The organism is Variovorax sp. KBW07, from assembly GCF_003852515.1.
In the GTDB taxonomy this organism is placed as follows: Bacteria; Pseudomonadota; Gammaproteobacteria; order Burkholderiales; family Burkholderiaceae_C; genus Variovorax.
On sequence record NZ_QAJK01000083.1, the window covers coordinates 1 to 43,003 of the forward strand.

The window sequence follows — 43,003 nt, forward strand, 5'->3', positions numbered from 1 at the left end:
CGCTTCGCTCCTCCTTTATTTCGCTGCGCAGAGCACACCATCGACGTGAGCGGCTCAGAGCGGTCGTTGATCGAGCGACACAAGCGCAGCGCCCTCGTACGAATGGCATCGGGTGCTCCCCGCAGCGAAATAAAGGAGGAGCGAAGCGGGGGACATTCGCGGAGGGGAGTACCCGGTGTCAGTCGCACGCGCCCCGAACAAAAGCCCCCAGAACCCAAACAAACTGCAACGAACGGAGCAAACAAAAAATGACACTCGCAATGACCTGGGAAGAATGGACAGCCCACGACGGAGTAGCGCTCGCCGAACGGGTACGCAAGGGCGACGTGACGCCAACTGAACTGGCGACACAAGCAGCCGCCGGCATCGCGAAGACCAACCCGCAGACCAGCGCCATCGTCGAAGTGTTCGACGACGTCGTGGCCGATCCCCTGAAGGACGGCATGAATCCCGATGGCGTATTCGCAGGCGTGCCCTACCTCATGAAAGACCTCGGCCCTACGCTCAAGGGCCGGTTGCAGGAATTCGGCTCCATGCTCATGCAAGGCCATCGCCCCGCAGCAGACAGCTTTCTTACCGGCAAGATCCGCAACGCCGGCCTCAACATCGTCGGGCGCAGCACCACCCCCGAGTTCGGCGTCTGCAGCTCCGTCGAGAACGCCCTGTTCGTCACGCGCAACCCCTGGGACCTCGACTACACCACCTGCGGCTCTTCGGCCGGCACCGCCGCCGCCGTGGCCGCCGGCGTGCTGCCGCTCTCGCATGCCACCGATGGCGGCGGCTCCATCCGCATTCCGGCTGGCGTCAACGGCAACATCGGGCTCAAGGTGTCGCGCGGCGTGTTCTCGTTGGCGCCGGGCTTGTCTGATTTGTCGGGGCTGGTGTCCATCCAGGGCTGCCACAGCCGCACCGTGCGTGACACGGCCGCCTTTGTCGACCATTGCCGCGGTGGCGCGCCCGGTGAGTTCATGCCCTTCTGGTCACCGGCCGAGCCCTATAGCGAACTGATCAGGCGCGACCCCGGCCGCCTGCGCATTGCGCTGTCGCACGAGTGGGGCGACTTTCGCGCGACACCGCATTTCGTGGCCGAGCTGGAGCGTGCCGGCCGCTTTCTCGAAAGCCTGGGCCACCATGTCGAATGGGCGCTGCCCGAGGTCGATTTCCAGACCGCCTTTGCCGCCCAGACCACCTGCTACATCAGCAACTTTGCCCAGGTCATCGCGGGCCACCTGGCGCGGCTGGGGCTCGAGTCGGCGCCGGCCGATCTGCTGGAGCCCATCAACATCAAGATCTGGGAAGCGGGTCTGAACACCTCGTACACCGAGCGCTCGAAGATGCAGGCGGTGTTCAACACCACCTCGCGCGCCTTTGGCGAATTCTTCCAGCAGTGGGACATCATCCTCACGCCGATCACCGCGCTGCCCACGCCCCGCGTCGGCGCCACGGAGTACCTGACGACCAGCACCAACCCTTCGGTCCACGACTGGTTCGCCAACCTGTGGCGCAACTTCGCGTACACGCCGCTGGCCAACCTGTGCGGCATGCCCGGCATCTCGCTGCCGATGGGCCGCCAGGAGAACGGCTTGCCGCTGGGCATCCAGGCGCAGGCGGCGCAGGCCAACGACGGGCTGCTGCTGCAACTGGCCGCGCAGATCGAGCGGGCGCTGGGTGGCAAATGGAATGACGGCCGGCGGCCGGGCGTGCACGTCACCGCTGCATAGAGCGACGGCGGCCGCGCAGCAGAGGCGGCCCGGGCAAGGCGGCCAAGGCTGCCGTCAGGGCCGTCAGGGCCGCCAGGGCCGCCAGGCGCTCAGAGCAGGTTGCGCAGCGCCGCCTCTATGGCGGCGGCCGTGGCCATCGGCTTTTCCATCGGAAAAAGGTGCGTGCCGTCGAGCATCGCGATGCGGCCCTTGGTCACCTGCTGCGTCATGGCCATGCCGACCTGCTTCATTTCGACCGACTGGCGCCCGCCGATGAAGGCCACCTTGCACTTGAGCGGGTGGCGGCGCAGCAGCGCGCCCAGGTTGTGGGGCAGGGTGTTGTAGATGGCCGTTTCCACATCGCGGTCGAAGCTCAGCTCTCGCCCGTCTTCACCGCCCTTGTCGCCGTCGAAGGTGCCGTGGTCGATGTAGTCGTGCAGCACCTGCTCGTCCCACTTGGCAAACGCCTTCTTGCTGCGGAAATGCTCGAACACCGCCTCGCGGTGCTCCCAGCTGTTGCGGCGCTTGCGGCTGGTGGCGCCGGGCGAAATGCTCTTCATGAGCGGCGTGCGCTTGACCACGTTGAGCGTGTTCGCGCGCCAGCCTCCGAGGATGGGCGAGTCAATCAGCACCACGCCCTTGGCCAGCGTGGGGTGCTGCGCCGCGCACATCAGGCTCAGGAATCCGCCGAGCGAATGGCCGATGAGAAACACCGGGCCGCCCGCACGGTCGGCGCGCAACCTGGCGAAGTCGGCCAACTGCTGCACCAGGTGCGGCCAGTTGTCGGTGACGGGGTACTTCGGGTCGTGCCCGAACTTCTCGATGGCATCGACCTCGAAGCCGCGGTTGCGCAGGCTGTCGAGAACGACGCGGTAGGTGCTCGCAGGGAAGCTGTTGCCGTGCGAAAAAATGACGGGCGGCATGGCCATGGCCGAGACCGCGCTCAGATGAGCTTTTCGTCGGGGGTCGAGATCTTGCGCAGCGGGCTGTGCCGCGTGGCGGGCATTTTCAGCGGATGCTCGGTATGGCTGTCGTCCCACACCGGGTCTTCGATGCTGTCGAACACCTCGCGCAGCTTCTGGCCCCAACTGTTGTGCATCATGCGGTAGTAGGGGTTGTCGGCGTCGATGCAGATCACGCGGTCGGTTTCGAGCTTGTTGGCTTCGTACACCACCAGGTCGAGCGGCAGGCCGACCGACAGGTTCGACTTCATGGTCGAGTCCATCGACACCAGCGCGCACTTGGCGGCTTCGTCGAGCGGGGTTTCGGGCGTGAGCACGCGGTCGAGCACGGGCTTGCCGTACTTCGACTCGCCGACCTGGAAATACGGCGTTTCGGTGGTGGCTTCGATGAAGTTGCCGGCCGCGTAGACCAAAAAGAGGCGCATGCCTTCGCCCTTGACCTGCCCGCCGAAGATGAAGGACACGTTGAAGTCCAGCCCCGCGTGCTTCAGCGCCTCGGCGTCGCGGTCGTACACATGGCGCACCGCCGAGCCCAGCACGCGCGCGGCATCGAACATGCTCTTGGCGTTCCAGATGGTGATGGGGTCGCCCTGCGTGCCGTCTTCGCGGGTTTCGCGAAGCTCTTCGATCTGCAGAATTTCGCGCACCGACTGCGAAATGCTCAGGTTGCCCGAAGACAGCAGCACCATGACGCGATCGCCCGGCTGCTCGTAGACGATCATCTTGCGGAAGGTGCTGATGTGGTCCACGCCCGCATTGGTGCGCGAGTCGGAGAGAAACACCAGGCCGGCGTTGAGTTTGATGCCTACGCAATAAGTCATGAGTTCGTCTCGCATGAATCAGGCCCGCTCAGGCGGCACTGCGTTCACGCGTGTTCAGTTTCTGGAGGGCATAGAGCGCGTCGAGGGCCTCGCGCGGGCTCATGGTGTCGGGGTCTAGCGCGGCCAGCGCGGATTCTACGGCGCTGGCCAGGGGCGTTTCAGCCACCGGCGGGGGCGCGAACAGGTCGACCTGCGCACGCGTCTGCGCATGCTGCGATTCGAGCGCCTCCAGCGCCTGCCGCGCATGGTTGACCACCGCCGCCGGCATGCCGGCGAGCCGCGCCACCTGAATCCCGTAGCTCTTGCTGGCCGGGCCGGGCTGCATTTCGTGCAGGAACACGATGTCGCGGCCGGCTTCGGTCGCGCTCACGTGCATGTTCACCGCGCCGTGGTGCGTGGCCGGAAATTCCGTCAGCTCGAAGTAGTGCGTGGCGAACAGCGTGAAGGCCTTGCTGCGGTCGTGCAACTGCGCCGCGATGCCCGCCGCCAGCGCCAGCCCGTCGAAGGTGCTGGTGCCGCGGCCGATTTCGTCCATCAGCACCAGCGACTGCGCGGTGGCGCTGTGCAAGATTTGCGCGGCCTCGGTCATCTCCAGCATGAAGGTCGATTGCGCATTGGCCAGGTCGTCCGCCGCACCGATGCGGGTATGAATCGCGTCGATGGGGCCGAGCCGGCAAGCCGCAGCCGGCACGTGCGAGCCGATGGACGCCAGCAGCACGATGATCGCCACCTGCCGCATGTAGGTCGATTTACCGCCCATGTTGGGGCCGGTAATGACCTGCATGCGCTGCTGCGGTCCCAGCTGCGTGTCGTTGGCGATGAAGCCGCCCGACGACTTTTCGGCCAGCCGCGCCTCGACCACCGGATGGCGGCCTTGCGAAATTTCGATGCACGGGTGCGACACGAAGCTCGGCGCGCGCCAGTGCAGCGTGTGCGAGCGCTCGGCCAGCGCGCACAGCGCGTCGAGCGTGGCAATGCCGCCCGCCAGTTGCGTGAGCGCGTGCACCGAGGGCTGCAGCGCATCGAGCAGCTGTTCGTACAGCCATTTTTCGCGGGCCAGCGCGCGGTCTTGCGCGCTGAGCGCCTTGTCTTCGAAGGCCTTCAGCTCGGGCGTGATGAAGCGCTCGGCATTCTTCAGCGTCTGGCGGCGGCGGTAGTTGTCGGGGACCTTCGAGAGCGCGCTCTGCGTCACCTCGATGTAGAAGCCGTGCACGCGGTTGAACTGCACGCGCAGGTTGCTGATGCCGGTGCGCTCGCGTTCGCTGATTTCGAGCTTCAGCAGAAAGTCGTCGCAGTTGTCGCTGATGGCGCGCAGCTCGTCGAGCTCGGCATCGTGGCCGGTGGCAATCACGCCGCCGTCGCGCACCAGTGCCGAAGGGTCGGGCTTGATGGCGCTCACCAGCAGGTCGGCGCAGCCCGGTGGCGGCTCGAGCCGCTCGGCAATCTGCGCGAGGAGCGCGGCGGATGCCGGTAGCAGGGGCGCCAGTTGCTCGGCCTTGGCCAGCGCCAGGCGCAGCGCCAGCAATTCGCGCGGGCGCACCTGCCGCAGCGCGATGCGGGCGGCGATGCGCTCCACGTCGCTGGTGTTCTTCAGTTGTTCGCGCAGCGTGCGCCAGGGCGCGGCGGTGCCACCGAGCACGGTGGACTGCAGCGCGCCGATGGCTTCGAGCCGGGCCTGGGCCTCGCCGCGGTCGCGCCGGGGCGAGAGCAGCCAGCGCTTCACGAGGCGGCTGCCCATGCCCGTCATGCAGGTGTCGAGCAGCGAGAACATCGTGGGCGAGTCTTCGCCGCGCAGCGTCTGCACCAGCTCCAGGTTGCGGCGCGTGGTGGGCGGCAGCTCGATCAGGTCGCCATCGCGCTCGACCGACAGGCGCTGCACGTGTGACAGGGCCCGGCCCTGCGTGTGCTCGGCATAGCCCAGCAGCGCTGCGGCCGCGGCATGCGCGTTGGTCAGCGATTCGGCGTTCCAGGCCGCAAGGCTGTTGCTGCCCATCTGCTCGCTGAGCTTGCGTTCGCCCAGGCCGCCGTCGAACTGCCACGCGGGGCGGATCGACAGGGTGAACGGTGTGGCGGCGCGCGCGGCCTTCAGGCGCTGCTCGAAAGCGGGCGTGACTTCGGCGCTGTACAGCAGTTCGCTCGGCGCGATGCGGGCGATCCAGGTTTCGAGCGCATCGGCCGGGCATTCGGCCAGCCGAAGCTCGGCGCCCGTCACGCTGAGCCATGCCAGCCCGCAGAAATTGCGCGTGCCCGCGTGCACCGCGAGCAGCAGAGATTCGCTCTTGTCGCTGAGCAGCTCGGAATCGGTCAGCGTGCCGGGCGTGACCACCCGCATCACCTTGCGTTCGACCGGCCCCTTGCTGGCGCCGACTTCGCCCACCTGCTCGCAGATGGCGACCGATTCGCCCAGCTTGATGAGCCGCGCGAGGTAGGTGTCGACCGCGTGGAAGGGCACGCCGCACATCACCACCGGCTGGCCGGCCGACTGGCCGCGCTGGGTGAGGGTGATGTCGAGCAGGCGGGCCGCCTTTTCGGCATCGGCCCAGAACAGCTCGTAAAAATCGCCCATCCGGTAGAACAGAAGCGTGTCCGGGTGGTCGGCCTTCAGGCCCAGGTACTGCGCCATCATGGGCGTATGTGCCGCCAGCGGCGCGCCGCCGGAGCGTTGATCGGTATCGACTTTTTCCATCAAGTCATTGATCTCGTTGAAGAAACCGACAGGGCGGTCATGTGTTCTGTGTTCATCGGCACTTCTCAAGATGTCAGTTCGCGCCGCTCGATGTTTCCGGGCGCAAAGCCTGCGGCGCGAGGGCGGGCGCACATTATGAAGTTCGTTCTGCCCGGTCGCCCGAAGCGTGGGGCACGCGGCTTGCGCCAAGCCGGCGTTGAGGGCGTTTGACTGCCTGATTTCTTAGCCGGGTTGGTCTGGCGCCGATGCCCTTGTTGTGCAATATCAGAGAAATCGTGAAATAAGTCTCGAACTTATTAGGCTCCCGGTGCTCCGCGTCCCCAACCTTGGAGGCAAGGGTGTTCCCGGTAACACGTACATTATTTAAAAGTAATCAAAGGTTCCAGCCTGATGAATTGCTTTCTATCGGCGCATGCTCCTGGTTTTCTCGAAATGAATGTCAGGCACTGCGACACCTTTTGAAATTTCTTCCCAAAAAAGATAAATCCTGGGATTTTGAAATATGCCAATACTCGCTGTCGTGGAAAGCAATGAAGCCCGAAAGAATTCATTGCGCAGTAATCTGGATTCGCTGGGCTACGCTTCTGTCGGATTCGAGCGCCTGTCGGATTTTTCGCAGGCCATGGAACGCAATCAGTGCTTCGACCTGTTGATTCATTCCGTGGATGACAATGAAATACGCAGTCCAAGCGTTACCTGGTCGAGTACGAAAATACCCACGTTGTTCCTGATGAACGACAAGTGCTGGGGTCTTTTGCCATCGCTGAAAGACTTTGGGCAGGAAGAAAAAATAGACTGCCTGCACTCGTCGTTCAACATCAAGGAGCTGGAGTACAGGGTCGGTGCCTTGATTGTCCAGACCTCGTCGTCCCTCGAAATGGATGCGGACCTGATTGATTTTCAGCGCGGCGCCTATCGGATCGAGACAAAGAAAAGAGTGATCCGGCTCAACGGGCAGGAAATCCTGCTGAAGCCTCGCGAATTCGACGTCGCATTGCTCCTGTTTCACAACGCCGGCCGAGTCTTGACCCGGGACAAGATATGGAGAAGCATCGTCGGCAGGGATCTGGCCAAAGGCTCCCGGTCGCTGGACGTGTGCATCTGCAATCTGCGAAAGAAGCTGAAGATCGGCATTGAAAACGGCGTGACCTTGCGCATGATCTACGGCGAGGGGTATCAGCTCATTACCGAAAGCACGCCCGATGTTCCGGCCATGAATTTCATGCCTCAAGCGCATGCCGCGCATCTGGATGTCCTGACCGCCTGACGGCTTCGAAACGCGCCTCGCTACAGGGCGGACACCAACCGCATGAGCTCGAAGAATCGGGTGGAATTGGTCTTGAAGAAGACTCTCTTTATCTGCGAGCGAATCGTTCCGACTGAAACCTCCCTGGCATCGGCGCACTGTTGGGGTGTAAGGCCCTGCTCGCACAGCAGCATGCACACCTCGGCTTCTGCTTCCGTAAGGCCGTAGATCAGGCACAGCCGGCGCTGCCGTTCCGCCGCGGAACGCAAGCCCGGCGCCATCATCAATATCAGCGGTCGCTGCTTGTCCGATGCCAGGTGCGTTTGCGCCGGAACGGGGCTCAGGCTCAGGATCAATTCCCTGGGCAGGCCGGGGATGATCACCAGCCCCACCTTGCAGGCGGCCTGCCACTGAACTGCGTTGGTGTAGCCGGCCACCACGAAATACCCGTGCACGAAGTTCAGCCGCGGCTCTCGCTTCATGAGGGCCAGGCCGGCCGCGTTGGCGCGTACCAGGCGGCGCTGATCGTCCAGCAGGAAAGCGGGCGCACTCAGCGCATCGAACGTCGCTTCTCCCTGCGCGATTTTTCCCTGCAATTCATCGAAACTCGTTCGCATGCGAAGTGCCCGCGCAAGGTGCGCGCGGATGCTTTGAACGTCGCTGCGGAACGATCCGCCGTCTTTGCGCGCGCCATCGCCGATCAGGCTCAGGAAATGGCTGACATCGGGCGTTCGGTGAACAAAGGTTCCTTCCCAGTGGCTGGCGCGGCGCGGAACAAGAAACTCCTGGTGAATCACGCTGCGGGCCCGCCACTCGGGTGCGTTCTGTTCCCGGTCGTCATACCAGCGGCCTGCGGCCCAGTTCCTGACGACAGGGACCGAAGGATCGTGGAGATGGAACTCGCGGTTGTAGCCGTCCGTCAGTTCGGCGGCCCACGCATCGTCGTCGCTCGAGCCGCTTGCGTATTCGGTGTGGCCCTCACCGTTCATTGTGAGGAGACCGACCAGCCGGGAACCGGTGGCCAGGCGAATGCCCTTCAGAACGGGATCCCAGGATTGCTCGCCAAGACCGGTGGCGTAGATGTCTTCGATAAGGGCGGGGATGTCTGCGTCCGGTTCCATCTGGAAAATCCCCGTTCAAGAATGCTTGTATTTCCCCTTCCAAATTGAAGTTCCATTCAATCTGGTGGGCGAATGCTACTCGCAAGACGGCCCCGGATGTTGTTTGTCTTCGCGGCCAATTGAAGCCGCTAATTGAAACCACAAAATCGAAACTGCGAAGGGCCGCCCGTCGCGACCCGGCATCCCGGCATGGCACCATCGCAGGTCCAGACCCATGAATAATTTTGCGGAGTACCAATGCTGATCAATTGCGTGGCGTATGAGAACGGCGCCAAGCTCGCCGACATTCCGGTCGAGGACATCAGCGAATACATCACGCGGCCGGGATGCTTTGTGTGGGTGGCGTTGAGCGATGCCACAACCGAAGAACTGGCCGAGATGCAGAAAGAGTTCGACCTGCATCCGCTTGCCGTCGAAGATGCGCAGCACGGGCACCAGCGGCCCAAGGTCGAGGAATACGGCGACTCGCTTTTCGTGGTGATGCACCTGGTGGAGTCGTCCACCGAGGGCGAGCATTGCACCAACGTCGGCGAGGTCGATGTCTTTGTCGGTACCAACTATGTGCTGTCGGTGCGCAACCGCAGCAAGCAGGGCTTCCTGGGCGTGCGCGAGCGCTGCGAGCGTGAGCCCGACCTGCTGCGCAACGGCGCGGGCTTCGTGCTGTACGCGCTGATGGACGCGGTGGTCGACCGCTACTTTCCGGTGATCGACGCGCTCGAGGTCGAGCTGGAATCCATCGAGCAGCAGATATTCGGCCAGGGCGGCGCGGCGCGCGACAAGATCAAGCAGCTGTACGACCTGAAGCGCCGCAGCATGATCCTCAAGCGCGCGGTAGCGCCGCTGCTGGAGGCCGCCGGCAAGATGCACGGCGGCCGCGTGCCGCATATCTGCATGAGCTCGCAGGAATATTTTCGCGATGTCGGCGACCACCTGGGGCGCATCAACGGCTCGATCGATGCCATGCGCGACACCATCGGCACGGCGATCCAGGTGAACCTGTCGATGGTCACCATCGAGGAAAGCGAAGTCACCAAGCGGCTCGCTGCATGGGCCTCCATATTCGCCGTGTGCACCGCCTTCGCCGGCATCTGGGGCATGAACTTCGAGCACATGCCCGAGCTGAAATTCAAGTACGGCTATGCGGTGGCGTTGGGGCTGATCGTCAGCACCTGCGGCTATCTCTATTACCGGTTCAAGCGTGCCGGCTGGCTCTGACAAGCGCTGGCTCCAATTAATGCGAGACCCAATGCCAGCTCCAATGTCGTCGCTAATTCCAAACTAATAAACATGTAGATAATCAAGTCCCTTATGAAAAGGGACTTCACGCAGCGTTTCGGCTTTATCGTCAAGAGTGTCGGAAAGCTCTACAGCGAAGAGTTCGACCGGCTGGCGCGCGAGCGCATCGGCCTGTCGAGCGCGCAGTGCAGGCTGCTCGGCGCGCTGGCCATGCAGGGCGACGAAGAGCCGCTGTCGCAGGCCGAGCTGGCGCAGCGCCTCGACCTCACCCCGATGGCCGTGGCCGGCCTGTGCGACCGCATGGCCGCAGCCGGGTGGATTCGCCGCGAGCCCAGCGCCACCGACCGCCGCGTCAACAAGATTCACCTGGAACCCAGCGCAGAAAAGGCGCTCGACGGTGCCTTGCACATCAGCGACGGGCTCAATGCCCGCGTGATGGCGGTGCTGTCGCAGCCCGAGCGGGCGCAGCTCCTGAGCCTGCTTGCCAAGGTGCACGGCAGCCTGATGGAAATCACATCGGGCGAGGAGCCGAAGAAGTGAGCGTCGCGCCCGGAGCCAGCGTGCCGCACCGCGGCATGATCACCATCTCGATCATGCTGGCGACCATCATGCAGGCGCTCGACACCACGATCGCCAACGTCGCCTTGCCCCACATGCAGGGCAGCCTGCAGGCTTCGCAGGACCAGATCACCTGGGTGCTCACCTCGTACATCGTGGCCTCGGCCATCGCGCTGCCGCTCACCGGCTGGCTGTGCGGCCATTGGGGGCGGCGCCGCGTGTTTCTTATTTCGGTGATCGGCTTCACCGTGGCGTCGGCGCTGTGCGGCATGGCGACCTCGCTGGTCGGCATCGTGGCGGCGCGGCTGCTGCAGGGCGTGTTCGGCGCGGCGCTGGTGCCGCTGTCGCAGGCGGTGCTGCTGGACATCAACCCGCGCGAGAAGGTCGGCCAGGCCATGGCCATCTGGGGCGCCGGCATCATGGTCGGGCCCATTCTCGGGCCGCTGCTGGGCGGTTGGCTCACCGAGAATTTCGACTGGCGCTGGGTGTTCTTCATCAACCTGCCGGTGGGCATCTTTGCCTTCTGGGGCATTGCGCGCTATCTGCCCGAAAGCCGGCCACAGGGCGAAAAGCTCGACATCTTCGGCTTCGTCACGCTGAGCCTGGCCATCGGCATGCTGCAGCTCTTTCTCGACCGCGGCGAGCAGCTCGACTGGTTCGACTCGTGGGAGATCAAGCTCGAGGCCGCCGCCGCACTGGTGGCCTTCGGCTTCTTCGTGGTCCACACCTGGACGGTGCAGGGCGTGTCTTTCTTCGACCGCGACCTGCTGAAAGACCGCAACTTCGTCACTGGCCTGCTGTTCGCATTCATCGTCGGCATGATCCTGTTCGCCACGATGGCGCTGCTGCCCAACTTCTTGCAGGGGCTGATGGGCTACCCGGTGGTCTACACCGGCGAGGTGACGGCGCCACGCGGCATCGGAACGATGATCGCGATGATCATCGTCGGGCGGCTGGTGCAGAGGATCGACGTGCGCCTGATCATGGCGGCGGGCTTCAGCCTCACGGCCTTTTCGCTCTACCAGATGACGCGGCTCACGCTGCAGATGGACAGCAGCCTGATCGTGATGTCGGGCTTCATCCAGGGGCTGGGCATCGGCTTTACCTTCGTGCCCTTGTCCACGGCGGCCTTTGCCACGCTGGCGCCGCGCTTGCGCAACCAGGGCACGCCCATCTTCAGCCTGCTGCGCAACATCGGCAGCAGCGTGGGCATCTCGATCGTGCAGGCGCTGCTGACCGAAGGCTCGAGCAAGGCGCATGCGCAGATCGCATCGACCGTGGCGCCGGGCAACCCCGCGCTGGCCACGCTGCCGTCGATGATGTCGCCCGACACCCTGACCGGGCTGGCGCTGCTGAACGCCGAGGTCACGCGGCAGGGGGCGCTCATCGGCTACCTGGACGACTTCGCCATCATGATGGTGATCACGCTGCTGGCCATTCCGTTGCTGCTGCTGATCAGGAGCCCGCGCCGCAGCGCGGCGGCTTCGGGGCCGGCCGAAGTGCCGCACTGACGCACCGGCGCTGACTCACCTACGGGGGCGTTGCGGGGAGTCCCCCGAACGCATCGGGCCATCGGCTTGAGCACGCTGTTGCGACGTGGCACGATCCGCGGCCAACTCGGGGCGGACCCGCCCAGCAATGGAGACAAGATGAGCAAGGCCAGCAAGCCGGTCAAGCAGCCGCCCGCGGCGCATGTTGCAGACCAGCACGACCTGATTCGCGTGCAGGGTGCACGCGAGAACAACCTCAAGGACCTCAGCATCGAGATACCGAAGCGACGGCTGACGGTGTTCACCGGCGTCTCGGGCTCGGGCAAGAGCTCGCTGGTGTTCGGCACCATCGCAGCCGAGTCGCAGCGGATGATCAACGAAACCTACAGCAGCTTCGTGCAGGGCTTCATGCCGACGCTCGCGCGGCCCGAGGTCGACGTGCTCGAAGGGCTGACCACGGCCATCATCGTCGACCAGCAGCGCATGGGCGCCGACCCGCGTTCCACCGTCGGCACCGCCACCGACGCCAGTGCGATGCTGCGCATTCTGTTCAGCCGGCTGGGCAAGCCGCACATCGGCTCGCCCAGTGCGTTCGCCTTCAACGTTCCCTCGGTCAAGGCGGCGGGCGCTATTACCGTCGAGCGCGGCGCCAAGACCAAGACCGTCAAGGAAACCTACACCCGCACCGGCGGCATGTGCCCGCGCTGCGAGGGCCGCGGCTCGGTCACCGACTTCGACCTGTCCCAGCTGTACGACGACAGCAAGTCGCTCAACGACGGTGCGCTCACCGTGCCCGGCTACAGCATGGACGGCTGGTACGGGCGCATCTTTCGCGGCTGCGGTTTCTTCGATGCCGACAAGCCCATCCGCAAGTTCACCAAAAATGAGCTGCACGACCTGCTCCACAAGGAGCCGACCAAGATCAAGGTCGATGGCATCAACCTGACCTACGCGGGGCTCATTCCGACAATCCAGAAGTCGTACCTGTCGAAAGACGTGGAGGCGATGCAGCCGCACATTCGCGCCTTCGTGGAACGGGTGGTCACCTTCACCACCTGCCCCGACTGCGGCGGCACACGGCTCGCCGAAGCGGCCCGCTCCTCGAAGATCAAGGGCATCAACATTGCCGACGCCTGCGCCATGCAGATCAGCGACCTGGCCGCGTGGGTGCGCGGCCTGAAGGAGCCGTCGGTGGCGCCGCTGCTCGGCACGCTGGCGGCCACGCTCGATTCGTTCGTGGAGATCGGGCTGGGCTACCTTTCGCTCGACCGGCCTTCGGGCACGCTGTCGGGCGGCGAGGCGCAGCGCACGAAGATGATCCGCCACCTGGGCTCTTCGCTCACCGACGTGACCTACGTCTTCGACGAGCCCACCATCGGCCTGCACCCGCACGACATCCAGCGCATGAACACGCTGCTGCTGCGGCTGCGCGACAAGGGCAACACCGTGCTCGTGGTGGAGCACAAGCCCGAGGTCATCGCCATTGCGGACCACGTGGTCGACCTCGGTCCCGGCGCGGGCACGGCGGGTGGCAGCGTCTGCTTCGAGGGCAGCGTTCAAGGGCTGCGGGCCAGCGGCACCGTCACCGGCCGCCACCTGGACGATCGCGCCGCGCTGAAAGGCGCGGTGCGCAAGCCCACCGGCGCGCTGAAGATCCGCGGTGCCAAGGCGCACAACCTGCGCGACGTCGATGTAGACATTCCGCTCGGCGTGCTCGTCGTCATTACCGGTGTAGCCGGCTCCGGCAAGAGCTCGCTGGTGCATGGGTCGATGCCGGCCAGCGCAGGCGTGGTGTCCATCGACCAGGGCGCGATCCGTGGCTCACGGCGCAGCAACCCGGCCACGTACACCGGGCTGCTCGACCCGATCCGCAATGCATTCGCCAAAGCCAATGGCGTGAAGCCCGCGCTGTTCAGCGCCAACTCCGAAGGCGCCTGCCCGACCTGCAACGGCGCGGGCGTCATCTACACCGACCTGGGGCCCATGGCCAGCGTGGCCACCACGTGCGAGGAATGCGAGGGCAAGCGCTTCCAGGCCTCGGTGCTGGAGTACCGCTTCGGTGGCCGCGACATCAGCGAGGTGCTGGCGATGCCCGTCACCGAGGCCAGCGAATTCTTCGGTACCGGAAAGGCCCGCACGCCGGCCGCGCACGCCATCCTGCAGCGGTTGGCCGATGTGGGGCTGGGCTACCTCAGCCTCGGGCAGCCGCTCACCACGCTGTCGGGCGGCGAGCGGCAGCGGCTCAAGCTGGCCACGCAGATGGCCGAGAAGGGCGACATCTACGTGCTCGACGAGCCGACCGCGGGGCTTCACCTTGCCGACGTCGCGCAGTTGCTGGGCCTGCTCGACCGGCTCGTGGAGGCCGGCAAATCGGTCATCGTCGTCGAGCATCACCAGGCGGTGATGGCGCATGCCGACTGGATCATCGACCTGGGGCCCGGCGCGGGGCACGACGGTGGCCGCGTCGTCTTCCAGGGCACGCCTGCGAGCCTTGTCGCGGCTCGCAGCACGCTCACCGGCGAGCATCTCGCGGCCTACGTCGGCGCCTGAAAAGCCCCGGCGCGAATCTCACACCGCACGTCTCACGCGCCGCGAGAAATCGAAGCGACTTACTCGTCGTGCGAGTCGTGCGTGGCAGCCGCGCCGCGCCGCCAGTAGCCCGACGCCCGGGTCCACTTCGGGTTGGCGCCGCGCTCGCCCACCAGGTGCGCGCGCAGCGCCTTGGCAATTGCCGATTCGCAACCCACCCATGCGTGGAAGTCGCCGGCCGGCAACTTCATGGCTTTCAGCGCATCGACCAGCACCGGGCTCAAGCCCGGCTCGGTGCCGCGGCGGTGCACCCATTGCAGCGTCAGATCGGCCCGCGTGTCGAACGGAATGTGGTCGGCTTCGCTGTCGACCTCGGCCAGCACTACCACGCGCGCACCGGCCGGCAGCTCGGCCAGCCGGCGATGGATGGCGGGCAGGGCGGTGTCGTCGCCGATCAGCAGGTGCCAGTCGAACTCGGTCGGCACGATGAACGAGCCGCGCGGGCCGCCCACGCCGACGATGTCGCCGGGCTTGGCCTGCTCGGCCCACTGCGTGGCGGGGCCGGCTTCGTGCAGCGCGAAATCGATGTCGAGCGTGTTGGCCTTGGCGTCGTGGTGGCGCGGCGTGTAGTCGCGCATGGTCGGTCGGCCGCTCGCGGGCCACACCGGGCCGTCGGGGCCGGCGGTCGGCAGCGTCAGCTGGCCGGTGGCCGCATCGGGAAAGAAGATCTTCGCGTGGTCGTCGAAGCCGGGGCTGGTAAAGCCTGCCAGGTCGTCGCCCGTCAGCGTGATGCGGATCAGGTGCGGCGTCACGCGCTGCGTGGCCTTGACCGTGAGCTTGCGAAAACGCAGGTCGTGGCGCACGCGGCGCGGCGTGCGGTCGGGGGTGGCGGGAGATGCGTTGGCAGCAGTGGTGTTGGTTGTCGTGAAGTCGGTCATTTCAGGTGGATGTTTCAGATGCGTTCCAGTTGTTGGGCGGCGCTGTCGAGCACCGCGGCGAATTCGTGGGCTTGTTGTTCTGTAAGGGCTGGGCCCGACAGGCGCATGCGCATGGCGAGCTTCAGGTTTTCGATGGCGCGCGTGACCTGCGGTGGACGGCCGCCGCGCGGACCGGCGCCGTCGACGCCGCCGTTCATGCGGGCCATCATGGCGTCGGCCGTTTCGCGGTTGGCGGCCAGAAATTCGTGGCCGCTGGGCGTGATGCTGTAGCGCTTGCGGCCGCCGTTGTCGGCGGTTTCCACGCTCAGGTAGCCCAGCTCTTCGAGCAGCGTGAGCGTGGGGTAGACCACGCCGGGGCTCGGGGCGTAGCTGCCGCCCAGGCGGTCTTCGATGGCCTTGATGAGCTCGTAGCCGTGGGCCGGCTTGTCGGCGATGAGTTGCAGCAGCACGAAGCGCAGGCCGCCGTGGCCGAACACGCGTCCGCCGCCGCCACCACCGCGCCCGCCACGCAGGCCGCGTCCGCCGGAAAGGCCGTCTTCATGCTCGCTGCGGGCGGTGCGGCAGTGGTGATGGCCGGAGTGGAAATGTCTCATGGTGGGTGTCCTTCTTGATGTGTATCGGAATTATTTTAGATATATCTAAAAATAAGTCAAACCGATACGCATCCGGACACCGGAAGCGGGCGGACGCGGGCGGAAGAGGGCGCTTGGCCCTCTCGTTCCTCCTTGGCGCCTAAGCGGAGACGCCGCCCGCGCTGTGCTCCCGCAGGTGCGCCAGCGACAGCGCCTCGCCGATGTGCGACATCTGCACGGCCGCCGCCTCGGCCGAGCCCTGCGCGGCATCGACCACCCGTTCGAACATCTGTGTTTCGTAGGTGGCTACCGCGCTCACCCAGTCGCGCTCTTCGACCAGCAGCGCGGCCAGCTCGACGGCATCGCGCATGGCCGCGTTCACGCCTTCGCCGCCGAAGGGCGACATCAGGTGCGCGGCATCGCCCAGCAGCGTCAGCCCGCGCCGGTGCGTCCAGCAATGGCCGACCGGCAGCGCGTAGATGGGCCGCGCCACGAACGGGTCGTTGCTCGCGCGAAAGAGATCGGTGATGGCATCGCCGTACCCCGCGAACTCCGAGAGCAGCGCGCTGCGCACCGAAGCGGGCGAGGCGAAGTCGAAGCGGCCGGCGGCCCAGTCGGCCGGCACCCGGAAGATCGCGTAGCCGCGGATGTGCGCGTTGCCGTTGCGCTGCGCAATGACCTGCTTGCCATCGCCCTGCACATCCATCTTTCCCCGGCCGACCAGGCGCGACAGCGCGGGGTGCCGCGCATCCACGTCGTCGATGCCGAACTCGATGAAGGTCAGGCCGCTGTACTGCGGCTTGTAGGGCGACAGCAGGGGGCGCACGTTCGACCAGGCACCGTCCGCGCCCACCACCAGGTCGAAGGGGCCGGCCTCGCCCTTGTCGAACGCGAGGTGCCAGCCGCCGTCGTCGCGCCGCTTCAGTTCGCGCAGTGCGCAACCCCATTGCACGCATTCCGCCGGCAGCGCATCGAGCAGCATGTCGCGCAGCGCGGTGCGGTCGACCTCGGGGCGGTTGCCGGCGGAGGCGTCGGCCTGCTCGAACAGCACGCGGCCGTGCATGTCGAGCAGGCGCGAGCCCTGGTCGTCGTAGCGCGCAATGCGCTGGAACGCGTCGGCGAGCCCGGCGCGCTGCACCGCCAGCAGGCCGGAGCCTTCGTGCAGGTCGAGCGTGCCGCCTTGCGGGCGCACGAGCGGGTGTTCTTCGCGCTCGAACACGGTGGCGGGTATGCCGGCCAGGTGAAGGATGCGCGCCAGCGTGAGTCCGCCGGGGCCCGCGCCGATGATGGCGATGGCGATGCCTGGATGCTTCTGCATTCCGTATGCTCCATGAAAAAAGGATAGGTTCCTATTTATATTAGCATAGGAGCCTATGCAGATAGAATGCCCCTCATGAAAGAACACGGCACTCCGAACCCCCTGAAGCTCATCGGCCGCGCAAACCGCGGGTTCGCGCGCCTCGTCGATGGCGGCCTGCGCGATTTCGGGTTTGCCGTCGGCCAGTTGCCGGTGCTGGTGTCGCTCAAGAAGAGCAAGGCGCTGTCGCAGGCCGAGCTGGCGCGCATTGCCCAGGTCGAGCAGCCCAGCATGGCGCAGCTGTTGACACGCATGGAGCGCGACGGCCTGGTCGAGCGCGTCGACAACCCTGAAGACAAGCGCAGCCGCCTCATTTCGCTCACGCCGCTGGCCGCCAAGCGCCTGCCCAAGGCCAAGGCGCTGATGGACGCGCACACGCAAGAGGCGCTGGCAGGTTTTTCCCGCGCCGAAGTCGAGCAGCTCGCGGCGATGCTGCTGCGGCTCAACGAGAACATCGAGCGCATGGGCGGCGGCTGAAGCGCCGCGGCGCCACAGCCTCGCAGCGTGATTAAAAGGTCAGCGCGCCCCTGCCGCAACCGGCGCGTTCTTCTGGTCCGCGTCCGTCAGCGTGCGCAGGAACGCCGCCACATCGCGAATTTCCGCTTCGGTCAGCGCGGGCTTGCCGCCGCGCTTCTGCCCGAACGGCGCCTCCATGTTCAGGTTCGCGTGGTACTGCGCCGGCAGGTCGTCGTACTGCTGCACCACGCCGTTGGCCGCGCGCCCGTACCAGCGCTGCGGTGCCGTGTCGCGCTGGGCGTAGAAGCGAATGGCGTCTTCCAGCGTGTGGAACACCCCGTTGTGAAAAAAGCTCTGCCGCACCGCCACGTTGCGCAGCGTGGGTGTGCGAAACAGGCCGCAGTATTCCGGGTGGTCTTTCATGTCGGTGCGGTACGGCCCGCACAGCCCCAGGTCGTAGAACTGCGGGTCGGCATTCGCCTTCAGCTTTCGATTGCGCGGCACGCCCAGGCCGATCATCCCGAAGTCGGTGAAGAACGGAAACGCGCCGTCTTGCGTGCGCTGGCTGATGTGGCAAGTCGCGCAGTTGCCCTTGTTTTCGTCGTTGAACACCCTCAGCCCGCGCGCTTCGGCCGCGCTCAGCTTTGCCTGGCCGCGCAGCACCGCGTCGTACTTGCTCGTGAACGGATAGAAGTCGGTGGGTGATTGCTGGAACACTTCCAGCGCCAAGCCTGCAGCATTGAAGGCCGCCTTCGGATCCTTGAAGATGTCGCTGCCGAAGGCCTTGCGCAACTCGTCCGCGTAGGCCGTGCGCTCCAGCTTCGCGGCCACGTCTTCGATCGATGCGTTGCCCATTTCCGCGGCCGACAGCAGCGGCATGCCGGCCTGCTCGTGCGCCGAGCCCGCGCGGCCGTCCCACATGTGGCCGCCCGTAGGGCCGGCGTCGATGCTGTCGTCGCCGTCGTTGTCGTAGTGGTGCTCCGAGAACGCCGTCAGCGTTTCGAGGTAGCGCAGCGAGGGCGCGGCGCGCGGGCCTTCCTGCCGGCCATCGGCACCGCCCAGTTGCACCGACAGCGCATTGGGTGGGCCCCAGGCGTGCTTCGGGTCGTGGCAGCTCGCGCACGAGGCCGTGCCCGATGCGGAAAGGCTGCCGTCGAAAAAGATGCGGCGGCCGATGTCGGTCAGCTGCTGCGGGCTCGGGCGCGGCCGGCCCGGCACCGGCGCATAGGTGGCGCCGACATACGCGGGCTGCGCAGGCCCGGCCGCTGTAGCGGCTGTTGCGGCTGCAGTGGCCGAAGCGGTCGTCGTTGCTTGCTGCACCGGCGGCGCGGATGTGGCCACAGGCGCCTCACGGCCACAGGCCGCAAGCAGGCCGCAGAGCAGGGGCGCCGCGGCCAGCAAGGCCAGGCGGCGAAGAAAACAGGTCATCGGAAGCACGTGCGCAAGAGGTGGGCGGGCAGGGCCGCGAGGCGACGAATCGAGGCTAGGTTTGGCGCGTGTCAGCGGCGTGACATGGCCGGCGGAGATTTCTTAGCCCTGAATGAGCAAGCCCCGATGTACGACGAATTGCAACGTGGCTGTCACGCGGCACGCAGAGCATCACGCCGCCCGACCGCCGGCCGGGCTCATCCACATCTCATAACTCCACACATGATGGCCCCCACCACCCCACGCAGCAGCAAGAGCAGCAAGAGCACAAGCAGCAGCACCCGCAACGCCGTGTTTGCACGCGGTCGCACACTCGCACGCCACCTGACTCCCTGGCCCACCGCCATTGCAGCGGCAGCGATGGTCGTTGCCTGCGGCGGCGGCGACAACAACACGAGCTTCTTTCCGTTCTCGGGCGGCAACGCGGCATCGACTTCGGGCGTCGTCACCGGCAGCTACTACCGCAACGCCAAGGTCTGCATCGACACCAACAACAACGGCCGTTGCGACACCGGCGAAGCCAGCACCACCACCGACGCCAACGGCGCCTTCACCCTCACCGGCCAGGGCGCCGTGGTGGCCGAGATCGGCACCTCGAGCAAGCGCTTCGACCCCGTCACCAACACCGAAAGCCCCGTGACCCAGCCGCTGGTGTTCCGTGCACCGGCCGGCGCCAACGGCGTCGTCAGCGCCATCACCACCGAACTGGTCGCGCTGATGGACGCCAACGGCGGCGACCTGGCCGCCGCGCGCAAGGCGCTGGCCGCCCGCATCGGCGTGAGCGAAGCCCAACTGCTGGCCGACCACAACAAGATCACCGACGCCGCCATCAAGACCGCGCTGCAGACCGAGATCGACCAGTCCATCGAACGCATTGCCGAAGCCGTGGCCGAAGCCGGCGCGGGCGGCGACATTACCGCCGCGCTGCTCAACCGCTTCGCGCTAGACCAGATCACCAACGTCGTCGTCATCTACGCGGAAAACCGTGGCTTCGACAACCTGTACGGCCTGTTCCCCGGCGCCAACGGCATTCCGGGCGTGAACCCCACTTCGTCGACCTCCGCGCCCGAGCCGCAGAAAGACTTCGATGGCTCCACGCTGCCGACGCTGCCGCCTGTGTGGGGTGGCGTAACGCTCGCGGGCCAGAGCCCGGTGATCACGCAGGCGCAGGCTTCGGGCATGCCCAACAAGATGTTCCGCATCGACGACGTGGCGAGCTACACCGGCGTGACCACGGGCATCGACAAGTCGGTCATTACGCGCGATCTGGTTCACCGCTTCTACAACAACCAGATGCAGATCAACGGCGGCAAGAACGACAAGTTTGCCGCTTACTCCGACGCCGGCGGCCTCAGCATGGGCTACTACGACGGCTCGCAGATGAAGCTGTGGCAGGTGGCCAAGGACTTCACCCTGGCCGACAACTTCTTCATGGGCGCGTTCGGCGGATCGTTCCTCAACCACCAGTACCTGGTGTGCGCCTGCGCGCCGCTGTACCCCAACGCCGACGCCAGCACTTCGCCCGCCAACGCATCGATCTCCGCCATCGACGTGGACGCGAACGGCAACTTCGTGCGGCTGACAGCCCGCAGCGACTCGCCGACCTCGGTGCTGAGCGGTGCGCCGACCTACGTGCGAGACAGCACCATCACGCCGAAGGATGCCGCCGGCAACTTCTACGCGGTCAACACCATGCAGCCGCCGTACCAGCCCAGCGGCAACCGGTTCCAGGACTCCGACACCAGCAAGCTCTTCGGCAACCCGACCAAGGCCAACAACCTGCCGCCGCAGACGCAGACCACCATTGGCGACCTGCTCACGGCCAAGGGCCTGAGCTGGGCCTGGTACAGCGGTGCATGGAACAGCACCACCACTGCCGCCACCACCGACTATGCGTTCCCGAGCGGGCCGACACCCAACTTCCAGTTCCATCACCAGCCGTTCAACTACTACGCGGCCTTCGACCCCGTGGCACACCCCGATGCACGCGCAGCCCACCTGAAGGACTTCGACAAAGACTTCCTCGGCGACGTGGCCGCCGGCACGCTGCCCGCCGTGAGCTTCTACAAGCCGCAGGGCAACCTGAACCAGCACGCCGGCTACGCCAACGTGGCCGATGGCGACGCGCACATTGCCGACGTCATTGCCAAGCTGCGAGCCAGCCCGCAATGGGGCCACATGCTCGTCGTCGTCACCTACGACGAAAACGGCGGCTTCTACGACCACGCCACCGTGCCCAAGGGCGACCGCTGGGGCCCCGGCACGCGCATTCCCGCGCTCATCGTCTCGCCGTTCTCGAAGAAGGGCTTCGTCGACAAGACCCAGTACGACACCGCGTCGACCCTGCGCTTCATCACGCACCGCTGGTCGCTGCCCGTGCTGCCGGGCCTGAATGAGCGCGATGCCGCGCTGGCGAAGAACGGCTCGCATGCCATGGGTGACTTGACTGGTGCGCTGGTCTTTGCCAAGAAGTCTTGAGTTGTTGATGTGAGCGGGCGAGCGAGCGCATAGCTCGCCCCGACGCTCGACAAAAGGGAGGCAGGTCTGTCCGGGATCTGTCTCCCTTTTTCATTTCGCTTCATCTCATTTCGCTTGAACAGACAGACGCGCGACTGTCAGTGCTTCGTGTCTGCGGCTGCGGCGCGGCAGATAGCTCTTCGAACCGAGCAATCCTCGACAAATTCTTTTCTCTTGCGCGGCATTGCTTCTCTACAGTGAATGCCCCTGCGACAAGACGACCCGCCTTGTGGTCGACGAACAGCGTGGAAGGAACAGCAGCCCCTTTGCCCAGACGATGAATGAACCGCTTGCCTTGCGGCGGGTGTCGATGCCTTTGTGCAGCGACGCGAACGCGAGGCACAAAAGGCGACGGCCAGGGTGCGTGAACACTCTGACCGTCTAACCAAGTGACGTGCATTTACTTTTCAGGAAGCACAACAGATGGCTAAACGAATTATGGCCGGGCGTTCGACGCCCCAATCTCCCCGCTGCGGATGCAGCTCGACGCCTTCGAATCCGACAGGCGATGACGCAAGGGATCTACTCGAAACCAAACTGGCGCAGTTGAACTCGCTGCTCTGGTGCTGCCATGGGGATGGCAACGGGTGGTTTGAGGAGGCAGGGGAGAAGCACCGGGATCACATGCTGTGGATTGCTGCGGATCTGGCGCGGGAGGCGGAGAGGTTGTTGGAGTGGAGTGGTAGGGGATAGGGCGAAGTGTGTACTGCTTGCCGCTACGTTGGCGGTATGCACTTTGGTTGCTCGCTGTGCTTAAAGGGGTTCATATGGCAGCAAGCTTCGCATACCCGCAGAGCTTGCTCGTCCGCCTGAGCCAGTGGCAATAAGTTCTCGCATCGCCTGCCGCCAAAATAGCTATCGCAACTCCAGAGTTGGTAGGGAAAGGCGTTGGTTCTCGACGAGTAAAAAATAGCCGCGACTCTACGGGCGCGCACCAACTCTTCCCACGAAGAGTCAGTTCGTCGCGCGTTCGGAGATCTATTTAATGTAAGTTGAGAAAATCAGGTTTGGCGAAAACCCGCGGATTTAGCGTTCGTTCGTGAATTGATTTTTCGATCTCATTTAAATGCTCCATGAATTCAGTCGAGGATACCTTTGTATAACTCCAAGCGGAAAATTCTCGACGCTGCTGACTTCGCATTTGGATGCGAGCCTGTGCCAAGCATTCAAGTGCCTCGGTTTGTTCGTTTAGTACTGCAAATGTAATTGCTAAACATTCTAAATAGTTGGCCGCTGCACCTCGGCGAGCTCCGGCTTTATCTAGCTCGGCAACATTTGTGAATATAGAAGTATCGGGGTGCCCGGAGCGCCCCCAATCTGCCATTGCCAAATTAAAGTAATCAGCAATCCCTCCTTCGCTTTCCGCTAGTGGCTCGAGAATTTCAACGGCTTCTGAAAATCTACCAAGACCAATAAACGTGAGGGCAAGCTCGCCTAGTATTTCGTCAGACGCACTACCTTCATCTTTCAGTTGCTTCAGTATTTCAGCTTTAACAGCAATCTGTGCAACGCCTTCATCGATCTCAGTGGCAGCAAAGTAGCGCTCTTTTGCCGAAAGTGACATCAAAGCGGGCGATCCTGGCACCAAACGATACAATTTTTCATCCAATTGTGGGATGTAAGATATTGCATCCAAAAAAGGTAAAAACTTCGCCCCACCTGTATTAAGCATCTCTTGGATATCGCTCAAAGCGCCCTCTCGATTTCCAAGGCGATAGTTAATTCGAGATCTTACTGCCAGAGCCGCCGCATCCCAATGAAATCGTCGGCTCAAAAGATTCAAGGCGTCCACGGCGCGACCAATGGCCTCATAGACCAGGGCAACAAGATAACTGATTTCTGGGTCACCGGGAAAGTGCAAAATTACTTTTTCTGTTTTTTCCAGCAAATAAGTTGATGCTTCGCTCTGTCCACGAAGAGATTTAATAGTTTGCTTCAAAAATTTGAGCGCGGCTGAGCGGTCCGCCAAATTTTCTCGAACTATCGATTCTGCCAGGGAGGAATATTCTCTTGCAAGCCTACTCTTAGGGCGCTTTATGGAGAAAATTTCTTGATCTAGGAGGGATAGGCTGTTGTAGTGGCGAATAGAGGCGGATAGCTCTTCATAGTTTAATTCCCTTTGAAATTTTAGAAGGGTATTTTCTAAAATTCCCTCTTCGTCATCAAGATCTGGGACATTCGATACGGCAAAATGAAGATAAATCGGATCCCGAAGTTGCTTGTCAATTTCGCTCTGGTATCGGATGTTTCTCGCAACCGTTTTTAAACCAACAAGATTTTGTTCGTTGGGGAAAAAAAGCAAGCAGACGGCGTCGGGAAGTTGGCGCGTGCAAATTCCCTCCACATCACTATGACCTGTTCGAGAGTCGATAAAAACGTAGTCTGGCTGAATGGTGTCTTTCCACTGCTTCTTAAGATCTTCAAAAAATATGTAGCCATCTTCGTTTTGATAAAGCTCTTGCCAATCAATGCTATTTAAGCGTGAGGAATAACCTGAGTCCTGCCTGCCCGCAGGCATGACCCATAGTGATCCTTTCTCAGAAAATTCTTTGGCGACGTATATGAAATCACTAACATCTGGACTTTCACCTGTTTCTCGATAAGCGGCAACATACTCGACCACACCTTTAGAGTCTTGGTGGGTCGATGTGATATCAAATGTTGTAAGCCCTGGGGCTTCAAGATCAAAATCTACAACTAATACCTTTTTTCCAGAAAGAGCCAGTTGTGCAGCAACATTTATAAGGGACATGGTTCTTCCCACGCCACCTTTAAAAGAATAAAATGTGACCGTATACATATTAGTGGCAGTTTGCGTACAAAGAAAAATTACTCGACTGGCGGACGGCAATAGACACCTGTTCGTTTGAAAGTGATCTAAACTTTCTGGTCGGTTTTCGCTGGGCATCGCTTTTCATATGATCGATGGCTCTCTCTTTGAGTCGGTCCAGGTTTTCTGGAAATCCCATTAAAAACAAAAGGCTGTCATTGGCGGCATTTTGCAGTAAAGCCCCTGCCTCCCAGCGTCCAAGAGAAATTCTTCCCACCCGTGTAATATTTGAAAATTCAACTTTACTCAATCCATACCGCTGCCGAATCGCCGTAATCTCGGAGGGCGTAAGAATTTTTAAATGTTTGCATACTGCGCTATGTCTAATTTCTTCTGCTTCTTCGTCAAAATAAGAGAGTTCACAGTTTTCGCAAATTCTTAACGGAAGAGTCACGCTTATTAGTGTGGCCTCGGTGCCTTCGCCATATTGAAAATCGTCTTTAACCAAGCGCGTATTTACCTTCGTGCTTTCGCAGGAGGGGCAGTGGAACAACCTATTTGAGATTGCGTTGGTTGTGTTTTTCATTAATAGTCACTCAAATGGAAGCTGCGGCCAATAACTTTATTGGATGAGCCAATTTGCACTTTTATATATAGATGGGGACGATCGGCATACATTGGTATGAGCATGGTGAACGCCATAGCTCCAGGCGGCTTGTCCAAAGCCATGATTTCGTAAACGTACCCCTCTTGAAGCTTGTCTGCGATCAACGTCCATGCTCCCTCGTCCGTAAAGTAAAAGTCTTTGAGGTTGGGAAGTTCGACGCGATGTGGGGTCCATCGATGGGGGTATCCGATGCTTCTGCCGGCCGCGCGACGGCAATTTGCGACTACCTGCCGGAACGATTCTTGGTTCATACGAGAGGCGAGAGTGCATCATATGATGCCTTCCGGGGTTGTGATTTGCCGGACTGTATCATATGATCCACTTCGGCGATGAGGGTATTTGCACGGCAACATGGCTTGTTCGCTCGCGCGAACGCTTGTGGAGAGTTCAACGTTGGACCGTACTAAGCACGCCGCACCAAGCCCGACCGGCTGCCCCCGATGCGAGCCTTGCCCCGCCCTCAACCCGTCAGCAGCCGCCCATTGAAAACAATACGCAGCGTCCGAACCGTCAACACCAACAGCACCCCCGTAAGCGCCACCAGCATCCCCCCAGCCAACACCTTCAACGGCAACGTCCCCCGCACAGCCGCGTACTTCAACCCTGCATTCACCATCGCAGCCAGCGGAAAGCTGATCGCCCACCACCCCGCCCCAAACGGCACGTTCCTGCGAAACACCTTCGGCGCCAGCACCACGAACATGAACAGCCCGAAGTAAAACAGCAGCCCCGCGAACAGGTCGACCCGCCCGGTGAGGTTCGTGTACGCGGTGAACCCGACCTCGAACGGCGCGACAAGAATCATCAGCGAGGGCGTCATCGCCGGAGCAAGCGGCTCGTGCTGGATCAATCGCGTGCAGATCATGGTGAACATCACGAGCGCGAGCACGGAGCCCACGGCGACGGACAGCAGCAGCACTTCGCCGGCCCAGGGCATGGGCATGTGGTTGCCGGTGACGGCAATGTCCAGCGCGGCAACGCCGGGAATGATCCAGGCGGGCACGGCATGCGCGGGGTTGCTGTTTCCGCCCAGCAGGCGCGAGACGACGTACGCGCTCAGCAACAGCGTGGCGATGGTGCCGACGACCCAGAGCGCACTGCCCAGTGCCGCGTTGTAGCCGCCGAGCACGGCCGATTGCAGCAGCAGGGCAATGGCGATGGTGCCGAAGAAGTTGCCGGCAATCGGATGCATGAACTCGGCCTTGACGGCGGCCGGGTGCCGCAACAGCTTGGTGCCGTAGCCGATGAGGAGCACGACAAAAACGAGGGTGGCGAAGAGGCCGATGGCATCGGACACCACGCGATCGATACCGAACTCGGTATGCGCAAAGCGCCACCCCAGTGCAAGACCCGAGAGGCCCATGACGGCAGCGAACAGGTTGACGGGGAGGTTCTTGACGGAAGCCCCTCCGGCGGGGCGGGTGTCCACCGTGCCGAGGGCCGGGGAAGTGGCAGGCATCGCGCCTTGCTGCATGGCTGTATGGGTCATGCGCGTCAGTTTCCGCTCTGCCGGTTTGGCTGCTATGGCCGTGAGACGGCGTTTTCTGCCAAATTGCTGCGTTGTCGGCCATGCGCGGAGTCAATTATTCTTGCGCCATCGAACCCCCGATGGAGACAGCGACCATGTACACGGAACAAGGCGGCGAAGGCCCGGACCTGCTGCTCATGCTGCACGGCATGGGCGCGACGGGCGCGGTGTGGTCGCCGATGTGCGCCAACGCCGGCACGCGTTGGCGTGGCCGCTGGCTGGTTGTCGACCTGCCGGGCCACGGCCAGTCCCATCGGCAAGACAGCTATGCCATCGGCCAGTACGCCGCCAGCGTCGCACGCGCGGTGTTGCCGCACATCGACCCCGCTGGGCGCCTCGTGGTGCTCGGGCACTCGCTGGGCGGGGTTGTCGGCCTTGCGCTGGCAACGGGCTGGTTCGGCGTGGTGCCGCACCAGGTCTTCGCAGCCGGCATCAAGATCGCGTGGACCGACGAAGAGCTGCGCCGCATGGAGGCGTTGGCATCGCAGCCGGCCAAGACCTTCGCCACGGAAGAAGAGGCGAGGGACCGCTACCTGAAGGTCTCCGGCCTTGCCGGCATCGCCAACACGGCGGCGACACCCTACGTCGTGGGGCGGGGCATCGCGCGTGGCACGAATGATGGTGATGGCTGGCGCCTCGCGATGGACCCTCGCGCCAATGGCGTGGGCAAGCCACCGATGGCCGAGCTGATGACGCTGGCGCGATGCCCTGTGCACCTGGGCTGTGGGCGCGACGACGCGCTGGTGACGATGGCGCAGACCCGCTCGCTCGATGCCGATGCGCGCGACCTCGGGCCGCATGGCCACAACGTGATGGTCGAGGCGCCCGGTCAGTTGTGGGACTGGCTTGCCTTGTTCCCCTGAACTTCTCCGGTCCGTCGAAGCGTCACCACGCGCACTTCGGCCGCGCGTGCCCGCAACTGGCCGCACCCGCCGTCGACGTCCTGCCCGGCCGAGTTGCGCAGCTTGGTCAGAATGCCCTGCTGGTGCAGCGTGCGCGCGATCTGTTCGCAGCGCTCCCACGACGGGCGAGTGAAGGCCACGCCGTCCACCGCGTTGAAGGGAATGATGTTCAGCACGCCGTATTTGCCGGACAGCAGCCTGACGATGCCTTCGATTTCATCGGGCCCGTCGTTGACGCCTTCGAGCAGGGTCCACTGGTACTGAATGGGGTAGCCGGTGGCCCGCGCATAGTGCTCGCCCGCGGCGACCAGTTGTTCGGGCGTCATGGCCGGTGCGCGCGGCAGGAGCGTCTTGCGCAGGTCGGCTCGGGTGGTGTGCAACGAAAGCGCCAGCGCGGGCCTGACGCGTTCGTGCAGCAGCCGCTCGAACACACGCGGGTCGCCCACGGTCGAAAACACCAGGTTCTTGTGGCCGACGTTGCCCACGGTGCCGAGCAGGTCGATGGCCTCGATCACGTTGTCCAGGTTGTGGGCCGGTTCGCCCATGCCCATGAACACGACCTTGCGCACGGGCCGGCGCATGCGCGCAAGGGCGACCTGGGCAATGATCTCGGCGCTTCCCACCTGGCGCAGCAACCCTTCGCGGCCGGTCATGCAGAACTGGCACCCGACAGCGCACCCGACCTGCGACGACACGCACAGGCCGTCGCGGGGCAGCAGCACGCTCTCGACGGTCTGGCCGTCCGCCAGGGCGACGAGCAGCCGCTCGGAACCGTCGGCACCGGGGTGAATGGCGTGGATGCGCGCCAGCCCCGCAAGCTCGGCCTCGATGGCCGGCAGGGCCTGCAGCAGCGACGACGGAAAGAAGGTGCCGGGCAGGCGCCGGCCGCTGTCGCGGGGCAACGCATGGGACCACAGCCGCAGGATGCGCTGCTCGTGGCTGGGGCCTGCGCCGGCTTCCCGCAGTCGTCGTTTCAGTTCGTGGATTCGCATGCGCTGGCTGGGGCAAAGGGGTGGTCGACAGGCGACAGATTGTGCACGGCGGTCGTCGGAGGGCGCCGTGGGCTGCCTGCCGGCCCGGACGGCAGTAGCATTTGTTCGTTCGTTCGTTCGTTCGCTCGGGAGGCACCGGGGGCCGAAGGCCCTTTCACACAGGAGAACGTCGATGCGCAACCTTCTCGGCCATGGAATCGCGGGCTTGCTGCTGGCACTGGCGTCGCAAGTCCACGCGCAGGCCACGCAGACGGTGGTGGACATTCCGACCCGGCCCGGGGTGACGCAGCGAATGCTGGTGCTGTCGCCGCCACCGTCGGCAGGCGCGCCCAAGGCCGCGGTGATCCTGCTGGCAGGCGGGCACGGCGGGCTGCAGATCTTTCCCAATGGATCGTTCAAGTGGGGCGCCGGAAACTTTCTCGTTCGCGCGCGGCAGTTGTTTGCAGACCAGGGGCTGATGGTGGCCGTGGTCGATGCCCCGTCGGACCGGCAGAACCCGCTGTACCTGAGCGGGTTTCGCCAGAAGCCGGAGCATGCGGCCGACATGAAGGCGGCCATCGCGTGGATGCGCGAGCAATCGAAGGCGCCGGTGTGGCTGGTGGGCACCAGCCGCGGTACGCAATCGGCCGCGTACGTGGCCACGGAGCTTTCCGGTCCCGAAGGGCCGGACGGCATCGTGCTGACCTCGACCATCCTGACCGACACGAATGGCCGGTCCGTTCCGGCGATGCCGCTGGAAAAGGTTCGGGTTCCGGTTCTCGTGGTGCATCACGAGCAAGACGGCTGCGCGCTTTGCTCTTTTGCCAACGTGCCGACACTGATGGCAAAGCTCGACAACTCGCCGAGAAAGGCGCTGCTGAGCTTCAAGGGCGGGGAGAACAAGGGCGACGCATGCGAGGCCATGGCGTATCACGGCTTCAACGGGCTCGACCGCGAGGTCGTCCAGCAGATCGCGGACTGGGTGGTTGCCAGGTAGGCGGGGCAAGGCAGGGATGTCCGGCCCTGCGAAGAAAAGAACGCTAGCCCCGCACCGCGCTCCTGAAGGCCGCCGACAACGCATCGAGCGCATCGCGTGGCCGGCCGTCCTTCACCCGCGAGTGAAGCAGCACCGGCAAGCGCGGCAGGCCGGGAAGCCCGAGCTTGGCGCCGACATCGATGGCGCCGAACGGCAGCATGCGCGGCGCCAATGCGGCCACGCCCAGCCCAGCCATGACGGCCGCAACAACTGCTGCAACGCCGCCGCCCACAAATACTTCTGTCCGCGGCACGCGCGCCGCATCGAGCAGTTGCCCGGCCAGCGCACGCACACCGCAGGGCTCGGCCATGGTGGCCAGTGGCAGGGGCTCGCCCGCGCGGTGCTGCCAGCCTGGCGCGGCGAACCAGCCGAACTTTTCTTCGGCAAGAAGTTCGCCGTCGTTTCGCCCGGCATGCAGGCGAACGATGACGGTGTCGAGCTCCCGCCGGTCGAAGCTTTGCAGCAGGTCGCCCGACGAGCCGATGCGAATTTCGATCAGCAGCTGCGGGTCTTGCGCGTTCATGCGCGCGATGAGCGCGGGAAGCTCGGGTCCCGCCACGTGGTCGCTGATGCCGATGGTCAGTCGCTGCCGGGCTTCTTCGGCAAACACGGTGAGCGCGCGATCGTGCACTTCGAGCAGTGCGCGCGCATGTTCCAGAAAGGCCGCGCCCCGCGCCGAAAGCTCGACCGACCGGGGCGTGCGTTCGATGAGCCGGCAGCCGAGCCTGTCTTCGAGCCGCTTCAGTTTCAGGCTGACGCCGGCCTGCGTGGTTTGCATGGCTTCGGCCGCGCGGGTGAAGCTGCCGAGCTCGACGATGCGGATGAATGCCTCGACGGCGTCGAGGTCGAGTGGTCGTTCAATCATTTCAAAAAATTGTCGTTGATATAAATATCAATAGCAATTTGAAATGACTAGCATGAAGCCGGGACGACAAGCAAACAAGGAAAGGACTCCCCGATGCCTCTGCTTCATATCTCGCTGCGCGCCGGCAAGCCGGACGCCTACCGGCAGGCGATTTTCGACAGCCTCTACCGCGCGATGCGCGACACGCTGGCCGTGCCTGAAGACGACCAGTTCATGACGCTGACCGAGCACGATGCCGCGAACTTTCGCTACGGCAATGCCTTTGGCATGGCCCGAAGCGACGACCTGGTGTTCATCCGCATCACCGTGTTCAACACGCGCACGGCGGAGCAGAAGAAGGCGCTGTTCCAGCGCATCGCGGAACTGCTCGGCGACAGCCCCGGCATCCGGCCGGAGGACGTGTTCGTGACCATTGCCGACGCGCCGAAAGAGAACTGGTCGGTGGGCAACGGCCTCGCGCAATTTGCCTGAGGCGTTGCTGCCCCAGCCTCAACGCTGCGGCATGTCCTTCACCGAATACCCCAGGCTCACCGTCGCATCTTCCGGAATCGCGGGCATGGTCGCGTTCCACTTCAACCAGTCCGCCCGCATGGCGGCCAGCCGCTCGGGCTCTTTCTTTCCGAGGTTCGCGCGCTCGCGCTCATCGGCGGGAATGTTGAACAGGTATTCGTTGCCGTCGACCTGCAGGTATTTCCAGTCGCCATCGCGCAGCGCCTGCTGGCCGCGATGGTTCATGCGCCAGTGCAGCGGGCGGCGGAAGCTGTGCGTTGCATCTTTCAGCACGGGCATCAACGACACGCCATCGAGCGGGTACGCCGCATCGGCCTTCACGCCGGCCGCGTCGAGCATGGTGGCGGACCAGTCCATGGTCATGCACAGCTGCTTGCTCTCGCCGCCCTTGGCAATTACCGCGGGCCAGTGCGCGATCCATGGCACGCGGATGCCGCCTTCGGTCAGGTCCATCTTGCCGCCGACCAGTGGCCAGTTGTCCGAAAAGCGCTCGCCGCCGTTGTCGCTGGTGAACACGACGAGCGTGTTGTCGGCCATGCCGTGCTTTTGCAGCGCGGCCATGATCCAGCCGATGCCCTCGTCCATGTGATGGATCATGCGGCGGTACACATGGATGTTGCCGCCAGCCAGGTCGAACAGGTTGTCCTTGATGGTCGGCGCCTTCTCTGCGTCGTCGCGCGTTTCCCACGGCCAGTGCGGCGCGGTGTAGTGCAGGCTCAGGAAGAAGGGGGCGTCTTTCTCTTTCTTCTGCAGATCGGCCATGCGCTCCACGTAGTCGACGGCGCGCTTGGAAAAAATGTCGGTGAGGTAACCCTCTTCCTGCTTGTCTTCTTCACCGAACCACAGGTCGTGCCGGCCGGTGGAATCGCAGTGGGTGAAGTAGTCGACGCCGCCCGACATGGGGCCGAAGAATTCGTCGTAGCCCGAGCGCAGCGGGCCGAAGCTGGGCGGGTAGCCCAGGTGCCACTTGCCGATAAGGGCGGTCTGGTAGCCGCTGGCTTTCAGCAACGACGGCAGGGTGGGGTGGTCGGTCGGCAGGCCGAGCGTGCTGCTGCCGCGGCTCTTGCTGTTGATGGGCTCTTCGGCCGCGCCGCGCAGCCGGTACTGGTAGCGCGCGGTAATCATCGCGAAGCGCGTGGGCGAGCACACGGGCGAGTTCGAGTAGCCCTGCGTGAGCTTCAGGCCGTTGGCGGCCAGCCCGTCGAGCACGGGCGACACGGGGCCGAACACGGCATCGCGGCCGCCGTAGCAGCCAAGGTCGGCATAGCCGAGGTCGTCGGCCACGATGAAGATGATGTTGGGTCTGCTGCTGGTCATGTCTCTGGATCGGTGCAAGGGGTTCAGGGCTGGTAGCCGGACTTCTGGACGACGGGGCTCCACTGCGCGCGGTAGGCCTTCAGCATGGCCACGGTCTGTGCCTGCGTGCTGACCACGGGCGTCATGCCCGAGTCCTTGAACTTGCGCTGGGTGTCGGGGTCTTGCATGACTTCGCGGATGGCGGTGGCCAGCCGGTCGGCCTTGTCCTTCGGCATGCTGGTGGGCGCGAAGAAGGTGTTCCAGCCGGTGGCGGCCAGGTCAAGCCCGGCTTCCTTGAAGGTCGGGATGTTGGGCGCGAACGGCGAGCGCTTGGCGCCCGACAGCGCCAGGATGCGCAGCTTGCCCGCGTTGTGCTGCGGCAGCACCACGTCTTCGGTGTCGACGGCAATGGGCACCTGCCCGCCGATGAGGTCGTTCAGCAGCGGCGCGGAGCCGCGGTAGCCGATCACCTGGGTCTGCACATTGGCCTTCTCGCCCATCATCAGGCCGAAGAAGTGCGGCAGGCTGCCGGTGGCCGGCACGCCCACGTTGGCCTGCGCGGGGTTGGCGCGCATCCATGCGAGCAGGTGGCCCAGCTCGCGCACCGGCAGGGTGGGCGACACGGCCAGCGCGAAGTCGTAGTCGTTGACGTGGGACACGGGCACGAAGTCGCGCTCGGCGTCGTAGTTGTTGTCCTTGAAGACCAGCGGCGCCACCACCATCACTGCGGGGTTGGCGAGCATCAGCACGTTCTGGTTGGCGGGCGTGATCTTCACCTGCTGCGCCGCAAGGCGGCCGCCGGCACCGGGCTTGTTGTCGACGATGACGGGCACGCCCAGCCTGGCGCCGAGCTTGTCGCCGACGATGCGCGCCACGCGGTCGGTGGCGCCGCCGGGTGCGTAGCCGACCACGATGTGCAGCGGGCTGTCGAGCGATGGCGATTGCGATTGCGATTGTGCGTATGCGGTGGTGCCGGTGGTGGCGATGGGCGCCACAACGCAGGCTGCGGCCAGCAACGTGGCAAGGCGGCGGGTGATGGGTGTGTTTCGGGTCGTCATGGTGGCTTCTTGCGGGGTCAATCGTTGGCTTGGAAATTCACGGCCTTCATGATGCCCGCCCAGCGCGCCGTGTCTTCGCGCATGGTCTTCAGCAGCGCTTCGCTGCCGTCGCCGACGGGGTACATGCCGTTCTGCAACAGCTGCTGGCGCACTTCGCGCGTGTTCACGGCGCGGGTGAATTCGGCGCGCAGCTTGTCGATGATGGGCTGCGGCGTTTTAAGCGGCGCGTAGTACGCAAACCATGCGGTCGCGACCACGTCCTTGTAGCCGCTCTCCACGAAGCTCGGCAGGTTGGGCATGAGCGGCGAGCGCTTGTCGCCGCTGGTGGCCAGCACCTTCACGCGGCCCGAAGGCAGCATCTGCTGCGCGCCGCCGATGGTGTCGAAGTACACGGGCACGGTGCCGCCCATCACGTCTTGCCGCGCGGGCGTGGAGCCGCGGTAGGGCACATGCATCATCTTCAGGCCGGCCGCGCGGTTGAGCATTTCGCCCAGAAAGTGCGAGGGCGTGCCTGCGCCATACGAGGCAAAGCTCACCTTGTCGCCCTGCGCCTTGGCCCAGGCAATGAACTCGGGCAGCGTGTTGGCGGGCACGTCCTTGTTGACGACCAGCGCCAGCTCGAAGCGGGCCGCATTGAGGATCGGCACAAAGTCCCTGATCGGGTCGTACGAGAGGTTGCGGTAGGCGCTGGGAAACATGGTCATCATGCTGGCCGTGCCCAGCAACAGCATGTGGCCATCGGGCGGCGCCGTCTTCACGGCCTCGACCGCGATGCGGCCCGCCGCGCCCGAGCGGTTGTCGACGATCAGCGGGCCCAGCGCGTCGCGCACCTGCTGCGCAATGGCGCGCGTCAGCACGTCTTGCGTGCCGCCGGCGGGCACGCCGATCAGCACCTTGATGGGCTGGCCGGGCGTGAAGGCCGGCTGGGCTTGGGCCAGCGACGCGGCGGGGGCGAGCGCAAGGGCACCCAGCGCGGCAAGGGCGTGGCGGCGGTTCGGATGATCGGGAATCAGGGGCATGGGGCGGGGTCTCCGGAAGCTCTGTTTCATTTGTTCTGCAAGGCCGGGCGCTGGAGCCGCGACTGCGGACGATTCTGGAGACGCTACATTCGATTGATCAAATCAACCATTGCCCGGATTTACCCGGCCCCGCACCCGAAATGACTGCCGCCGACGCCGACGCCGCTGCACCACGCCGACCGCTGGACGACCTGCTGCTGTACCGGCTGTCGCGCCTGCTGGCCGTGGCGGGCAGCATGGTGATTCGCCTGTGCGAAGGGCGCTTCGGCATCACGCGGCGCGAGTGGCGGCTGATCGCCGTGCTGGCCAGCCGTGGCGAGCTGAATTCGTCGCAGCTTGCCGAGCATGCCCAGCTCGACCGGGCGCGCACCTCCAAGGCCGTGGGCTCCATCGTTGCCAAGCAACTGGTCACGCGCGTGGCCCGCGCGGGCGACCGGCGGCAGGTGCAGCTGGGCCTGACCGAAGCGGGCAGGGCGCTGTACGACGAACTTTTTCCGCTGGTCACGCAGATCAACGCCGAGCTGATGGGCGCGCTCGATGCAGCCGACGCCCAGCGCTTCGATGCTTCGCTGAACCGCCTGCAGGCGCAGGCCGAGCGCATGGTCGAGAAGGCCGTGCTGCCCAAGGCCGACCGCGGGCGCCACGCGCAGACACCGCCCCGGCCGCGCCAGGGCGCGCGCGACCGAGTGGCACGATGAAAGAACACATGCTTGAACCGTCACGCCGAATACCGTATCGCACCTGGCCCGGCGCGCTGGCGGTGCTCCTTGCCATTGCTGCCTATGTGGGCGGCCTGACCTTCTGGAACAACCACACGCCCGGCAACCGGACGCTGGACGCGGGGCAGACCGTCGAAGTGGGCCACGCCAGGTTCGTGCCAGCCGACGGATGGCAGATGGACGTGTCGCGCTCGAAGGCCGGCAAGTCTTTGATGCTGTTCAAGGGCGGCCACAAATTCCTCGTCAAGACCGGCCTGTGGATGGGCGGGCCCGACGGGCCGCTGGTGCGGCAGCAACGCATCATGGAGCGCGGCCAGGGGCTGCAGATCGACGGCGACGTGTCCGACTTCGTCACCGGCTGGGGGCTGCAGGGCAAGACCTTCGCCTACTACGGGCCCACGCTCGCCGGGCGGTTCTGGCAGGTGGTCGACCTGAAGCGCCACTCGCTCGTGCAGATCGATTTCTACGGCGCTCACGACGGCCTGAACGAAGCATTGGCCGAGGCGCGGAGCATGCTCGATTCGATGGACCTGGAGGCGCCGCAGTGAACCTGAACCTTCCCGACGAGCAGGACCAGGCCGCATGGCCCGTCGGCACCGATTCGTTTTTTCAGCCGCAACGCGCCGCCTTCTGGGTGCTGGCCGCGCTCATCGTCAACGGCCTGTTCTATACCGTGCACATGTTCTCGATGGGGTTCCGGGTCGTGCCCGTCACCGCATTGCTCGGACTGCTGGTGTGGGGCGGCTACACGCTGCTCTTCTTGCTGGTCTTTCGCACGCTCGACCTGCTGGAGCAGCACTCGTCGGAGGCGTATGTCCTGGCCTTTGCGTGGGGTGGTTTCGGCGCGGTCTATTTCGCCGTGCCGGCCAACATTGCCATTCAAAGCCTGTGCGCCAAGCTCATATCGCCGGACTTCGTGGCCGTGTGGGGGCCGGCGGTGGCGGGGCCGATCACCGAAGAATTCCTGAAGCTCGCCGGCGTCATCTTGCTGGTGCTGGTGGCACGCAACCAGTTCCAGACGTATCTGTCGGTGCTGATCGTCGGCGCCATGGCGGGGCTGGGTTTCCAGGTGGTCGAGAACCTGAGCTACACCGTCAACGCGTCGATGAACTTTCCGCTCGAAAACCAGGTGTACCCCGTGCTCTACAACCTGCTCATGCGCGGGTTGCTCAACGGGCTGTGGAGCCACGCGGCGTACACCACCATCGCCTCATTCGGCGTCGCGTGGTTCCTGCTCCACCCCGAGCGGCGCATGGTGACCCGGCTGGCCTGCGCGTTCCTGTGCTTCGCGCTGGCGTGGGCCATGCACTTCGTATGGAACTCGCCGCTCATGGACGAGCGCTTCGACGACGGGCCCGTGGGCATGGCGCTGTTCATTCTTGTCAAAGGCATTCCCGTGGTGATCGCAGCCGGACTTTTCTGGCGCGTCGCCGCGCAGGAGAACGGCGCCTACCTGCATGCCCTGGCGGCGTACTTCGTGCCCGAGCGCGAGTTGATCCGCGACGACGAATGGGTTCGCCTGGGCGCACCCATGCAGCGCTACAAGGTCCGCAGGGAAATCGGCTGGACCTTCGGGCTGCGCGCAAGGCGCCTGAAGGCACAGATGCAGTGCGAGCAGCTGAGGTTGATCCGCAAGGCCATGACGTATGGGCGCGGGGCGCAGACGCTGCGGCATGAAGTGGCGGTGAGGCGGCTGCGGGCGGAGTTGGAGCCGTTGATTTCCGTCAGTAAGCGTACGGGGTCACCTGAACAAACGGGTCGACCTGCACCCTGAAACCGTAGGGCGCGGGAGCGGTGTTGTCAAAGCGGCCAACAAACGGATTTGCGGCGGCGAACTCGATGAACTTTCCGCGCTTGTCGTCGACCACTCTGGCGCCTGGACAGTCCAACAGGTTGAGATTCATGACCGGTTGACGCTGCGTCGAGCAATAGACACTGACGGTCACATCGCCGCTCATCGGCCATACCGTCAACTCGAGGCGCACGTCCTGACGATGAACGACGTAGTGAAGCGAGGCGCCGTACTCCTCTTCAGTTGGGGCCACGCCCAGGAGTTCGAGAAAATCTACCGGCTCCCACATTAGTTCTGGCATCAAGAATTCCCGTCAGCGCGGGCCTGCATGGAGTCGATCTAGGGGACGGTTTGAGAAACGACGGCTCACTTGGGTATAGGAATCGACTTGGCGGCAATACGGTCGGGCAGGACACGGGCGATCAGTTCCGTGTCGCAATATTCTTCGTACCGGGCGATTTTTCCGTCCTTGAAATGGATCACGAAGACATAGTCGTTGTCGTAGCGTTGACCGTCGCGTGTCAGGTTATTGCCTCGGGCTTGCAAGACGATGACATCGTCACCGTCGATCAGGCGGGTCGGAATGGTGGCTCGCTCGGCGAGGGCGCGATTGAGTGGACGGAAAACCTCGTCGATGATGGTTTGCTTGCCCGAGAATTCGCCGCTCCAGGAGCCATTGCCAATGGTTCGCCAAACGACATCGTCGTGGCACGCCTCCCAGAAAGGCGCGCCATTGCCTTTGGCGACTTCGTCGAAGATGTCGGACACGAGTTGGGCGTTGGGAGAAAGCTTGCGCATAGAGCTCCTGTTACTTGATGGTTTTGAAAGTCGTGTCAGGCCGTGGACGCCGGCGGCTTCGCCACAAACCCGCGCTCCACATCGCCCTTGAACCCCACCGCTTCATACAGGCCGTGGGCTTCCGGGCGTTGCGCCCCGGACAGCAGCATGACCTTGCAGCAGTTGGCGCGCCAGGCTTCTGTCAAGGCGAATTCAAGCAGCGTGCGGCTGACCCCACGGCGCCGAAAGCGCTCGGCGGTCACGACGTGTTCAATGACCCCGATGGGGCGCCCGTCGCTGGCGAGGTTGGCCAGCTTTGCGAGCATGCAGGTGGCGGCAACCTCGCCATCGCATTCCGCGACCAGCACCATGGACCTGGGGCCTTCGGCCACTTCCTGCCAAAGCTCGGGAATGCGGTCGCTTGAAATCGGCGGGTCATTCGGGCGCAGCTCGCGGTAGAGCGAGAGCACTGCGGGAATGTCGGCGGCAACGGCTCTTCTTGTCGCGATGGATGTCATAGGGCGATGCAGCCTAGCTGTTGAGAAGCGAAGCAATCAAGAGGCCGTAGGCGAGAACGCCAAGGAAAGCTGCGGCCGGCCACTTCCAGATGGAGCGCCGCATTGGAACCATCGCGATGAGAACGCCGACCGCGATGGTCGCGGCGCCTTGCAGTTGTGCCTTCAAGCCACGCGCGCAACTGACCGAACCACGGCCTCGCGAGCAGTACTCGGCGGTCCAGATCGCATCGACCCCGATGGCCAGGGCCGCGATGGCGAGCAAGCCGGTGAGCCACGGAAGTATCCGGAAGACGCGTCGCTCGCGTGGTGACGGGGAAAGAGTCGCCAGTGTCGCTTCGAGCCGCTCGATGGATTCATCCCTGCGCTTCCCGGACTCGCGGATGTCCTCGAGTGCGCCAAGCGCTTCGTCTTTCAAAGGCGAAGGGGGAAGGGCTTTCAACTCTTCCGCTGCGTTGTGTAGATGAGTGCTCATGCCTGGCTCATTCCGATGTCTGCCGGCATCTGCTTTCACATAGCCGTCCCGCAGTGCCCTGTTTGTGATTCAAGACTTCTCCTCATCTGATTTTCGGCCGCCCTCTGCCCGGTGGAGGATGCCACAAGCCTCGCAAGAAAGGCGCTCCTGAACAGCGAACACGCAGGCCACGGATTCTTCTAGTTTCACCCCGCCTGAAGGGTTTCTTAATAATAGATCGAGTACTTGGTCTAATAATAGATGCCATGACGAACCAGCCCGATCACCCCCGTGCGAAAAGTTGACCCCGAGCGCCAGCTGGCCAAGCGCCGGCAGATCATGGAAGCCGCGGGCGACTGCTTTGCCCGACGCGGTTTCCACGCCACGACCACCGCCGAGATCTGCGCCGCGGCGGGCATGAGCCCTGGCAATCTCTTTCACTACTTCGACAGCAAGAGCGCGATCGTCGAGGCCATCGTCGACGAAGAACGGAGCGATACCGCCGCGTACTTTGCCGCGCTCGAAGAGGCGCCCGATTCCTTCGAGGCGCTGCTCGACTTTCTCGACGTGGTGATGGCCTTCGCCGCCGACAAGAGCTACGCGCGCCTGGCGCTCGAGATTGCCGCCGAGGCCATGCGCAACCCGGCCATCGGCGCGCGCACGGCCGCCAGCGACGCCGAAACGCGCGCCGCCATTGCCACACTGCTGCGCGCGGCCATGGCGCGCGGGCAGGCCGATGCGGGGCTCGACCCGGCGCAGGCCGCGTCGTGGGTGGCGGCGCTGATCGACGGCGTGTTCTCGCGGCTTGCGATGGACGCCTGCTTCGACCCGCAACGCGAAGCGCCGATGCTGCGCCTCGTGGTCAGCCGTTTCCTGAAACCCGGGAGCGCCGAATGAACGACGACGTGTCGAACAGAACAAAAGAAATCATGTCGCTTCAGAATCTTTCTGCACAACCCGCGGGCTCGCCGCCCGCGAACGAGCGCCAGTCGCTGGTCGATGCCCTGCGCGGCTTTGCGCTGCTGGGCATCCTCGTGGTCAACATAGCGAGCTTTTCTTCGGCTTACTACGGCGTGGGCGTGCCCGACCCGATGGCGCAGTCGGTGGTGGAACGCGCGGCGCTGTTCGTGCGGACCTTGCTGTTCGAAACCAAGTTCTACCTGCTGTTCTCGTTCCTGTTCGGCTACAGCTTCACGCTGCAGATGCAGTCGGCCGAGCGCGACGGCAAGCCCTTTGCGCCACGCCTGCTGCGGCGGCTGGTGGGGCTGTGGGTGCTCGGCCTGGTGCATGGGGTGCTGCTGTACCACGGCGACATCCTCACGACCTATGCGGTGCTGGGCGGCGTGCTGCTGGTGTTGCGGCGCCGGGGCGATGTGTTTCTCGTGCGCTGCGCCATCGGCCTCGTGTTGCTGACGTCGTTGATGTGGGCGAGCTTCGGCTACCTGCTGGCGTTTTCGGGCGTGCCGCTGGACACGCGTGGTGCGTACGCCGAGGCCGCGCAGGCATTGGCGGCCTACCGTGGAACGCCGGCCACGGTAGTCGCCCAGCACCTGCGCGAGCTGTCGCAGATCTGGGTGGTGATCGGGCTGGCGCAGGCGCCCACGGCGCTGGCGATGTTCTTCATGGGCTTCATCGCCGGGCGGCGCCGGCTCTTTGCGAACGTGGAAGCCCATCGGGCGCTGTTCAAGCGGCTGATCGCCTGGGGGCTGGTGGTCGGCGTGCCGGGTGCGGTGTTCTATGCCTGGCCGTCGGTGCGGCTGAACGATTCGGTGCGCGAAATCTACAGTCTGTCGGTCGGCCTGCTGACGGCGCCGTTTCTCACGGCCGCCTATGCATCGGGAATGATGCTTCTGTTCCAGACGCCGCGCGGCAAGGCGCTGGCCGAACTGCTGGCGCCGGCGGGGCGCATGGCACTGTCCAACTACCTGCTGCAGTCGCTGGTGTGCGCCTGGATTTTCCTGGCTTACGGGCTGCGGCTGATGGGAACGATCGGGCCGCTGGCGTCATTCGCGTTCGCCTTCGCGATCTTCGCCGGGCAACTGCTGTTGAGCCGTTGGTGGATGGAGCGCTTTGCCTACGGGCCGGTGGAATGGCTGCTGCGGGCCTTCACGAACCTGTCGCTTCCGGCGATGCGGCGCAGGCCACGGAGCGACGCTGGCTCTTCGGCCTTGCGGGACTGAACGACCGAGCGGGCATTCAGCCTTTCGCCAGCCGCGCTTCGTTCGATGCCGGCAGGTCGGGCAACTCGGCCAACTCCGCCAACTCCGCCAATGCAGGCAGTTCGGTCCCGGCCTTGTGATGAAGGGGCAGCCAGAGCTTGAAGCGGGTGCCGCTGCTGCCGGATTCCCAGCTCACGGTGCCGCCGATGGCCAGTGCGCGGCGCTGCTGGTTGCGCAGCCCGCGACCGCTTCGGTGCAGGGCTTCGTCGACGGCAAAGCCCGCGCCGTTGTCCTCGATCATCACATGCACGCCCTGGTCGTCCGTGGCCGTGCTGAAGCGGATCACGGTGGCCTGCGTGTGGCGCAGCACGTTGGCCACGCACTCCTGCATGATGCGCAAGATGTGCAGCGCGCTGCTCGGGTCCAGCCAGGGCAGCGCGGGCACCGACTGCACGTCCCAGCGCAGCGCAACGCCGGCGCTTTCGATGCGCGGCGCCAGTCGAAAGCGCAGGGTGGCCAGCAGCAGCAGCAGATCGGCATCGACGCTTTCCATGGAGTCGATGGCCAGCTTCAGGTCGTCCATGCAGCCCTTGAGCACGCCCGAGATTTCAGCGTCGTTCATGGCGCCTTGCTCCACCGAGCGGATGGCGCTGGTCAGCGACGAGCCCAGTCCGTCGTGCATGTCCTGCATCAGGCGCCGGCGTTCGGCACTGAGCATGTGCTGGTTCTCGATCACGCGCAACCGCTGGTAGCTTTGCTCCAGCTCGGCTTCGCGCGCCTGCAGGCGCTGGGCCAGGCCTGCGTTCAACCGGCCCACTTCGGCAAATGCGCCGGTGTACCGCTGGAACATGATGTACGAGAAGATGAAGAACAGGCTGATGATGGCGTAGGGCGAGGTGTACACGCTCTCCGGGCTCACCAGGTTGTTCTGCAACAGCCCGTCGTACGAAGTGACGGCTACGGTGAACACGGCCCAGCCCGCCACCAGTCGCCCCTCGGGAAATTGCGTGCGCAATGCCTTGCGCAGGTTCACCGCAAAGATCAGCACCGCGACGGGCAGCACCATCAGGTTGAGCAGCGGCGTGATGAGGTACAGGCTGGCAATCGACGCCGATACATGCGGCAGCGTCGCGATGTTGCAGGCCAGTGCCACCGCAACCATCGAACGGGTGAGCCAGGGCGAGGGCTGCTGGTGCAGGCGCTGCAGGAACAGGTGGATGAGGATGATCAGCCAGAGCATCGACGCCACGGTCATCCATTCGAACCACTCGTCGGACACGGGAAGGTAGTCGCCGCTCACGGAGTAGTGGAGCATGCGCAGGAAAGCGGCGGCGGAGATGGCGAAGAACAACAGATAGCGCACTTCGCGCCGCTTGCCCAGCCACACGGCAAAGGCGAAGGCACCGACCGCCAGGAATGCGGCGCTGCCCATGAACGGCAGCTGCACTTGCAGCAGTTCGCGAACCTGGTAGCGCCAGTTCAGCGAGTCTTGGTCGCCGACCCACACGGTCGAGAATCCGCTCCCGCTGCTACGCAGGCGGTTGACGCGAATGAGCACGGACGTGGGGGCGGGGGTGTTGGCGGTCGCGTTCAGCGGCAGCAGCAGGGGATGGTTGAAGCCGTTGTGTATGGGGCTGCCGTGCGACTGATAGAGCAGGGCACCATCGCCATAGACGGCAATGTGGCCGAGGGTCTTCCAGCGTGGGAGATAGAGATGGAGCGGTTGCTTCGACGGCGCCAATTCGGACAGATCGAGGTGATACCAGTCGGTAATGGTCTGCACGCCGCCCGTCGAGGTGGGGACGAGATCGCGCGGGGCGGTATGCGGAAGGGGAATGCTTTTCCAGCCGGTTTTCGGCAGTGCGGCGTCTTCGATGCGGCGCGGAGGGGCGGAGTAGCCCATGCCGGGAACGGAGAGCAATTGGGCCCGGGTGATGTGCACGGCGCCGACGGTGTGTTGCGGCGCTTCGTCGGTGGCGGGCAGTTGGCTGGGCGTGGCATGCGCACAAGTCAGGACGGCGAATGGCAATGCAAGCCACAGTTTCGCGATCCAGCGGCTGACTTGCTCCCAGCCGGTGCTGCCTGGCTTCATGGCTTGCGCCTGCCTTGCTGGGGACTTGCCGCCCGGGAATTACGGGGCGTGCTCCGGCCAATTGCGCCATTGAGGGTGTGGTGGCCGAGGGCGAAATGGGTCGGTTGCATCAGGACACAATTATGTCCTCGGGTTGCTTTGTGGACTTTTTCCGGTTTTTTGGATGTGCGAATTAGCGGGGTACTTGTTGTCGGCGCTGTTGTGTGTTGGGAGCGAGTTCATTCGGGGCGAGTGCGACTGACACCGGGTGCTCCCC

The 43,003-nt window shown here is 64.2% G+C and carries 37 protein-coding genes; 16 read left to right on the top strand and 21 right to left on the bottom strand.

Features of this window, described 5'->3' with window-relative positions:
• Window positions 1-248: 248 nt before the first annotated feature.
• On the top strand, window positions 249-1,721 hold the full coding sequence (locus DBV14_RS17640) for an amidase (RefSeq protein WP_124460464.1): 1,473 nt from the start codon (window positions 249-251) through the stop codon (window positions 1,719-1,721).
• An 89-nt stretch (window positions 1,722-1,810) separates the two neighbouring features.
• Here DBV14_RS17640 and DBV14_RS17645 read toward each other — a convergent pair whose 3' ends face one another.
• From DBV14_RS17645 to mutS, 3 genes are read right to left on the bottom strand one after another with little or no spacing between them, the layout of a single operon-like run.
• Entirely contained in the window at window positions 1,811-2,629 is an 819-nt protein-coding gene (locus tag DBV14_RS17645; protein ID WP_185546053.1) for an alpha/beta fold hydrolase, read from the bottom strand.
• Between the two features lie 14 nt (window positions 2,630-2,643).
• Window positions 2,644-3,483, bottom strand: a complete 840-nt coding sequence (locus DBV14_RS17650) for a proteasome-type protease (RefSeq protein ID WP_124460465.1) — start codon at window positions 3,481-3,483, stop codon at window positions 2,644-2,646.
• Window positions 3,484-3,511: 28 nt separating this feature from the next.
• The gene (mutS, locus tag DBV14_RS17655; protein ID WP_124460466.1) at window positions 3,512-6,169 is read right to left on the bottom strand and encodes a DNA mismatch repair protein MutS; all 2,658 of its coding nucleotides are present in this window, start codon (window positions 6,167-6,169) and stop codon (window positions 3,512-3,514) included.
• A gap of 502 nt (window positions 6,170-6,671) precedes the next feature.
• Here mutS and DBV14_RS17660 point away from each other — a divergent pair.
• Window positions 6,672-7,436, top strand: coding sequence for a response regulator transcription factor (locus DBV14_RS17660; protein ID WP_124460467.1), 765 nt, complete (start codon window positions 6,672-6,674; stop codon window positions 7,434-7,436).
• Between the two features lie 20 nt (window positions 7,437-7,456).
• Here the strand turns inward: DBV14_RS17660 and DBV14_RS17665 are convergent, their stop codons facing one another.
• Window positions 7,457-8,536 (bottom strand): helix-turn-helix transcriptional regulator, encoded by a 1,080-nt coding sequence (locus DBV14_RS17665; RefSeq protein WP_124460468.1) that lies wholly within the window; start codon window positions 8,534-8,536, stop codon window positions 7,457-7,459.
• Between the two features lie 237 nt (window positions 8,537-8,773).
• Here DBV14_RS17665 and DBV14_RS17670 point away from each other — a divergent pair, with 237 nt between their 5' ends.
• The 4 genes from DBV14_RS17670 to DBV14_RS17685 all read left to right on the top strand — a co-directional run bounded on the left by DBV14_RS17670 (window position 8,774) and on the right by DBV14_RS17685 (window position 14,370).
• Window positions 8,774-9,751, top strand: a complete 978-nt coding sequence (locus DBV14_RS17670; protein WP_124460469.1) for a magnesium and cobalt transport protein CorA — start codon at window positions 8,774-8,776, stop codon at window positions 9,749-9,751.
• Window positions 9,752-9,844: 93 nt separating this feature from the next.
• A complete protein-coding gene (locus tag DBV14_RS17675; RefSeq protein ID WP_124460470.1) occupies window positions 9,845-10,312 on the top strand; it encodes a MarR family winged helix-turn-helix transcriptional regulator in 468 nt (155 codons plus the stop codon).
• 35 nt (window positions 10,313-10,347) lie between these two features.
• Complete coding sequence (locus DBV14_RS17680; protein WP_124460499.1) at window positions 10,348-11,841, top strand: DHA2 family efflux MFS transporter permease subunit; 1,494 nt, start codon at window positions 10,348-10,350, stop codon at window positions 11,839-11,841.
• A 138-nt stretch (window positions 11,842-11,979) separates the two neighbouring features.
• The gene (locus DBV14_RS17685) at window positions 11,980-14,370 is read left to right on the top strand and encodes an excinuclease ABC subunit UvrA (protein ID WP_124460471.1); all 2,391 of its coding nucleotides are present in this window, start codon (window positions 11,980-11,982) and stop codon (window positions 14,368-14,370) included.
• A 59-nt stretch (window positions 14,371-14,429) separates the two neighbouring features.
• Here DBV14_RS17685 and DBV14_RS17690 read toward each other — a convergent pair whose 3' ends face one another.
• From DBV14_RS17690 to DBV14_RS17700, 3 genes are all read right to left on the bottom strand, one after another.
• Window positions 14,430-15,287 carry a siderophore-interacting protein gene (locus DBV14_RS17690; RefSeq protein WP_124460472.1) on the bottom strand — a complete coding sequence of 286 codons (858 nt, stop codon included), beginning with the start codon at window positions 15,285-15,287 and terminating at the stop codon, window positions 14,430-14,432.
• 14 nt (window positions 15,288-15,301) lie between these two features.
• Complete coding sequence (locus tag DBV14_RS17695) at window positions 15,302-15,880, bottom strand: PadR family transcriptional regulator (protein WP_124460473.1); 579 nt, start codon at window positions 15,878-15,880, stop codon at window positions 15,302-15,304.
• Between the two features lie 139 nt (window positions 15,881-16,019).
• Window positions 16,020-17,177: an NAD(P)/FAD-dependent oxidoreductase gene (locus tag DBV14_RS17700; protein ID WP_124460474.1), complete on the bottom strand. Its 1,158-nt coding sequence runs from the start codon at window positions 17,175-17,177 to the stop codon at window positions 16,020-16,022.
• A gap of 75 nt (window positions 17,178-17,252) precedes the next feature.
• On the opposite strand from DBV14_RS17700, the gene DBV14_RS17705 reads away from it, so the two are divergent.
• On the top strand, window positions 17,253-17,693 hold the full coding sequence (locus tag DBV14_RS17705; protein ID WP_124460475.1) for a MarR family winged helix-turn-helix transcriptional regulator: 441 nt from the start codon (window positions 17,253-17,255) through the stop codon (window positions 17,691-17,693).
• A 39-nt stretch (window positions 17,694-17,732) separates the two neighbouring features.
• Here the strand turns inward: DBV14_RS17705 and DBV14_RS17710 are convergent, their stop codons facing one another.
• Window positions 17,733-19,100 (bottom strand): cytochrome-c peroxidase, encoded by a 1,368-nt coding sequence (locus tag DBV14_RS17710; protein ID WP_124460476.1) that lies wholly within the window; start codon window positions 19,098-19,100, stop codon window positions 17,733-17,735.
• Between the two features lie 360 nt (window positions 19,101-19,460).
• Between DBV14_RS17710 and acpA the strand changes: the two genes are divergently transcribed.
• Window positions 19,461-21,578: an acid phosphatase gene (acpA, locus tag DBV14_RS17715; protein WP_260397103.1), complete on the top strand. Its 2,118-nt coding sequence runs from the start codon at window positions 19,461-19,463 to the stop codon at window positions 21,576-21,578.
• 1,021 nt (window positions 21,579-22,599) lie between these two features.
• On the opposite strand, the gene DBV14_RS17725 is transcribed toward acpA, so the two are convergent.
• From DBV14_RS17725 to DBV14_RS17735, 3 genes are all read right to left on the bottom strand, one after another.
• Window positions 22,600-24,525 (bottom strand): ParA family protein, encoded by a 1,926-nt coding sequence (locus tag DBV14_RS17725; protein WP_124460478.1) that lies wholly within the window; start codon window positions 24,523-24,525, stop codon window positions 22,600-22,602.
• Window positions 24,419-24,973 carry a type II TA system antitoxin MqsA family protein gene (locus tag DBV14_RS17730; RefSeq protein WP_124460479.1) on the bottom strand — a complete coding sequence of 185 codons (555 nt, stop codon included), beginning with the start codon at window positions 24,971-24,973 and terminating at the stop codon, window positions 24,419-24,421. The genes DBV14_RS17725 and DBV14_RS17730 overlap by 107 nt, the downstream gene beginning before the upstream one ends.
• Before the next feature lie 541 nt (window positions 24,974-25,514).
• Complete coding sequence (locus DBV14_RS17735) at window positions 25,515-26,513, bottom strand: SLAC1 anion channel family protein (protein WP_260397104.1); 999 nt, start codon at window positions 26,511-26,513, stop codon at window positions 25,515-25,517.
• Window positions 26,514-26,677: 164 nt separating this feature from the next.
• Here DBV14_RS17735 and DBV14_RS17740 point away from each other — a divergent pair, with 164 nt between their 5' ends.
• Window positions 26,678-27,445: an alpha/beta fold hydrolase gene (locus DBV14_RS17740; protein ID WP_124460480.1), complete on the top strand. Its 768-nt coding sequence runs from the start codon at window positions 26,678-26,680 to the stop codon at window positions 27,443-27,445.
• Here DBV14_RS17740 and DBV14_RS17745 read toward each other — a convergent pair.
• The gene (locus tag DBV14_RS17745; protein WP_124460481.1) at window positions 27,412-28,476 is read right to left on the bottom strand and encodes an RNA methyltransferase; all 1,065 of its coding nucleotides are present in this window, start codon (window positions 28,474-28,476) and stop codon (window positions 27,412-27,414) included. The genes DBV14_RS17740 and DBV14_RS17745 overlap by 34 nt on opposite strands.
• 172 nt (window positions 28,477-28,648) lie before the next feature.
• Here DBV14_RS17745 and DBV14_RS17750 point away from each other — a divergent pair, with 172 nt between their 5' ends.
• Complete coding sequence (locus DBV14_RS17750; RefSeq protein ID WP_124460482.1) at window positions 28,649-29,452, top strand: alpha/beta hydrolase; 804 nt, start codon at window positions 28,649-28,651, stop codon at window positions 29,450-29,452.
• Between the two features lie 43 nt (window positions 29,453-29,495).
• Here the strand turns inward: DBV14_RS17750 and DBV14_RS17755 are convergent, their stop codons facing one another.
• Window positions 29,496-30,356, bottom strand: a complete 861-nt coding sequence (locus DBV14_RS17755) for a LysR family transcriptional regulator (protein ID WP_124460483.1) — start codon at window positions 30,354-30,356, stop codon at window positions 29,496-29,498.
• A 93-nt stretch (window positions 30,357-30,449) separates the two neighbouring features.
• Here DBV14_RS17755 and DBV14_RS17760 point away from each other — a divergent pair, with 93 nt between their 5' ends.
• A complete protein-coding gene (locus DBV14_RS17760) occupies window positions 30,450-30,827 on the top strand; it encodes a tautomerase family protein (RefSeq protein WP_124460484.1) in 378 nt (125 codons plus the stop codon).
• A gap of 18 nt (window positions 30,828-30,845) precedes the next feature.
• Here DBV14_RS17760 and DBV14_RS17765 read toward each other — a convergent pair whose 3' ends face one another.
• From DBV14_RS17765 to DBV14_RS17775, 3 genes are read right to left on the bottom strand one after another with little or no spacing between them, the layout of a single operon-like run.
• On the bottom strand, window positions 30,846-32,183 hold the full coding sequence (locus DBV14_RS17765; RefSeq protein WP_124460485.1) for a sulfatase: 1,338 nt from the start codon (window positions 32,181-32,183) through the stop codon (window positions 30,846-30,848).
• 23 nt (window positions 32,184-32,206) lie between these two features.
• Window positions 32,207-33,220: a Bug family tripartite tricarboxylate transporter substrate binding protein gene (locus DBV14_RS17770; RefSeq protein WP_124460486.1), complete on the bottom strand. Its 1,014-nt coding sequence runs from the start codon at window positions 33,218-33,220 to the stop codon at window positions 32,207-32,209.
• 17 nt (window positions 33,221-33,237) lie between these two features.
• On the bottom strand, window positions 33,238-34,239 hold the full coding sequence (locus DBV14_RS17775) for a tripartite tricarboxylate transporter substrate binding protein (RefSeq protein WP_124460487.1): 1,002 nt from the start codon (window positions 34,237-34,239) through the stop codon (window positions 33,238-33,240).
• Between the two features lie 140 nt (window positions 34,240-34,379).
• Between DBV14_RS17775 and DBV14_RS17780 the strand changes: the two genes are divergently transcribed.
• Genes DBV14_RS17780 through DBV14_RS17790 form a run of 3 tightly spaced genes read left to right on the top strand, consistent with a single transcriptional unit; the run spans window position 34,380 to window position 36,732 of the window.
• Window positions 34,380-34,937, top strand: a complete 558-nt coding sequence (locus DBV14_RS17780; RefSeq protein WP_124460488.1) for a MarR family winged helix-turn-helix transcriptional regulator — start codon at window positions 34,380-34,382, stop codon at window positions 34,935-34,937.
• A gap of 8 nt (window positions 34,938-34,945) precedes the next feature.
• Window positions 34,946-35,506 carry a hypothetical protein gene (locus tag DBV14_RS17785; RefSeq protein ID WP_124460489.1) on the top strand — a complete coding sequence of 187 codons (561 nt, stop codon included), beginning with the start codon at window positions 34,946-34,948 and terminating at the stop codon, window positions 35,504-35,506.
• Window positions 35,503-36,732, top strand: coding sequence for a PrsW family intramembrane metalloprotease (locus DBV14_RS17790; protein ID WP_124460490.1), 1,230 nt, complete (start codon window positions 35,503-35,505; stop codon window positions 36,730-36,732). The genes DBV14_RS17785 and DBV14_RS17790 overlap by 4 nt, the downstream gene beginning before the upstream one ends.
• Here the strand turns inward: DBV14_RS17790 and DBV14_RS33925 are convergent.
• The 4 genes from DBV14_RS33925 to DBV14_RS17810 form a co-directional block, all read right to left on the bottom strand.
• A complete protein-coding gene (locus tag DBV14_RS33925) occupies window positions 36,683-37,051 on the bottom strand; it encodes a hypothetical protein (protein WP_260397101.1) in 369 nt (122 codons plus the stop codon). The genes DBV14_RS17790 and DBV14_RS33925 overlap by 50 nt on opposite strands.
• 65 nt (window positions 37,052-37,116) lie before the next feature.
• Window positions 37,117-37,548 (bottom strand): nuclear transport factor 2 family protein, encoded by a 432-nt coding sequence (locus DBV14_RS17800; protein WP_124460491.1) that lies wholly within the window; start codon window positions 37,546-37,548, stop codon window positions 37,117-37,119.
• Window positions 37,549-37,583: 35 nt separating this feature from the next.
• Window positions 37,584-38,045: a GNAT family N-acetyltransferase gene (locus tag DBV14_RS17805; RefSeq protein ID WP_124460492.1), complete on the bottom strand. Its 462-nt coding sequence runs from the start codon at window positions 38,043-38,045 to the stop codon at window positions 37,584-37,586.
• A gap of 13 nt (window positions 38,046-38,058) precedes the next feature.
• Window positions 38,059-38,517, bottom strand: coding sequence for a hypothetical protein (locus tag DBV14_RS17810; protein ID WP_124460493.1), 459 nt, complete (start codon window positions 38,515-38,517; stop codon window positions 38,059-38,061).
• Window positions 38,518-38,787: 270 nt separating this feature from the next.
• Between DBV14_RS17810 and DBV14_RS17815 the strand changes: the two genes are divergently transcribed.
• Both DBV14_RS17815 and DBV14_RS17820 read left to right on the top strand, forming a co-directional pair.
• Complete coding sequence (locus DBV14_RS17815; protein WP_124460494.1) at window positions 38,788-39,393, top strand: TetR/AcrR family transcriptional regulator; 606 nt, start codon at window positions 38,788-38,790, stop codon at window positions 39,391-39,393.
• 32 nt (window positions 39,394-39,425) lie between these two features.
• Entirely contained in the window at window positions 39,426-40,676 is a 1,251-nt protein-coding gene (locus DBV14_RS17820; RefSeq protein ID WP_124460495.1) for a DUF418 domain-containing protein, read from the top strand.
• Window positions 40,677-40,692: 16 nt separating this feature from the next.
• Here DBV14_RS17820 and DBV14_RS17825 read toward each other — a convergent pair whose 3' ends face one another.
• Window positions 40,693-42,747 (bottom strand): sensor histidine kinase, encoded by a 2,055-nt coding sequence (locus tag DBV14_RS17825; protein WP_260397102.1) that lies wholly within the window; start codon window positions 42,745-42,747, stop codon window positions 40,693-40,695.
• Window positions 42,748-43,003: the final 256 nt, after the last annotated feature.

Bases quoted from the DNA above. Each gene is read 5' to 3' on its own strand.
- DBV14_RS17640 (WP_124460464.1), top strand. From the start codon at position 249: ATGACACTCGCAATGACCTGGGAAGAATGGACAGCCCACGACGGAGTA.
- DBV14_RS17645 (WP_185546053.1), bottom strand. From the start codon at position 2,629: ATGGCCATGCCGCCCGTCATTTTTTCGCACGGCAACAGCTTCCCTGCG.
- DBV14_RS17650 (WP_124460465.1), bottom strand. From the start codon at position 3,483: ATGACTTATTGCGTAGGCATCAAACTCAACGCCGGCCTGGTGTTTCTC.
- mutS (WP_124460466.1), bottom strand. From the start codon at position 6,169: ATGGAAAAAGTCGATACCGATCAACGCTCCGGCGGCGCGCCGCTGGCG.
- DBV14_RS17660 (WP_124460467.1), top strand. From the start codon at position 6,672: ATGCCAATACTCGCTGTCGTGGAAAGCAATGAAGCCCGAAAGAATTCA.
- DBV14_RS17665 (WP_124460468.1), bottom strand. From the start codon at position 8,536: ATGGAACCGGACGCAGACATCCCCGCCCTTATCGAAGACATCTACGCC.
- DBV14_RS17670 (WP_124460469.1), top strand. From the start codon at position 8,774: ATGCTGATCAATTGCGTGGCGTATGAGAACGGCGCCAAGCTCGCCGAC.
- DBV14_RS17675 (WP_124460470.1), top strand. From the start codon at position 9,845: ATGAAAAGGGACTTCACGCAGCGTTTCGGCTTTATCGTCAAGAGTGTC.
- DBV14_RS17680 (WP_124460499.1), top strand. From the start codon at position 10,348: ATGATCACCATCTCGATCATGCTGGCGACCATCATGCAGGCGCTCGAC.
- DBV14_RS17685 (WP_124460471.1), top strand. From the start codon at position 11,980: ATGAGCAAGGCCAGCAAGCCGGTCAAGCAGCCGCCCGCGGCGCATGTT.
- DBV14_RS17690 (WP_124460472.1), bottom strand. From the start codon at position 15,287: ATGACCGACTTCACGACAACCAACACCACTGCTGCCAACGCATCTCCC.
- DBV14_RS17695 (WP_124460473.1), bottom strand. From the start codon at position 15,880: ATGAGACATTTCCACTCCGGCCATCACCACTGCCGCACCGCCCGCAGC.
- DBV14_RS17700 (WP_124460474.1), bottom strand. From the start codon at position 17,177: ATGCAGAAGCATCCAGGCATCGCCATCGCCATCATCGGCGCGGGCCCC.
- DBV14_RS17705 (WP_124460475.1), top strand. From the start codon at position 17,253: ATGAAAGAACACGGCACTCCGAACCCCCTGAAGCTCATCGGCCGCGCA.
- DBV14_RS17710 (WP_124460476.1), bottom strand. From the start codon at position 19,100: ATGACCTGTTTTCTTCGCCGCCTGGCCTTGCTGGCCGCGGCGCCCCTG.
- acpA (WP_260397103.1), top strand. From the start codon at position 19,461: ATGGTCGTTGCCTGCGGCGGCGGCGACAACAACACGAGCTTCTTTCCG.
- DBV14_RS17725 (WP_124460478.1), bottom strand. From the start codon at position 24,525: ATGCCCAGCGAAAACCGACCAGAAAGTTTAGATCACTTTCAAACGAAC.
- DBV14_RS17730 (WP_124460479.1), bottom strand. From the start codon at position 24,973: ATGAAAAACACAACCAACGCAATCTCAAATAGGTTGTTCCACTGCCCC.
- DBV14_RS17735 (WP_260397104.1), bottom strand. From the start codon at position 26,513: ATGCCTGCCACTTCCCCGGCCCTCGGCACGGTGGACACCCGCCCCGCC.
- DBV14_RS17740 (WP_124460480.1), top strand. From the start codon at position 26,678: ATGTACACGGAACAAGGCGGCGAAGGCCCGGACCTGCTGCTCATGCTG.
- DBV14_RS17745 (WP_124460481.1), bottom strand. From the start codon at position 28,476: ATGCGAATCCACGAACTGAAACGACGACTGCGGGAAGCCGGCGCAGGC.
- DBV14_RS17750 (WP_124460482.1), top strand. From the start codon at position 28,649: ATGCGCAACCTTCTCGGCCATGGAATCGCGGGCTTGCTGCTGGCACTG.
- DBV14_RS17755 (WP_124460483.1), bottom strand. From the start codon at position 30,356: ATGATTGAACGACCACTCGACCTCGACGCCGTCGAGGCATTCATCCGC.
- DBV14_RS17760 (WP_124460484.1), top strand. From the start codon at position 30,450: ATGCCTCTGCTTCATATCTCGCTGCGCGCCGGCAAGCCGGACGCCTAC.
- DBV14_RS17765 (WP_124460485.1), bottom strand. From the start codon at position 32,183: ATGACCAGCAGCAGACCCAACATCATCTTCATCGTGGCCGACGACCTC.
- DBV14_RS17770 (WP_124460486.1), bottom strand. From the start codon at position 33,220: ATGACGACCCGAAACACACCCATCACCCGCCGCCTTGCCACGTTGCTG.
- DBV14_RS17775 (WP_124460487.1), bottom strand. From the start codon at position 34,239: ATGCCCCTGATTCCCGATCATCCGAACCGCCGCCACGCCCTTGCCGCG.
- DBV14_RS17780 (WP_124460488.1), top strand. From the start codon at position 34,380: ATGACTGCCGCCGACGCCGACGCCGCTGCACCACGCCGACCGCTGGAC.
- DBV14_RS17785 (WP_124460489.1), top strand. From the start codon at position 34,946: ATGCTTGAACCGTCACGCCGAATACCGTATCGCACCTGGCCCGGCGCG.
- DBV14_RS33925 (WP_260397101.1), bottom strand. From the start codon at position 37,051: ATGCCAGAACTAATGTGGGAGCCGGTAGATTTTCTCGAACTCCTGGGC.
- DBV14_RS17800 (WP_124460491.1), bottom strand. From the start codon at position 37,548: ATGCGCAAGCTTTCTCCCAACGCCCAACTCGTGTCCGACATCTTCGAC.
- DBV14_RS17805 (WP_124460492.1), bottom strand. From the start codon at position 38,045: ATGACATCCATCGCGACAAGAAGAGCCGTTGCCGCCGACATTCCCGCA.
- DBV14_RS17810 (WP_124460493.1), bottom strand. From the start codon at position 38,517: ATGAGCACTCATCTACACAACGCAGCGGAAGAGTTGAAAGCCCTTCCC.
- DBV14_RS17820 (WP_124460495.1), top strand. From the start codon at position 39,426: ATGTCGCTTCAGAATCTTTCTGCACAACCCGCGGGCTCGCCGCCCGCG.
- DBV14_RS17825 (WP_260397102.1), bottom strand. From the start codon at position 42,747: ATGAAGCCAGGCAGCACCGGCTGGGAGCAAGTCAGCCGCTGGATCGCG.